This window comes from Nocardiopsis sinuspersici (assembly GCF_001998325.1).
GTDB classification, from domain to species: domain Bacteria; phylum Actinomycetota; class Actinomycetes; order Streptosporangiales; family Streptosporangiaceae; genus Nocardiopsis; species Nocardiopsis sinuspersici.
The window spans coordinates 401,342-459,012 of record NZ_MCOK01000001.1 but is presented as its reverse complement, the minus strand read 5'-3'; the positions used below and the strand labels follow the sequence as shown (position 1 = coordinate 459,012).

General features: G+C 70.2%; 49 protein-coding genes, 3 rRNA genes and 1 pseudogene (2 of these 53 running past the window's edge). 16 read left to right on the top strand and 37 right to left on the bottom strand.

Annotated features, from left to right (window positions below):
• The 6 genes from NOSIN_RS02030 to NOSIN_RS02005 form a co-directional block, all read right to left on the bottom strand.
• Positions 1-591, bottom strand: partial view of an ABC transporter substrate-binding protein gene (locus NOSIN_RS02030; RefSeq protein ID WP_077689105.1) — the 5' portion only. The gene continues 315 nt to the left of window position 1, outside the view; the window shows 591 of its 906 coding nt (coding positions 1-591); the start codon lies at positions 589-591; its stop codon lies beyond the left edge, outside the window.
• Between the two features lie 51 nt (positions 592-642).
• Positions 643-1,323, bottom strand: a complete 681-nt coding sequence (locus NOSIN_RS02025; RefSeq protein WP_077689104.1) for an ABC transporter permease — start codon at positions 1,321-1,323, stop codon at positions 643-645.
• Entirely contained in the window at positions 1,311-2,180 is an 870-nt protein-coding gene (locus NOSIN_RS02020; protein WP_077693347.1) for an ABC transporter permease, read from the bottom strand. Before NOSIN_RS02020 ends, NOSIN_RS02025 begins: the two co-directional genes overlap by 13 nt.
• Positions 2,162-3,271 carry an ABC transporter ATP-binding protein gene (locus NOSIN_RS02015; RefSeq protein WP_077689103.1) on the bottom strand — a complete coding sequence of 370 codons (1,110 nt, stop codon included), beginning with the start codon at positions 3,269-3,271 and terminating at the stop codon, positions 2,162-2,164. The genes NOSIN_RS02020 and NOSIN_RS02015 overlap by 19 nt, the downstream gene beginning before the upstream one ends.
• 127 nt (positions 3,272-3,398) lie before the next feature.
• Positions 3,399-4,070, bottom strand: a complete 672-nt coding sequence (locus NOSIN_RS02010) for an HAD family hydrolase (protein ID WP_236743278.1) — start codon at positions 4,068-4,070, stop codon at positions 3,399-3,401.
• Positions 4,071-4,143: 73 nt separating this feature from the next.
• A complete protein-coding gene (locus tag NOSIN_RS02005) occupies positions 4,144-4,899 on the bottom strand; it encodes an NUDIX hydrolase (RefSeq protein WP_227014634.1) in 756 nt (251 codons plus the stop codon).
• Between the two features lie 112 nt (positions 4,900-5,011).
• On the opposite strand from NOSIN_RS02005, the gene nadA reads away from it, so the two are divergent.
• Entirely contained in the window at positions 5,012-6,010 is a 999-nt protein-coding gene (gene nadA, locus NOSIN_RS02000; RefSeq protein WP_077689101.1) for a quinolinate synthase NadA, read from the top strand.
• A 137-nt stretch (positions 6,011-6,147) separates the two neighbouring features.
• A complete protein-coding gene (locus NOSIN_RS01995; protein ID WP_077689100.1) occupies positions 6,148-7,599 on the top strand; it encodes a sigma-70 family RNA polymerase sigma factor in 1,452 nt (483 codons plus the stop codon).
• Between the two features lie 17 nt (positions 7,600-7,616).
• Here NOSIN_RS01995 and NOSIN_RS01990 read toward each other — a convergent pair whose 3' ends face one another.
• Positions 7,617-8,228 carry a TetR family transcriptional regulator gene (locus NOSIN_RS01990; protein WP_077689099.1) on the bottom strand — a complete coding sequence of 204 codons (612 nt, stop codon included), beginning with the start codon at positions 8,226-8,228 and terminating at the stop codon, positions 7,617-7,619.
• Between the two features lie 357 nt (positions 8,229-8,585).
• Here NOSIN_RS01990 and NOSIN_RS01985 point away from each other — a divergent pair, with 357 nt between their 5' ends.
• The 4 genes from NOSIN_RS01985 (at position 8,586) to NOSIN_RS01970 (ending at position 12,963) form a co-directional block, all read left to right on the top strand.
• Positions 8,586-9,614, top strand: a complete 1,029-nt coding sequence (locus NOSIN_RS01985) for an MBL fold metallo-hydrolase (protein ID WP_077689098.1) — start codon at positions 8,586-8,588, stop codon at positions 9,612-9,614.
• Between the two features lie 134 nt (positions 9,615-9,748).
• On the top strand, positions 9,749-11,095 hold the full coding sequence (locus NOSIN_RS01980; protein ID WP_077689097.1) for a glycosyltransferase family 4 protein: 1,347 nt from the start codon (positions 9,749-9,751) through the stop codon (positions 11,093-11,095).
• Between the two features lie 60 nt (positions 11,096-11,155).
• The gene (locus tag NOSIN_RS01975; RefSeq protein WP_077689096.1) at positions 11,156-11,875 is read left to right on the top strand and encodes a class I SAM-dependent methyltransferase; all 720 of its coding nucleotides are present in this window, start codon (positions 11,156-11,158) and stop codon (positions 11,873-11,875) included.
• Positions 11,875-12,963 (top strand): prenyltransferase, encoded by a 1,089-nt coding sequence (locus NOSIN_RS01970; protein WP_077689095.1) that lies wholly within the window; start codon positions 11,875-11,877, stop codon positions 12,961-12,963. Before NOSIN_RS01975 ends, NOSIN_RS01970 begins: the two co-directional genes overlap by 1 nt.
• 226 nt (positions 12,964-13,189) lie before the next feature.
• Here NOSIN_RS01970 and NOSIN_RS01965 read toward each other — a convergent pair whose 3' ends face one another.
• From NOSIN_RS01965 to NOSIN_RS01915, 11 genes are all read right to left on the bottom strand, one after another.
• On the bottom strand, positions 13,190-16,528 hold the full coding sequence (locus NOSIN_RS01965) for a transglycosylase domain-containing protein (RefSeq protein WP_077693345.1): 3,339 nt from the start codon (positions 16,526-16,528) through the stop codon (positions 13,190-13,192).
• Between the two features lie 243 nt (positions 16,529-16,771).
• The gene (locus tag NOSIN_RS01960) at positions 16,772-17,404 is read right to left on the bottom strand and encodes a class I SAM-dependent methyltransferase (RefSeq protein WP_077689094.1); all 633 of its coding nucleotides are present in this window, start codon (positions 17,402-17,404) and stop codon (positions 16,772-16,774) included.
• 192 nt (positions 17,405-17,596) lie between these two features.
• Positions 17,597-17,712, bottom strand: a 5S ribosomal RNA gene (gene rrf / locus NOSIN_RS01955).
• 93 nt (positions 17,713-17,805) lie between these two features.
• Positions 17,806-20,899, bottom strand: a 23S ribosomal RNA gene (locus NOSIN_RS01950).
• 344 nt (positions 20,900-21,243) lie between these two features.
• Positions 21,244-22,775: ribosomal RNA gene (locus tag NOSIN_RS01945) — 16S ribosomal RNA — on the bottom strand.
• Together the 16S, 23S and 5S rRNA genes form the textbook arrangement of a ribosomal RNA operon.
• Positions 22,776-23,421: 646 nt before the next feature.
• Positions 23,422-24,027, bottom strand: a complete 606-nt coding sequence (gene rdgB, locus NOSIN_RS01940) for an RdgB/HAM1 family non-canonical purine NTP pyrophosphatase (protein WP_077693344.1) — start codon at positions 24,025-24,027, stop codon at positions 23,422-23,424.
• A 56-nt stretch (positions 24,028-24,083) separates the two neighbouring features.
• The gene (gene rph / locus NOSIN_RS01935) at positions 24,084-24,803 is read right to left on the bottom strand and encodes a ribonuclease PH (protein WP_077689093.1); all 720 of its coding nucleotides are present in this window, start codon (positions 24,801-24,803) and stop codon (positions 24,084-24,086) included.
• Between the two features lie 142 nt (positions 24,804-24,945).
• Positions 24,946-25,698, bottom strand: a complete 753-nt coding sequence (locus NOSIN_RS01930; protein ID WP_077689092.1) for an MBL fold metallo-hydrolase — start codon at positions 25,696-25,698, stop codon at positions 24,946-24,948.
• A 333-nt stretch (positions 25,699-26,031) separates the two neighbouring features.
• Positions 26,032-26,979 carry a PLP-dependent cysteine synthase family protein gene (locus tag NOSIN_RS01925; protein ID WP_077689091.1) on the bottom strand — a complete coding sequence of 316 codons (948 nt, stop codon included), beginning with the start codon at positions 26,977-26,979 and terminating at the stop codon, positions 26,032-26,034.
• A 7-nt stretch (positions 26,980-26,986) separates the two neighbouring features.
• Positions 26,987-27,265 (bottom strand): MoaD family protein, encoded by a 279-nt coding sequence (locus tag NOSIN_RS01920; RefSeq protein ID WP_077689090.1) that lies wholly within the window; start codon positions 27,263-27,265, stop codon positions 26,987-26,989.
• 96 nt (positions 27,266-27,361) lie between these two features.
• Complete coding sequence (locus NOSIN_RS01915; RefSeq protein WP_077689089.1) at positions 27,362-27,784, bottom strand: Mov34/MPN/PAD-1 family protein; 423 nt, start codon at positions 27,782-27,784, stop codon at positions 27,362-27,364.
• A 131-nt stretch (positions 27,785-27,915) separates the two neighbouring features.
• On the opposite strand from NOSIN_RS01915, the gene NOSIN_RS01910 reads away from it, so the two are divergent.
• Positions 27,916-29,217, top strand: a complete 1,302-nt coding sequence (locus tag NOSIN_RS01910) for a nicotinate phosphoribosyltransferase (protein WP_077689088.1) — start codon at positions 27,916-27,918, stop codon at positions 29,215-29,217.
• A gap of 43 nt (positions 29,218-29,260) precedes the next feature.
• Positions 29,261-29,830: a nicotinamidase gene (locus tag NOSIN_RS01905; RefSeq protein ID WP_301549283.1), complete on the top strand. Its 570-nt coding sequence runs from the start codon at positions 29,261-29,263 to the stop codon at positions 29,828-29,830.
• 64 nt (positions 29,831-29,894) lie between these two features.
• On the opposite strand, the gene NOSIN_RS01900 is transcribed toward NOSIN_RS01905, so the two are convergent.
• A complete protein-coding gene (locus tag NOSIN_RS01900) occupies positions 29,895-30,902 on the bottom strand; it encodes a tryptophan--tRNA ligase (protein WP_077689086.1) in 1,008 nt (335 codons plus the stop codon).
• Positions 30,903-31,137: 235 nt separating this feature from the next.
• Here NOSIN_RS01900 and NOSIN_RS01895 point away from each other — a divergent pair, with 235 nt between their 5' ends.
• Both NOSIN_RS01895 and NOSIN_RS01890 read left to right on the top strand, forming a co-directional pair.
• Complete coding sequence (locus tag NOSIN_RS01895) at positions 31,138-31,404, top strand: hypothetical protein (protein ID WP_077689085.1); 267 nt, start codon at positions 31,138-31,140, stop codon at positions 31,402-31,404.
• Positions 31,401-31,733, top strand: coding sequence for a type II toxin-antitoxin system PemK/MazF family toxin (locus NOSIN_RS01890; RefSeq protein WP_077689084.1), 333 nt, complete (start codon positions 31,401-31,403; stop codon positions 31,731-31,733). The genes NOSIN_RS01895 and NOSIN_RS01890 overlap by 4 nt, the downstream gene beginning before the upstream one ends.
• A gap of 12 nt (positions 31,734-31,745) precedes the next feature.
• On the opposite strand, the gene NOSIN_RS01885 is transcribed toward NOSIN_RS01890, so the two are convergent.
• The 11 genes and pseudogenes from NOSIN_RS01885 to NOSIN_RS01835 all read right to left on the bottom strand — a co-directional run bounded on the left by NOSIN_RS01885 (position 31,746) and on the right by NOSIN_RS01835 (position 42,832).
• Positions 31,746-33,686: a glycoside hydrolase family 127 protein gene (locus NOSIN_RS01885; RefSeq protein WP_236743277.1), complete on the bottom strand. Its 1,941-nt coding sequence runs from the start codon at positions 33,684-33,686 to the stop codon at positions 31,746-31,748.
• 157 nt (positions 33,687-33,843) lie between these two features.
• The gene (locus NOSIN_RS01880; protein WP_077689082.1) at positions 33,844-34,845 is read right to left on the bottom strand and encodes a zinc metalloprotease; all 1,002 of its coding nucleotides are present in this window, start codon (positions 34,843-34,845) and stop codon (positions 33,844-33,846) included.
• A gap of 169 nt (positions 34,846-35,014) precedes the next feature.
• Positions 35,015-36,742 (bottom strand): DEAD/DEAH box helicase, encoded by a 1,728-nt coding sequence (locus NOSIN_RS01875; RefSeq protein ID WP_077689081.1) that lies wholly within the window; start codon positions 36,740-36,742, stop codon positions 35,015-35,017.
• A gap of 116 nt (positions 36,743-36,858) precedes the next feature.
• Complete coding sequence (locus NOSIN_RS01870; RefSeq protein ID WP_077689080.1) at positions 36,859-37,089, bottom strand: hypothetical protein; 231 nt, start codon at positions 37,087-37,089, stop codon at positions 36,859-36,861.
• A 9-nt stretch (positions 37,090-37,098) separates the two neighbouring features.
• A complete protein-coding gene (locus NOSIN_RS01865; protein ID WP_077689079.1) occupies positions 37,099-37,911 on the bottom strand; it encodes a class E sortase in 813 nt (270 codons plus the stop codon).
• A gap of 6 nt (positions 37,912-37,917) precedes the next feature.
• Positions 37,918-38,166 (bottom strand): annotated as a pseudogene (locus NOSIN_RS27565) (hemin ABC transporter ATP-binding protein); the annotation flags it as partial.
• 123 nt (positions 38,167-38,289) lie between these two features.
• The gene (locus NOSIN_RS01855) at positions 38,290-38,535 is read right to left on the bottom strand and encodes a DUF3039 domain-containing protein (protein ID WP_077689078.1); all 246 of its coding nucleotides are present in this window, start codon (positions 38,533-38,535) and stop codon (positions 38,290-38,292) included.
• 65 nt (positions 38,536-38,600) lie between these two features.
• Positions 38,601-39,182 (bottom strand): YqgE/AlgH family protein, encoded by a 582-nt coding sequence (locus NOSIN_RS01850; RefSeq protein WP_077689077.1) that lies wholly within the window; start codon positions 39,180-39,182, stop codon positions 38,601-38,603.
• Positions 39,183-39,255: 73 nt separating this feature from the next.
• The gene (locus NOSIN_RS01845) at positions 39,256-40,656 is read right to left on the bottom strand and encodes an NAD-dependent malic enzyme (protein ID WP_077689076.1); all 1,401 of its coding nucleotides are present in this window, start codon (positions 40,654-40,656) and stop codon (positions 39,256-39,258) included.
• A gap of 272 nt (positions 40,657-40,928) precedes the next feature.
• Complete coding sequence (locus NOSIN_RS01840) at positions 40,929-41,693, bottom strand: cytidylate kinase-like family protein (RefSeq protein ID WP_077689075.1); 765 nt, start codon at positions 41,691-41,693, stop codon at positions 40,929-40,931.
• Positions 41,694-41,878: 185 nt separating this feature from the next.
• Entirely contained in the window at positions 41,879-42,832 is a 954-nt protein-coding gene (locus NOSIN_RS01835) for a tetratricopeptide repeat protein (RefSeq protein ID WP_077689074.1), read from the bottom strand.
• A 538-nt stretch (positions 42,833-43,370) separates the two neighbouring features.
• On the opposite strand from NOSIN_RS01835, the gene NOSIN_RS01830 reads away from it, so the two are divergent.
• Positions 43,371-44,147 (top strand): helix-turn-helix domain-containing protein, encoded by a 777-nt coding sequence (locus NOSIN_RS01830; RefSeq protein WP_077689073.1) that lies wholly within the window; start codon positions 43,371-43,373, stop codon positions 44,145-44,147.
• Positions 44,144-44,317 (top strand): DUF397 domain-containing protein, encoded by a 174-nt coding sequence (locus NOSIN_RS01825; protein WP_077689072.1) that lies wholly within the window; start codon positions 44,144-44,146, stop codon positions 44,315-44,317. The genes NOSIN_RS01830 and NOSIN_RS01825 overlap by 4 nt, the downstream gene beginning before the upstream one ends.
• 82 nt (positions 44,318-44,399) lie before the next feature.
• Here the strand turns inward: NOSIN_RS01825 and NOSIN_RS01820 are convergent, their stop codons facing one another.
• A complete protein-coding gene (locus NOSIN_RS01820) occupies positions 44,400-46,130 on the bottom strand; it encodes an acyl-CoA mutase large subunit family protein (RefSeq protein WP_077689071.1) in 1,731 nt (576 codons plus the stop codon).
• Positions 46,131-46,204: 74 nt separating this feature from the next.
• Positions 46,205-46,726: a MarR family transcriptional regulator gene (locus NOSIN_RS01815; RefSeq protein WP_077689070.1), complete on the bottom strand. Its 522-nt coding sequence runs from the start codon at positions 46,724-46,726 to the stop codon at positions 46,205-46,207.
• A 466-nt stretch (positions 46,727-47,192) separates the two neighbouring features.
• On the opposite strand from NOSIN_RS01815, the gene NOSIN_RS01810 reads away from it, so the two are divergent.
• The gene (locus NOSIN_RS01810) at positions 47,193-48,872 is read left to right on the top strand and encodes a glycosyl hydrolase family 18 protein (RefSeq protein WP_077689069.1); all 1,680 of its coding nucleotides are present in this window, start codon (positions 47,193-47,195) and stop codon (positions 48,870-48,872) included.
• 312 nt (positions 48,873-49,184) lie between these two features.
• Positions 49,185-51,146 (top strand): glycoside hydrolase family 18 chitinase, encoded by a 1,962-nt coding sequence (locus tag NOSIN_RS01805; protein WP_077689068.1) that lies wholly within the window; start codon positions 49,185-49,187, stop codon positions 51,144-51,146.
• Between the two features lie 249 nt (positions 51,147-51,395).
• On the opposite strand, the gene meaB is transcribed toward NOSIN_RS01805, so the two are convergent.
• Both meaB and NOSIN_RS01795 read right to left on the bottom strand, forming a co-directional pair.
• Positions 51,396-52,352: a methylmalonyl Co-A mutase-associated GTPase MeaB gene (gene meaB, locus NOSIN_RS01800; protein ID WP_077689067.1), complete on the bottom strand. Its 957-nt coding sequence runs from the start codon at positions 52,350-52,352 to the stop codon at positions 51,396-51,398.
• Positions 52,353-52,591: 239 nt separating this feature from the next.
• A complete protein-coding gene (locus tag NOSIN_RS01795; RefSeq protein WP_077689066.1) occupies positions 52,592-53,779 on the bottom strand; it encodes an acetyl-CoA C-acetyltransferase in 1,188 nt (395 codons plus the stop codon).
• Positions 53,780-53,865: 86 nt separating this feature from the next.
• On the opposite strand from NOSIN_RS01795, the gene mce reads away from it, so the two are divergent.
• Together mce and NOSIN_RS01785 are read left to right on the top strand one after the other, a co-directional pair.
• Positions 53,866-54,366: a methylmalonyl-CoA epimerase gene (gene mce, locus NOSIN_RS01790; RefSeq protein ID WP_077693343.1), complete on the top strand. Its 501-nt coding sequence runs from the start codon at positions 53,866-53,868 to the stop codon at positions 54,364-54,366.
• A gap of 442 nt (positions 54,367-54,808) precedes the next feature.
• A complete protein-coding gene (locus tag NOSIN_RS01785) occupies positions 54,809-56,092 on the top strand; it encodes a DivIVA domain-containing protein (protein WP_077689065.1) in 1,284 nt (427 codons plus the stop codon).
• Between the two features lie 169 nt (positions 56,093-56,261).
• Here the strand turns inward: NOSIN_RS01785 and NOSIN_RS01780 are convergent, their stop codons facing one another.
• The 3 genes from NOSIN_RS01780 to NOSIN_RS01770 all read right to left on the bottom strand — a co-directional run.
• Positions 56,262-57,002 (bottom strand): alpha/beta hydrolase, encoded by a 741-nt coding sequence (locus tag NOSIN_RS01780; RefSeq protein ID WP_077689064.1) that lies wholly within the window; start codon positions 57,000-57,002, stop codon positions 56,262-56,264.
• Positions 57,003-57,049: 47 nt separating this feature from the next.
• Positions 57,050-57,382, bottom strand: coding sequence for an ATP/GTP-binding protein (locus tag NOSIN_RS01775; protein WP_179810594.1), 333 nt, complete (start codon positions 57,380-57,382; stop codon positions 57,050-57,052).
• A 101-nt stretch (positions 57,383-57,483) separates the two neighbouring features.
• Positions 57,484-57,671, bottom strand: partial view of a 3-hydroxyacyl-CoA dehydrogenase gene (locus NOSIN_RS01770; RefSeq protein WP_077689062.1) — the 3' end only. Its footprint extends 1,027 nt past the window's final position; 188 of the gene's 1,215 nt are visible here — the last part of the coding sequence; the start codon falls outside the window, past its right edge; the stop codon is at positions 57,484-57,486.

The following is a 57,671-nucleotide window of genomic DNA, read 5'->3' as shown; positions in this document are numbered from 1 at the left end:
GGAGCGGAACTCGCCGAACTCGACGCCGTAGACCTCCGACAGGCCCACCACGCCCTGCTGGCGGGTCTCGAACTCCGGCGGGCCGCCCAGGGTCATCCCGTCCGCGACCCCGGCCAGGTCGTCGATGCTGTCGAGGCCGTGCTCCTCGGCGGTCTCACTGGTGACGGTGACCGAGTCCTTGTTCTCCGCGCTGGAGGAGTCCAGGATCTCCAGGCCCCCGGGCAGCGCCTCCGCCACCCGCCGGTTGGTCTCCTCACCGCTGCCGGTGGGCGCGTCCTCGTCGAGGTGGGCCAGGATCGCGCCGTTGTACTCGGGGAAGACCGACAGGTTCCCGGACTCGATCTGGGAGTAGTAGACCTCGCGGCTGCCGATGTTGAGCTGGTAGGCGACGTCCACCCCCTCGGCCTCCATCGCCCGGCCGTAGATCTCGGCGAGCAGGGTGCTCTCGGGGAAGTCCGCGGAGCCGATGACGACCTCGCCGGAGCCCGAGGCGTCACCGCCCCCCTCCTCCTCGTAGGGGTCGCTGCCGCCGCACGCGGTCAGGAGCACGGCCGTCAGGGGAAGCCCGATGAGGGCGAGCCTCTTGTGCATGTTCGCCAACCTTCTCTGTGAGTACTTCGTGGATGGGTGAGGGGACACCCGCTAACGCCCCGCCACGGCGCCGGTGCGCAGTCCGGGTGCGACGAGGAGGCGCCGCAGTCCGGCGAAGAGGAGCGTGGTGAGGACCGCGAGCAGCACCACCAGCACCGATCCGCCCAGCATCATCGTCAGGTCCTGGCGGGCCTGGCCGTCGACGATGTAGCGCCCGAGGCCGCCCACGCCCACGTAGGCGGCGATGGTCGCGGTGGCGACCACCTGGACGGCGGCGGTGCGCATGCCGATGAGGATGAGCGGTACCGCCACGGGGAGTTCGAGCCGCAGCAGCACCTGGTGGCCGCGCATGCCCATGCCGAACGCGGCGTCCCGGAGCCGGGGCTCGACCCCGCGCACGCCCTCGTGGGTGTTGACGAGGATCGGCGGGACGGCCAGCGCCACCAGCGCGCACAGGACCGGGACGAGCCCGATCCCGGCCGCCAGCACGATGAGGAACAGGACTCCGATCGTGGGCAGGGCGCGCGCGAAGTTGGCGAGGCTGGTGGTGAGGAAGCCGCCCCGCCCCGTGTGTCCGGTGAACAGTCCCAGGGGGACGGCGACGACGGCGGACAGCAGCAGTCCGAGCAGGGAGTAGTAGACGTGCTCGCCCATGCGCGCGGGGACGCCCCCGCCGCCGGTCCACCGGGCCGGATCGGCGAACCAGGCGAACAGCTCGATCAGGATGTCCATGACCGTCCCTCCTCCGCCGTGTGCCCGGTACCCGGCCCGGTCCGTACGGGGCGCCGCACCGCGGCCTCCGCGGTCTCCGCGGCCCGGGGGGCCGTCGGGGCCGCCGCGGTGTCGGCCCCGGCGGGCCCGGCGGCACGGCGCCGCCGGCGGCGGCCGCCGTCCTCGCGCGCCCAGGGGGTGAGCAGGCGCTGGGCGAGCACCAGCACGGCGTCGGTGACGAACGCCAACAGGACGGTGAGCACGATGCCGACGACGATGGGCGCGTCGAACTGGCGGCGGAACCCGTCACTGAGGATGAGCTGGCCCAGCCCGCCCAGTCCCACCAGGGAGGCGACGCTGACCATGCTGATGGTGGCCACCGAGGCCACGCGCAGCCCGGCGATGATCACCGGCACGGCCACCGGCGTCTCCACGTACACCAGGCGGCGCAGCGGACCGAAGCCCATCGCCACGGCGGCCTGGCGGACGTGGTCGGGGACCTGGCGCAGGCCGTCCACCACGTTGGGCAGCAGGACCACCAGGGTGTACAGGGCCAGCGGCACGACGGCCGTCCAGTCGCTGAACCCGGTGTAGGGAAGCATGAGGAAGAACAGCGCGATCGAGGGCACCGCGTAGAGCACGTTCACGCCCGTCAGCACCGGCGGGTACAGCGGCTTCCAGCGCACGCACGCCAGTCCCAGGGGCAGGGCCAGCACCAGCCCGATGAGGATGGACAGGTAGGACAGCCGCATGTGCTCGGTCAGGCGGGGCAGGACGCCGCGGTCGGGCTCGCCGGGACGGCTCCAGTTCGCCACGCCCCACTCGACGACGCGCGCGGCCCAGTCCCAGGCCTCGGCGATCACTCGGTCACCGACCACAGGGCCGTGCCCAGGTCCTCCTGGGAGACCACGCCGACCACGCGTCCGGCGGCGTCGACCCCGACCGCGCGTCCGGCGGGCGAGAGCACCGCCGCGTCCAGGGCCGCGCGCAGGGAGTCGGTGTCGACGGCGAAGGTGTGGCCGTAGGGGGCGAGGTCGAGCGAGCCCAGGGCGGTGTCCGCGGGCACGCGGGCGAGCTGCCCGGCGCCGGCCCAGCCCAGGGGCACGTGGTCGCCGGTGACCACCAGCGCCCACGGTTCACCGCGCATGGAGGCGGCCGCGGCGCCCGCGGCGGTGTCGTCGCCGAAGACGACGTCCTCGCGCAGCGACAGCTCCCGGGCCGGGAAGAACGACAGGCGCCGCACGCCCCGGTCGTAGCCGACGAAGGACTCCACGAAGGCGTCGCGGGGCGCGGCCAGGAGGCGTTCGGGGCTGTCGTACTGGGCGAGCCGCCCTCCGGGCCGGAAGACGGCGATGCGGTCGCCGAGGCGGACGGCCTCGTCGATGTCGTGGGTGACGAAGACGACGGTCTTGTGCAGCTCCTCCTGCAGGCGCAGGAGCTCGTCCTGGAGGCTGGCGCGCACGACGGGGTCCACGGCGCTGAAGGGCTCGTCCATGAGCAGGATGGGCGGGTCGGCGGCCAGGGCCCGGGCGACTCCGACCCGCTGCTGCTGGCCTCCGGAGAGCTGGTGGGGGTAGCGCCGTGCCTGGGAGGGTTCGAGGCCGACCAGCTCCATGAGCTCGGCGGCGCGCGCCCTGGCCCTGGCCCGCCCCCAGCCGAGCAGCAGGGGCACGGTGGCGATGTTGTCGCGCACGGTGCGGTGCGGGAAGAGCCCGGCCTGCTGGATGACGTAGCCGATGGAGCGGCGCAGCGCGGCCGGGTCGCGCAGGCGTACGTCCTGTCCGTCGATGAGGACGGCGCCGCCGGTGGGCTCGACCATGCGGTTGATCATCCGCAGCGACGTGGTCTTGCCGCTGCCGGAGGGACCCACGAAGACCGTGGTCTGACCGGTCTCGACGGTGAGGTCCAGGGCGTCGACGGCCACCGTGCCGTCGGGGTAGAGCTTGGCTGCGCCCTCGAATGTGATCATCGGCCGGGTGTCTTCCGTTCTGGGACCGGGAGAAGGTGGGGTGTGGCGGGGCGGGCCGCTCGCGCGCCCGCCGGCCACCATCGTGTGGCGCCGGCCGTGACCGTGTCGGACCCGGGAGGGCGTCCGTTCAGTCCTGGCGGGCGATCCAGTCGGCGAGCTGGTGCAGGTCGTCCAGGACCGCGTCGGCCCGCGCCGCGTCCTCGGTGGCGGCGTGCCGGTAGCCGTAGATGCCCCGGCGCAGCAGGACGGCGCGCATCCCGGCGCGGAGGGCGGGCAGGACGTCGTTGTCGACGCGGTCGCCGACGTAGAGGACCTCCTCCGGCGCGATGCCGGGGCGGGTGGCCCGCGCCAGGGACAGGACGCGGTCGAAGAACTCGGGTTCGGGTTTCTTGACGCCCCAGTCGTCGGAGATGCCGATGGCGTCGACGCCCAGTGACATGGCGGTCAGGGCGGGCCCGGCCTCGGGCGGCTGGTTGCCCGCGATGACCAGGGACAGTCCGGCCTCGCGCATGGCCCCGAAGGCGGGACGCACGTCGGGGTAGAGGTCGTCCTCGCCGAAGTGCTCGCGCTCGCCGTCGGGGTCCTCGGCACGCCAGAGGGCGCTCTCGGCCGCGAGGTCGAATCCGGGTACGAGCAGCCGGAAGCCGTCGGTGAGGGTCCCGCCGGAGCCGAGCACGGCGCCGATGGTGCCGAAGAACGCCATGTGCGGGATGCCGAAGCGGTCGGCCCAGCGCGCGAAGATCCGGGTCTCGTCGACGAGGGTCTCGCCCACGTCGAACACCACAGTACGAATTGCCACGGTCAGGGAGTTTACAAGCCGTTCGTAACGGTTTCCGTGCAGGTTGCGGATGGGCGGGTCCGGCTGAGCCGGATCAGGTGGGCGGACGCAGCACGGCGAAGGCGTCGGTGATCTCCAGACTGCGGTCGCGGAAGCGGAAGAGGGCGGCGGGCCGCCCCCCGGAGCGGCCGGAGGGCACCGAGCGGCCGGTCTCCTGGATCTGTCCCCGGCGCAGCAGGACGCGGCGCAGGTTGGTGGCGGCCACGTCGTGGCCCAGGGCCGCCCGGTAGTAGCCCGACAGCTCCGACATCGTGAACTCCGGCGGCGCGAGGGCGTACCCCACGTTGGTGTAGCTGAGCTTGGCGCGCAGGCGCCGGCGTCCGGAGCGGACGATGGAGGCGTGGTCGAAGGCCATGGACGGCAGTTGCGCGGCCGGGTGCCAGCCGGTGTCCTCGGGCACGACCGGGTCGACGTCCGCCGGGACCAGGCCCAGGTAGGCGGTGGCCAGGGCGCGGCGCCCGGGAACGCGGCCGGGGTCGCTGCGGGTCTCCAGTTGCTCCAGGTGTGACAGATCCCTCACGTCCACCTTCTGGGCGAGCTGGCGCCGGATGGAGGCGCCCAGGTTCTCGCCGCGGCCGAGCCTGCCGCCGGGCAGCGCCCACGCCCCTTCGCAGGGCGGAAGGGCTCTGCGCCACAGCAGTACGCACAGTTCTCCGTCGCGGATCTGGAGCACGACCGCGAGCGCCTCGTGCGCCGAGAGCTCCGCGTGCTCCGACGCGGTGCAGGCGGGCGACGCAGCCTGCCCGTTTTCCTGAGGGGTGTCCAACTCGTCCCTTCCGTTCCCCGTCATGTTAAGCTGTAAGAGGTTTGTGCCTGACAGACAAAAACTTGTCCACCCGCACCGACCCTCCCCGGCACGGCGCCCGTACGACGTGCCCACAGCCTCAAGGAAGTAGTTGGACATGGCACCGGTCACCGCGACGGCGGACACCATGACCAGGCAGGAATGGGCCGACGAGGTCCGCCGCCTGGCGAAGGAGCGCGACGCTGTCATCCTCGCGCACAACTACCAGCGCCCCGAAATCCAGGACGTCGCCCACCACACCGGCGACTCCCTGGCGCTGTCCCGTCTGGCCGCCAGCGTCGACGCGAGCACCATCGTCTTCTGCGGCGTGCACTTCATGGCCGAGACCGCCAAGATCCTCGCCCCGGAGAAGACCGTCCTGCTGCCCGACCCCAACGCCGGGTGCTCGCTGGCCGACACCATCACGGCCGAGGACGTGCGCGCCTGGAAGGCCGAGCACCCCGGAGCGGCCGTGGTCGCCTACGTCAACACCACGGCCGCGGTCAAGGCCGAGACCGACATCTGCTGCACCTCCTCCAACGCCGCGGACGTCATCCGCTCCATCCCCGAGGACCAGGAGATCCTCTTCCTCCCCGACCAGTTCCTCGGCGCCCACGTCAAGCGGGTCACCGGGCGAGAGAACATCCACGTGTGGATGGGCGAGTGCCACGTGCACGCCGGGATCGACGGCCACACCCTGCGCGAGCGCGTGGCCTCCGAGCCCGACGCCGAGGTCTACGTCCACCCCGAGTGCGGCTGCGCCACCTCCGCCCTCTACCTCGTGGGCAGCGGCGCCGTCCCCGAGGACCGCGTGAAGGTCCTCTCCACCGGCGGCATGCTCACCGCCGCGGAGAACACCACCGCCGACAAGGTGCTCATCGCGACCGAGACCGGCATGCTGCACCAGCTTCGCAACGCCAACTCCACCACGGCCTTCGAGGCGGTCAACCCGCGCGCCGAGTGCCACTACATGAAGATGATCGACGCCGACAAACTGCTGGACTCGCTGCGGTTCGGCACGACCGAGATCACGGTCGGCGCCGACACCGCCGAGCGCGCCCGCCGCTCCGTGGAGCGCATGGTCGCCATCGGCTCGCCCTCGCGAGGCGGAGAGTAACCATACCCTTACGGTGGGAGTTCGCACCCCGCCGAACTAAGGGTTACAGAAGTCTTACCTTCAGGACACAGGTCTCCGTTTCACCCACGCGACGGGGCTCCCCTCGCTACCGTCGCGGAAGAGGCGGGGGGAGAACCGTGACCATCAGGACCGAAGGAGACGAAGCGGCGGCGATCGAGGCGCTCTACGACGCGTTCGCGCCGCCCTTGTACCGCTATGCCTGGTCGCTGCTGGGCGACGAGGACCAACAGGTGGCCGAGGCCGTACACGACGGCCTGGTCGCCGGGGTGGTCCTCGACGCCCGGCGCGCCGACCCGGCCGACCGCGGCCCCTGGCTGTACGCCCTGGTCCGCTCGGCCTGCCAGCGGCGCGGCCTGGCACACGTGAGCCCCTACACCAGGCTGGCCACGGTGCCCGCCGAGGAACCGGTGGCCCACATGTTCTCCCGGCTTCCCGCCAGCCACCGCGAGCTGGTCGAGCTGAACCTGCGGCACGCGCTGTCCCCGTCGGCCGCCGCGCGCGTGCTGGGCCTGGACCCCAAGATCTGTGTCGAGCTCTCGCGCTCGGCGATCCAGCGTGCCGCGGAGAGCCTGGAGGAGGCCTCCGGCGAGGCCGGGGGCCTCTTAGAGGCGCCGGAGGGCACCGACGGCCCGGACGGTCCGGACGCCGAGGCCCCGGAGGACGCCGGGCTCCTCGGCCCGACGCGCCGCAGGGCCCGCGAAATCGACCGCGTCGCGCACGCCCTGTCCCTGCTGCGCCCGCCCGGACCGCCGCCGGGCCTGCGCGAGAGGGTCGTGCGGACCTGCCTGGACCCCGACTCGGCCTCGGTCCGCGAACGCGTCGCCGCGCAGATGCATCCGCTCACCGGCGAGGGGTACCCGCTGCACCGTGCCCGTGTCGCCGGGGAGCCCGAGGAGGTGGCCGAGGCCGCCGGTCCCGTTCCCGAGCCGCCGCCCCGCGCCCTGCCCGTCGACCGGCTGACCACCCGCGACCACCCCGTACACGAGGAGGCGGTCGCCAGGCTGGCCGGACCGGACACCGGTCCGGAGGACGGCGACCGGACCTCCCGGCGCCGCTGGCCGCTGCCCGCCGTCTCCGGTTTCGCCACGGTCGTCGTGGCGGTCGGACTGTGGTCGTGGGCGAGTGCGGTGGGCGGCCCCTCCACCGCCATCGGCCCCGGGGAGGCGGACGACCGCAGCCCGATGGTCGCGGAGAGGGAGGCGGCCGCGACCTCCTCCGACGCCAAGCCGGAGGCCGGGCCGACCGACGCGCCCGTCGTCGTGCCGACGGAGCAGCCGGGCCAGGGGGTCCCTGCCGAACCGGAGGCGGAGGAGTCCGCGGGACAGCAGGCCCCGGTCCCAGGCGGGACCGAACCCGTGCCACCCGCCGGGGAGCAGCAGGGGCCGTCCTCCGGCGCCGACGGATCCGGTGACGGCTCCGAGGCTCCCGGTGACGGGAGTTCCGAAGGCGGGGGCTCCGGAGACGAGGACGCCCCGGGCGCACCGCCCGAGGAGGGCGGGTCCGACGACGGGGACGGGGACGAGGACCTGTTCGAGGGGCTGCTGGGGCTGCTCTTCGGCGGTGGCTGAGGCCCGGGGAGCACCGTTCAGAAGGAGGCGAGCAGCCGTTCGGCGGCGGTGTGCAGCCGGTGCTCCACCTCGTCCACGTCGCGGCGGCCCTTGAGGATCTCCACCAGCTCGAAGATCCACACGCTGGTGAGCGAGCCCACCAGGACGTAGTCGGTGCTGTCGCGGTCCACGGCGGTGCCGTCCTCTCCCGCCGCGCCCTCCAGGTTGCCGGTGGCCACCCGCCACACCAGGTCGGAGATACGCACGTCGAGCTCGATCTTGACCTCGGCCATGATCAGCGAGCGCACCAGCGCGTCGGCCAGCTCGGGCTCGCGCATGAGGCCGCGCGTGGCGCGCAGCAGGACGTCGACGGCGCGTCCGGCGGCGGTGTCGGCCGTGGGCGGACGCCGGACGATACCGCCCTCCAGCAGGTCCATCTCCTCGGTGACCACGGCCACGACCAGGTCCATCTTCGAGGGGAAGTACCGGTAGAGCGTGCCGAGGGCCACCCCGGCGCGCTCGGCGACCGAGCGCATCTGCATGGCCTCGACGCCACCGCGCACGGCCAGCGCTGCCGCCGTCTGCACGATGCGCTTGCGGCGCTGGGTCTGACTTCGCGACATCGTTCCGCTCGACGCCTGCACCGCCACAGGATCTTCCCTTCGTCGTCAGCCCGCACGCCGTACACCCGTCGTGGCGCCCGGAGCCCGTTGTGGTGGTCGACACCCACCCGGGCAACGACCGTTATGAGAACACGTTATCCAAGGTTTTCCCCTCAACGCAGTTCCCCTCACATATCTCCGTCGCCTCATCGCCCGACGTGGCAGGAGCAATACGAAAAGATGACCCTGGTTTTCGGATAACCTGAACAGCTTTGTAGAATATGTTCTATTCGCGCAATCGGAGTGGCTCGTCCGCTTCGACCGCCTCCCCCGGCCGCCGCCCTGGAACCGGCCACCTCCTAGAATCGAACCGGATTCGGTTTCTAGTGAGAGGTCGCCCCCCGCATGCCCGACGCACCCCCCGTCGAGGACCTCGGCGACGGAGTCTGGAGTCTGCCGGTGCCCATCCCCGGCAACCCCCTCGGCTTCACCTACGTCTACGTCCTCTCCAGCTCCGAGGGCCCCGTCCTCGTCGACACCGGCTGGGACCACGACGAGTCCTGGGAGGCGCTCACCAGCGGCCTCAAGCAGACCGGGCACACCGTCGAGGATGTCCGCGGCGCCGTCCTCACCCACTTCCACCCCGACCACTCGGGCCTGGCCGGACGCCTGCGCGCGGCCTCCGACGCATGGATAGCCATGCACCCGGCCGACATCGCGATCACCGAGCGCCTGAACGCCACACCCCCGCGGGACCGCCTCGACGGGATCGCCGACCAACTGCGCCGCTCGGGCTTCCCCGAGGAGGACGTCCGGGCCCTGCTGGAGGCCCCGAACCTGATCGGCGCGCCCGCGGTCCCCGACCTGTCCCTGTCCGACGGCGAGGCCGTCGACCTGCCCGGACGCGACCTGCGCGCCGTGTGGACACCCGGCCACACCCCCGGCCACATGTGCCTGCACCTGGCCGACGGCGGGAGGGTCTTCACCGGCGACCACGTCCTGCCCCGCATCACCCCGCACGTGGGCCAGTTCCCGCTGCTGTCCACCGACGGCGACCCCCTGGGCGCCTTCCTCGCCTCCCAGGCCGGTATCGGCCGCCTGCCCGACGCCGACCGGCTGGTATGCCTTCCCTCACACGAGGCACGCTTCACCGGGCTCGCCGCCCGCGCGCGGGAGATCACGGCCCACCACGAGGAGCGGCTCGTCGAGATGACCGCCCTGATCGCCGAGGGACACACCACTCTGTGGGAGGTCACCTCCGGCCTGGGCTGGAAGCGCCCCTGGGCGCACATGCGCGTCCACGCCCGCCACATGGCGGCCTCCGAGACCGCCGCCCACCTGCGGCTCCTGGAGGAGCGGGGCCTCGTCCGCCGCACGGCGCGCGGTGACATACCCCGTTGGGCCCTCGTCGGCCGAGCACACCGCCCGACGTAGGATCCCTTACCAACCAGCCTGACGCCGACCCGAACCCAACTGCCGAGTAACATATGGACGCGCACGCCTGTCACCGGCGAACACCCTCGTCCACACCGGCGACCGGGCCCGCGATCCAACGAAGAGGTGGACTCTTGACCCAGTCGGGCACCACACCGAGCCCCCGGCCCCCCGCCGAGCGCCCCCTGCGCGTCGCCCTGCTGTCCTACCGCAGCAAGCAGCACGTCGGCGGACAGGGCGTCTACGTCCGCCACCTGTCGCGGGAGCTGGCGGCCCTGGGGCACGAGGTCACGGTCCTGTCCGGTCAGCCCTACCCCGTCCTGGACGAGGGCGTGACCCTGGAGAAGCTGCCCTCCCTGGACCTCTACAACGACGCCGACCCCTTCGTCGCCCCGCCCCTGCGCGAGTGGCGCGACTGGATCGACGTCCTGGAGGTCGCCACCATGTGGACCGCGGGATTCCCCGAACCCCTCACCTTCTCCCTGCGCGCCAACCGCGAACTACGCAAGCGCCTGGCCGACTTCGACGTCGTCCACGACAACCAGACCCTGGGCTGGGGCCTGCTCGGCATCCGCGCCGCGGGACTGCCGCTGGTGACCACCATCCACCACCCCATCAGCGTGGACCGCAGGATCGAGCTGGCCGAGGCGCGCGGCCTGCAAAGGCTCACCAAGCGCCGCTGGTACGGGTTCGTGGGCATGCAGGCCAGGGTCGCGCGCAGACTCGACCCGATCCTGGTCCCCTCCCGCTCCTCCGCCGACGACATCGCCCGCGAGTTCGGCGTCGACCCCGCCGCCATGGAGGTCACCCCGCTGGGCGTGGACACCCGCTACTTCCACCCGCGCCCCGAGCTGGAGCGCGTCCCCGGACGCATCGTGTGCACCGCCAGCGCCGACAGCCCCCTCAAGGGCGTGGCCGTCCTGCTGCGCGCCGCCGCCAAGCTCGCCACCGAGCGCGACATCACCCTGACCATCGTCAGCCGCCCCAAGCCCGGCGGCCCCACCGACCAACTGGTGGACGAGCTGAGCCTGCGCGACCGCGTGGAGTTCGTCAGCGGCATCGACGACACCGCCCTGGCCGAGCTCGTCGCCAGCGCCCAGGTCGCGGTCGTCCCGTCCTTCTACGAGGGGTTCTCCCTGCCCGCCGTGGAGGCCATGGCCTGCGGAACCCCCCTGGTGGCCAGCCGCGCCGGAGCGCTGCCCGAGGTCGTGGGCACCGACGGCGACGCCGGGCTCCTGGTCCCCCCGGGCGACTCCGAGGTCCTGGCCGGCGCGCTCACCGCCCTGCTCGACGACGACGCCGAGCGCGAGCGCATGGGCGCCGCCGCCTGGCGCAGGGTCCAGGAGCGCTTCACCTGGAGGGCCGTCGCCGACCTGACCGCGCAGCGCTACGCCACCACCATCGACGCCGTCAGGGGGACACGCCCCGCCGACGGCGACACGCGTCCCGCGCCCGTGCGGGCCCGCGCGAACGGCGCCTGACCCGGCGGTCCGAGCGCCGACCGACCACCCCGCGTCCCGCAGATCCCTAGGGAGCCTCCACTGATCACCGTCGACTTCAACCTGTTCCCCGTCGGCCCCGGCGACCGCGTCCTCGACCTGGGCTGCGGCGGTGGCCGCCACGCCTTCGAGGTCTACCGCCGCGGCGCCGACATCACCGCCTTCGACCAGAACGTCGCCGACCTCGCCGAGGTCGAGACCATGTTCGCCGCGATGCGCCAGGAGGGCGAGGCCCCCGAGGAGGCCCGGGCCGAGACCGTCAAGGGCGACGCCCTGGACATGCCCTTCGACGACGGCAGCTTCGACCGGGTGGTCGCGGCCGAGATCTTCGAGCACGTCCCGCACGACACCGCCGCGATGGCGGAGCTGTTCCGGGTGCTGCGGCCGGGCGGCATCGCCGCGGTCACCGTGCCGAGCTTCCTGCCCGAACGCCTGTGCTGGGCCCTGTCCGAGGAGTACCACACCAACGAGGGCGGGCACATCCGCATCTACACGCGCGCCGAACTGGAGGCCAAGCTCAAGGCCACCGGCTTCGAGGTCGGCCCGCACCACCACGCGCACGCCCTGCACGCGCCGTACTGGTGGATCAAGTGCGCGGTGGGCACCGGCAACGACGACCACCCGCTCGCCAGGGCCTACCACGAGATGCTCGTGTGGGACATGCTCAAGGCCCCGAAGGCGACCCGGGTCGCCGAGCGCCTGCTCAACCCGGTCATCGGCAAGAGCGTGGTCGTGTACGTGCGCAAACCGCACGCCGCCTGATGGCTGTCGCTCCCGCCCCCACACCGGTCCCGCACGACACCAAGGCACTGCACCTGCCCGGGGTGCTCAGCACCGAACAACTGCACCGCTCCGCCTCCTACCTGGTGCGCACCCAGGAGGCCGACGGGGCCATCCCGTGGTTTCCCGGCGGGCACACCGACGTGTGGGACCACGTCGAGTGCGCCATGGCCCTGACCGTGACCGGGCGCGACGTGCCCGAGCACGCCGAGGCGGCCAGGCGCGCCTACCTGTGGCTGGCCGGGAGCCGCGCGTCCGGCGGCGGATGGCCCGCCAAGTTCCGCCAGGGCGTCCCCGCCACGCGGCTGCGCGAGGCCAACCACGCCGCCTACCCGGCGGTGGGACTGTTCCACCACCTGCTCGTCACGGGCGACGCGTCCTTCGCCGAGCACATGTGGCCGGTGGTCGAGGAGGGCCTGGAGTTCGTCCTGGCCCTGCGCGGTGAGCACGGCGAGATCCTGTGGGCGCGCTCGGAGGACGGCTCCCCGGGCGACCACGCGCTGCTGACGGTGTGCGCGAGCGTGCACCACGCGCTGCGCTGCGGCGCGGCCCTGGCCGCCCGCCTGGGCCGTGAGCGCCCGGAGTGGACGGCCGCCGCCGACCGGCTCGCGTTGCTCATCAACGAGCACGAGGACCTGTTCTCCGACCGCGGCCGCTTCTCGATGGACTGGTTCTACCCCGTCCTGGGCGGTGCCGTGAACGGCGCCGCCGCCAAGGAGCGGATCGCGCGGCGCTGGGACCGGTTCGTGGTCCGGGGGCTGGGTGTGCGCTGTGTGAGCGACCAGCCGTGGGTGACCGCCGCGGAGTCCGCGGAGCTGGTGATGACCCTGGCCGCCATGGGCGACGTCGAGACGGGGGTGCGCATCCTGCGGGACGTGCAGCACCTGCGCGACGCCGACGACGGCGTGTACTGGACGGGCTACCAGTTCGCCGAACAGGTGCGCTGGCCGGTGGAGCGCAGCACGTGGACCTCGGCCGCCGTGGTCCTGGCGGTGGACGCGCTCACCGGGACCACCCCGGGATCGCGGGTGTTCCTGCACACCTGGGACGAGTTCCCCGTCGACCGGTGAGCCGCCCGGACGTGTCGCCGGTGCGGCCCCGCGAGGCCGGCCGTCGAACGGGACCGTGCACACCCGCCCGGCCTCCGGGGGCGTCCATGCGCCGGCGGGGTCCCGGAGGGGCACGGGAGCGGCCCCGGCGGGCCGGTCCGCCAGGCCGCGACCCGCCACAGGGGAGGGCCCCGGCGGACGTGCGTCCGCCGGGGCCCTCCCCGTTCACCCGCCACCGGACCGGTGGTCACCAGATGTCCTCGCTTCGTGCCGGTGGCGGCGAACTGAACCCTCCGCCGCCGTCGTCACCGCTGCCGTCTCCGCTACCGTCACCGGTGCCGTCGCCCTCCCCGTCATCAGGCTCCGTCCCGGGGAAGCCGGGGAGCTCGGGCGTCTCCGGCTCCACCGGGGTCTCCGGCTCCACCGGGGTCTCCGGCTCGACCGGGGTCTCCGGTTCCACGGGCTCCTCGGGCTGGTCGCCCTGCGACGGTTCCTCGGGCTCCTGGGTGGAGGGGTCCGGCGCCCAGTACTCGGTGGAGCCGACGTTGGCGCGGGGCGGGAACTCCTTGCGCTCGTACCCCTCCATCGCCTGGGTCATGTACCTGTTCCAGATCGTGGAGGGCAGTCCGGTACTCGACAGCTCGCCGTAGCCGGGGATCGTGAAGGGCTCGTTGTTGCCGCTGTAGACGCCCACGGACGTGGACAACTGCGGGGTGTAGCCGACGAACCAGGCCGCCACACTGTCGTTGGCGGTACCGGTCTTGCCCGCCACCGGGTGCGTCCAGATGTTGGCGTTGCGTCCCGTCCCGGAGTTGGCCACCTGTTGCAGGGCGTAGGTGACGTCGGCGGCGACGCCCTCGCTGACCGCCCTGCTGCTCTTCACCTCCGGGCGCTCGTTCTCGCCCTCGGTGTTGACGATCTCCTTGACCACGTGCGTCTCGACGTGCACGCCGCCGTTGGCGAAGCTGGCGTAGCCGCTGGCCTGGTCCACCGGGCTGACGCTCGTCGCGCCCAGCGGCATGACCGGAACCAACTGGTTGTCGGGGATGCTGCCCTCGGGCAGGCCCAGGTCGTAGGCGGTCTGGCGGATGTTCTCGTGCCCGACCTCCATGCCCAGCCGGATGAAACCGAGGTTGTTGGAGACCCGGGTGGCCTCGACGAGGTTCATGACCCCGCCGGGCGAGTTGCCCGCGTTCTGGATCCGCGTCCCCGCGATCATCTGCGGCCCGCGTCCGTCCACCACGCTGTTCAGGCTGTACCCCTGCTTCAGGGCGGTGGCCAGCACGTAGGGCTTGAACGCCGAACCGGCCTGCCCGCCTCCCAGGAAGGAGGTGTCGAACTGGTTCTCCTGGTAGTCGTGGCCGCCGTAGAAGGCCACGACCTCACCGGTGGCCGGATCGACGGTGCTCGCCCCGATGCTGACCTCCGGGGGCACCACCTCGGGGTCGATCGTCCCCTCGACCGCCTCGTACATCTTGTCCATCAGGTCCTTCTTGAACGTGGTGACGATCTTGAAGCCCTGACGGTTGATCTGGTCCTCGGCGTAGCCGAGGTCGGCCAGCTCCCGCATCGCCGCCTCGTACATGTAGCCCTCGTAGCCGCTGAGGCCGCTGCTGGCGGGCCGCTCCGGCTCGGGCGTGGGGAACTCCATCGCGTCGGCCTCGGCCTGGGTGATGGCACCGGTGGTGACCATGCCCTTGACGACGTACTCCCAGCGGTTCTCCATCTCCGGCGTGGTCTCCGCGTCCGCGAAGCCGAACTTGGTCGGCTGCTGGATGGCGGCGGCCAGGAAGGCGGCCTCCTCGGGAGTGAGCTCGGTGACGTCCTTGTGGTAGTACGCCTCCGAGGCGGCCTGGACTCCGTAGGCGTTACGGCCGAAGTAGATGGTGTTGAGGTACTGCTCCATCACCCATTCTTTGCTCTCGGTCTGGTCGACCTTGATGGCGATGATGATCTCCCGGGCCTTGCGGGTGATCGTCACGTCGTTGGAGACGCCCTTGTAGTAGTTGCGGACCATCTGCTGCGTGACGGTGGAACCGCCCTGGACCTGCTGTCCGGTGACGGTGGACCAGACCGCGCGGGCGGTACCGCTCACGGACACGCCGGGCTCGCTCCAGAAACCGCGGTCCTCCGCCGAGACGACCGCCTCGACGATGTGGTCGCCGCCCTCGGTCATCTGCTCGTAGGAGATGACCTCGCGGTCGGTGCCCCGGTAGGCGAACTCGGTCTCACCGTCGGCGTAGTAGAAGGTCGAGCCCTGTTCGAGCGCGTCGGCCTGGGCCGCGTCCGGGACCTCGACGGTGTTGTAGAGGAAGGCGAACGTGCCGCATCCGATGATGACGAACACGCCGGCGATGATCAGGAAGACTCGGAGCATCCTCCACCACAGGGGTTTCCTCCCCTTCTTTCCCTTCTCCCCGCCGGGGCCGCCAGGGCCCTTGGGCCCGCCAGGACCGGTACCCGCGGGTCCGGCCGGCCCCGTGGGCCCGCCAGGGCCACTGGGACCGCCGGAACCGCCGGAGCCCATGGATCCGTACTGGGAGGCGCCCGGGGACCCGGGAGCCTCTCCCGGCGCACCAGGACCGCTGGAGGCGGGCCCGGTCTCCCCCGGGCCGCCCGGGGCGGAGTACGCGGCTGTGGCTCCCCCGGCGGCGGCACCAGCGGCACCGACAGCACCAGCGGTGCCGACGGCACCGAGGCCGTCGGAACGGGTGTCCCCGGATCTGTCGTCCGCCGTGGTCGGCGCGTCGGCCGCGGACCGCTCGGACGCGTAGTCCGAGGCACGGCGCGGCGCGGGCCACAGGGAGGCGGTCTCGTCCTCGGCGGGCTCAGCCGTGACGGACCCAGCCGTGGCGGACTCGTGCTCGTCGGGCGTCTCGGCACCGGCCCTGTCCGAAGCAGCGGATTCCGGGGCCGGAGAGGGGTCGGACGCGGTGTCGGCGTCCTCATCCGCACCGGCGGTGTCCCCGTCGGTACCGGGTCCGTGGTCGGCCACCGTCGCGTCGGAACCGGATTCGGTGTCGGCGGACCCGGCCGCGTAGGCCTCGGCCCGGACCGAATCGAGCGAGATGGGCTCGGTCGGCGCGGGCACGGGAGATGGGGGCTCACCGGTGCCGTCCGTACCGTCGTCGTGAGGTCCGGCCGCCTCGGCCACCGGTGTCTCCCCGGTGCCGTCGGCGTGCCCGTCCTCACGGGCGCCCTCCGGGCGCGCCTCGCCCTCCTCCTCCGCCACGGCCGGGGAGGAGTCGTCGTCACCCGTCCCGGCGGGGTCGAACCCCTGTTCCGCGAGCGTCTGGGCCACCCTGTCGCGGAAGAAGGTTCCGCTGGTCTTGAAGCTGACCGGACCGATGAACTCCGGCTCCGGCTGCTCTCCTACTTCCTGTTCTCCTCCAGGAGTGTCATGAGTGGAGTGGTCTCCGTCGGTGGTGGGTACACCACTCTCGGGAGTAGTCGTATCGGACAGCTCTTCGGCAGAGGTGTGCCTCGTCTCCGGCTCGTCAGCCGCGGGACGCTGTCCGTCCGTCCCGCCCTCGCCGTGTGTGCTCTCGCTCAGCTCCCCGCCCCCATGGCAAATCACGTCCGGCACCGTGCCGTCCTGGTGTTTGACGCGCGAGTGCCCCTGATCGTTCATCTCGAGTCAGGACCGAAGCGGTATCTCGGGGAATAACGCCACCATCGCTCCGCCCTCCACGCCACAATACCCGTACGTAACCAGGCCAAGGGCAGACCGATAACCGCGCTGTCAATTCTTACCCAGGACTTACCCGTGTGGGGCGTGTCCAGGGGCTCCTGTTAGACCAGCCACTTTCCCCGAGCGGGGCCCTGGTGGTCAGGAGACGCGTTCGAGGACACGCAGCGAGCCGACGACGCGCACCTCCTCGAACCGGCCGGAGTCCAGGGCCCGGCGGTAGATGTTGTAGGGCGGACGGCCGCCGTCCGCGGGGTCGGGGAACACGTCGTGGATCACGAGCGCACCGCCGGGGGCCACGTGGGGGCTCCAGCCCGCGTAGTCGTTCTGTGCGGCCTCCTCGCTGTGGCCGCCGTCGATGAAGACCATGCCGAGCGGCGTTCCCCAGACGCCGGCGACATCGGCGGAGCCGCCGACGATCGCGATGACCTCTCCGTCCAGGCCCGCCTCGGTGATCGTGCGGCGAAAGTGCGGGAGGGTGTCGAACCTGCCGGTGGCCTCGTCGACGAGGGTCCTGTCGTGGTACTCCCAGCCCTCCTGGTGTTCCTCGGAGCCGCGGTGGTGGTCCACGGTGAGGACCTTGGCGCCGGTCACGCGGGCGGCCGCGCCGAGGAAGATGGTGGACTTGCCGCAGTAGGTACCGATCTCCATGACCGGTCCGAGGTGCGTATGGGTGACCGCGGCCTCGAAAAGGGCGGTGCCCTCGTCCGTGGGCATGAAACCCTTGGCTGTTTCGGCCGCGGCCAGGAGTTCGGCGGGGATCGTCTTCGTCATACAGGAATTGTCCCACCAGCCGGAATGCGGATGTTCGGCACCCCGCCCGACTCCACAAAGACACAAATCAGGGCGCAAAAAGGGCCGGCCCCACCAGGCCGGCCCACACATCCCATCTCGCGTTCACACACGCACAAGCCCACACACAAAAAAAAGGGGGCCGCCCACAGGCGACCCCCTCCCCAAGAAAAACCGTGGCAGCAACCTACTCTCCCACCCCACCACAGGGCAGTACCATCAGCGCAAAGAGACTTAACGACCGGGTTCGGAAAGAGACCGGGTGTGACCCTCCAGCAATAACCACCACGGAAACCAACACCCACAACCACTCAACCCACTAAAAGGGGAGCAGCCACGAGCAAGCTTCGTGAACAAGTGTGCGCGAACATCCAATTATCTGCAGCGGACAAGCCCTCGGCCTATTAGTACCGGTCAGCTCCACCCCTCACAGGGCTTCCACACCCGGCCTATCAACCCCGTCGTCTACAGGGAGCCTTACCCTCTCAAAGGAGGCAGGAGACCTCATCTCGAAGCAGACTTCCCGCTTAGATGCTTTCAGCGGTTATCCCTCCCGAACGTAGCCAACCAGCCATGCCCTTGGCAGGACAACTGGCACACCAGAGGTTCGTCCGTCCCGGTCCTCTCGTACTAGGGACAGCCCTTCTCAAGTCTCCAACGCGCACAGCGGATAGGGACCGAACTGTCTCACGACGTTCTAAACCCAGCTCGCGTGCCGCTTTAATGGGCGAACAGCCCAACCCTTGGGACCAACTCCAGCCCCAGGATGCGACGAGCCGACATCGAGGTGCCAAACCATCCCGTCGATATGGACTCTTGGGGAAGATCAGCCTGTTATCCCCGGGGTACCTTTTAGCCGTTGAGCGACACCGCTTCCACACGCCGGTGCCGGATCACTAGTCCCAGCTTTCGCTCCTGCTCGACACGTCCGTCTCACAGTCAAGCTCCCTTGTGCACTTACACTCAACACCTGATTACCAACCAGGCTGAGGGAACCTTTGGGCGCCTCCGTTACTCTTTGGGAGGCAACCGCCCCAGTTAAACTACCCACCAGACACTGTCCCCGAACCGGATCACGGTCCAAAGTTAGATGCCCGAAACAGTCAGAGTGGTATTTCACCAACGCCTCCACCGCCACTAGCGTGACAGCTTCACCGGCTCCCACCTATCCTACACAAACCATCCCAAACACCAATGTCAAGCTATAGTGAAGGTCCCGGGGTCTTTCCGTCCTGCTGCGCGAAACGAGCATCTTTACTCGTAGTGCAATTTCACCGGGCCCATGGTTGAGACAGTGGGGAAGTCGTTACGCCATTCGTGCAGGTCGGAACTTACCCGACAAGGAATTTCGCTACCTTAGGATGGTTATAGTTACCACCGCCGTTTACTGGCGCTTAGATTCCCAGCTTCGCGGGGCGAACCCCACTAACCAGTCCTCTTAACGTTCCAGCACCGGGCAGGCGTCAGTCCGTATACAGCGTCTTACGACTTCGCACGGACCTGTGTTTTTAATAAACAGTCGCTTCCCCCCGCTATCTGCGACCCCACCCAGCTCCGACCGCGAAGGTCTTCACCAGACAGGGCTCCCCTTCTCCCAAAGTTACGGGGACAATTTGCCGAGTTCCTTAACCATGGTTCACCCGAACGCCTCGGTATTCTCTACCTGACCACCTGCGTCGGTTTAGGGTACTGGCCACACACGAACTCGCTAGAGGCTTTTCTCGACAGCATGGGATCACTCACTTCGCCTAAAACGGCTCGGCATCACGTCTCAGCCACACGAGAGGCGGATTTGCCAACCCCTCGGCCTACACGCTTACCCCCGGACAACCACCGCCGGGTAGAGCTACCCTCCTGCGTCACCCCATCACTTGCCTACTACGGGATCGGATCCCAGACCAGTCCAGAGGCAGTTCCCGAAGGAACCACCAAGAACCAGCGTGGTTAGCATCACCCGATTCAGCATGGACGCTCGTGCACGGGTACGGGAATATCAACCCGTTATCCATCGACTACGCCTGTCGGCCTCGCCTTAGGTCCAGACTCACCCTGGGCGGATTAACCTGCCCCAGGAACCCTTAGTCAATCGGCGGCAACGTTTCTCACGTTGCTTTCGCTACTCATGCCTGCATTCTCACTCGCACACCCTCCACCACACGATCACTCGGCAGCTTCTCCGGATGCACGACGCTCCCCTACCAACCCACGCTCAAAGAACGTAAGCTTCACAGCTTCGGCGGTGTGCTTAAGCCCCGCTACATTATCGGCGCAGAACCACTTGACCAGTGAGCTATTACGCACTCTTTAAAGGATGGCTGCTTCTAAGCCAACCTCCTGGTTGTCTCAGCAACTCCACAACCTTTCCCACTTAGCACACGCTTAGGGGCCTTAGCTGATGATCTGGGCTGTTTCCCTCTCGACTACGAAGCTTATCCCCCGCAGTCTCACTGCCGCGCTTCACTTCACCGGCATTCGGAGTTTGTCTGACGTCAGTAACCTGGTAGGGCCCATCAGCCAAACAGTCGCTCTACCTCCGGCAAGAAACACACGACGCTGCACCTAAATGCATTTCGGGGAGAACCAGCTATCACGGAGTTTGATTGGCCTTTCACCCCTACCCACACCTCATCCCCCAGGTTTTCAACCCTGGTGGGTTCGGGCCTCCACGAGGTCTTACCCCCGCTTCACCCTGGACATGGGTAGATCACTCCGCTTCGGGTCCACAGCATGCGACTCAACCGCCCTATTCAGACTCGGTTTCCCTACGGCTACCCCACCCGGGTTAACCTCGCCACACACCATGACTCGCAGGCTCATTCTTCAAAAGGCACGCCATCACCAAAGACAAGCTCCAGCTCTGACGGCTTGACAGCACACGGTTTCAGGTACTATTTCACGACCCCTCACCGGGGCACTTTTCACCTTTCCCTCACGGTACTAGTGCACTATCGGTCACCAGGACGTATTTTGGCTTAGCAGGTGGTCCTGCCAGATTCACACGGACTTTCACGGGCTCCGCGCTACTCGGGGACACACCAACACCTAGGCTCTTCCTTCACCTACAGGACTCTCACCCGCTCCGGTTCCGCTTCCCAACGGATTCAGCTAGAAGAACCACTCAGTGCTCCAGGCCGACAGACCTGGACAGGTGCACCCCACAACCCCGCACACGCAACGACTGCCGTCTATCACACGCATGCGGTTTAGCCTCATCCCCGTTCGCTCACCACTACTAGGGGAATCACTGTTGTTTACTCTTCCTACGGGTACTGAGATGTTTCACTTCCCCGCGTCACCACCAACTGCCCTATACATTCAGGCAGCGGCAACCCGACACAACTCGGGCTAGGTTTCCCCATTCGGACACCCACGGATCACAGCTCGGTTGACAGCTCCCCGTGGCCTATCGCGGCCTCCCACGTCCTTCATCGGCGCCTGGTGCCAAGGCATCCACCGTGTGCCACTATCACTTGGCCACTACAGATAATAAGATGCTCGCGCACACTATTCACAAATCAAAACACCAACCGCATACTCCGACACCACTCACACCCACACTCCCCGAAAGAGAGCAAAGACCTGAGAGTTCTCCGAGGCGGTCCGCGGGAACCAACACCGGCCACCCACCCCCCACCATGGGAGAGCAAGCGGCCAGAGGTTGCTTCCTCAGACACCCAACAGCGCGCCCCCGGACGCTTCTAGTCGCCCGAGGTGAAGTTCGATTTCGTCTTTAGCCACTCCCGATCACCGACGACCGTGACGGGTCCACTTTTGAGTCCGGCCGACCATAGGAAACAGTCGGCCTGCAAAAGACTCCTTAGAAAGGAGGTGATCCAGCCGCACCTTCCGGTACGGCTACCTTGTTACGACTTCGTCCCAATCGCCAGCCCCACCTTCACTCACTCCCTCCCCGAAGGGTTAGGCCGCAAGTTTCGGGTGTTGCCGACTTTCATGACGTGACGGGCGGTGTGTACAAGGCCCGGGAACGTATTCACCGCGGCGTTGCTGATCCGCGATTACTAGCGACTCCACCTTCATGGGGTCGAGTTGCAGACCCCAATCCGAACTGAGACCGGCTTTTAGGGATTCGCTCCACCTTGCGGCATCGCACGCCCATTGTACCGGCCATTGTAGCATGTTTGCAGCCCAAGACATAAGGGGCATGATGACTTGACGTCATCCCCACCTTCCTCCGAGTTGACCCCGGCAGTCTCCCATGAGTCCCCACCATTACGTGCTGGCAACATGGAATAAGGGTTGCGCTCGTTGCGGGACTTAACCCAACATCTCACGACACGAGCTGACGACAGCCATGCACCACCTGTCACCCGCCAACTAAATGACCCCACATCTCTGCAGGTCCACGGGTGATGTCAAACCTTGGTAAGGTTCTTCGCGTTGCGTCGAATTAAGCAACATGCTCCGCCGCTTGTGCGGGCCCCCGTCAATTCCTTTGAGTTTTAGCCTTGCGGCCGTACTCCCCAGGCGGGGCGCTTAATGCGTTAGCTACGGCGCGGAAACCGTGGAAAGTCCCCACACCTAGCGCCCAACGTTTACGGCATGGACTACCAGGGTATCTAATCCTGTTCGCTCCCCATGCTTTCGCTCCTCAGCGTCAGGTAAGGCCCAGAGACCCGCCTTCGCCACCGGTGTTCCTCCTGATATCTGCGCATTTCACCGCTACACCAGGAATTCCAGTCTCCCCTACCTACCTCTAGCATGCCCGTATCCACTGCAGAACCGGGGTTAAGCCCCGGTCTTTCACAGCAGACGCGACACGCCGCCTACGAGCTCTTTACGCCCAATAATTCCGGACAACGCTCGGACCCTACGTATTACCGCGGCTGCTGGCACGTAGTTAGCCGGTCCTTATTCCCCACCTACCGTCAACCCCCAGAGAACCGGGAGCCTGCGTTGGTGGTAAAAGAGGTTTACAACCCGAAGGCCGTCATCCCCCACGCGGCGTCGCTGCGTCAGGCTTTCGCCCATTGCGCAATATTCCCCACTGCTGCCTCCCGTAGGAGTCTGGGCCGTGTCTCAGTCCCAGTGTGGCCGGTCGCCCTCTCAGGCCGGCTACCCGTAATCGCCTTGGTAGGCTGTTACCCCACCAACAAGCTGATAGGCCGCGAGCCCATCCCCGACCGAAAAACTTTCCACCCACGGTCAGGAGACCATGGGTCGTATCCGGTATTAGACGGCGTTTCCACCGCTTATCCCGGAGTCAGGGGCAGGTTGCTCACGTGTTACTCACCCGTTCGCCGCTCGTGTACCCCGAAGGGCCTTACCGCTCGACTTGCATGTGTTAAGCACGCCGCCAGCGTTCGTCCTGAGCCAGGATCAAACTCTCCATAAAGGTCACTCAACCCTGCCCGGCGCGAGGCCTGGGCGGGTAAACCTAGAAGTAATCCTGACCAACCGGGTTGCCCCGGTTCATCAAAGGAACCCTCCACACCAAAGTGTGGTGGGGCCAAAACAAACATGGCTTAAAGAAAATCAAACACGCGCTGTTGAGTTCTCAAGAAACAACCGCTCATCCCGTACAAGTCCGGTTCCTCAGGGAACCTGTCGCTTTTCCGTGGAAGGCGCTGTTGTGCGTTTCCGCTTTGTTGTGTCTTCACTTTATCAGGTGTTCCGCATTCCGCCAAACCGGCGGTTTGTGTGTTCCTGATCGGGGTAAAGCCCGTTTCGCTTCCGCGTTTCCGTGGAGGCGCCCTCCGAGCTTACCGGCCCGAAAGCAGTGCTCGAACCGGTTCGGTGTGGAGGGAGAGTCTGTGATCGCGGTCCGGTTCCGAGCGACCCCGAGGGATCCTCGCCGTCCCGCAGCGACCCGATCCACTCTAGACAGCCGATCCGGTCGCGTCAAATCCGTCGGCTGTCCCGGGTGAGACGCCTGACGGCATCCCTCCCGGCTCCGGATGCAACAGGGGCGGCGCCCGGTGTATTCCCGCCCCGGATGCCGCCCCGTCCGTTCCACCGCCGCTCCGGTCACGGAGCACGGCTCAGAGGATGTCCGCCAGCTCCTGGGCCAGCCGGCGGAAGGCGATCCCCCGGTGGCTGATGGCGTTCTTCTCCTCGGGGGACAGCTCCGCGGTGGTGCGGCTCTCCCCCTCGGGGACGAAGACCGGGTCGTAGCCGAACCCGTTCTCCCCCCGGCGCTCCCGCAGCAGCCGGCCGCGCAGCACGCCCTCGGCGACGGCCTCGGTCCCGTCCGGCATCACCAGCACCGCCGCGCACACGAACTCGGCTCCCCTGCGCTCGGCGGGGGTGTCGGCCAACTGGTCCAGGACCAGGTCCAGGTTGGCCCGGTCCTGGTCGCCCGCGCCGAAGCGGCCGGCCCAGCGCGCGGACAGCACACCGGGCATCCCCCGGAGCTCGTCCACACTCAGGCCGGAGTCGTCGGCGACGGAGGGCAGCCCCGTGTGCTCGGCGATGGCGCGCGCCTTGAGCAGGGCGTTCCCCAGGAAGGAGGGCTCGGTCTCGGGCACCTCGGGCGCGTCGGGAAACGCGTCGAGCGAGAGCACCTCCGCTTCCACCCCGGCGTCGGCCAGGATGGCCCGCATCTCGGGCACCTTCTTCTTGTTGCGTGTGGCCAGGACGACCCTCACGGTTTCCCCCTCCACCCGGGCGCCGCCGATCCGGGTGAGCCCTCGTTTCGCGACGGTCACTCCGAGAGCGCCTTCTTCTGGATCGCGGTCAGCTCCTCGCAGCCCGTCGAGGCGAGGTCGAGCAGCTGGTCGAGCAGGTCCCGGTCGAACGGGGCGCCCTCCGCGGTGCCCTGCACCTCGACGAACCTGCCGTCACCGGTGAGCACGACGTTCATGTCGGTCTGGGCGACCGAGTCCTCCAGGTAGTTCAGGTCCAGCCGGGGCTGTCCCTGCACCACGCCCACGCTGACCGCGGCCAGGGAGCCGGTCAGCGGGTTGTTCTTGAGCTTGCGGCGCTTGCGCAGCCACTTCATCGCGTCGGCCATCGCCACGTACGCGCCCGTGATCGCCGCGGTGCGGGTGCCGCCGTCGGCCTGGAGCACGTCGCAGTCCAGGGTGATGGTGTGCTCGCCCATCGCCTTGAAGTCCACGACGGCGCGCAGTGAGCGGCCGACGAGGCGGGAGATCTCGTGGGTGCGTCCGCCGATCTTGCCGCGCACCGACTCGCGCGCACCGCGGGTGTCGGTGGAGCGGGGCAGCATCGCGTACTCGGCGGTGACCCACCCCTCGCCGGTGCCCCGGCGCCAGCGCGGGACGCCGTCCTCGACGCTGGCCGCGCACAGCACGCGGGTGTCTCCGAACTCGACGAGCACGGAGCCTTCCGCGTGGCGGAGCCAGTTGCGGGTGATGGTCACGGGGCGGAGTTGGGTCGGAACACGTCCGTCAGGTCGGGCCATGTCAAGAGCGTATATCCGTGAGGGGCCCTCCGTGACTGGAGAAGGAGAACACCCGCTCCAGGAGGGCTCCCACCACGCGTTCCCCCCGTCCGCCCCGCCCAGCCGGTCCGCGGGCCCCGGCGGCCCGTCACGGGTTCCCGGGTCAGCGGCCGACCGTGTGCACCTGTCCGCTGCGGGCCAGGTCGATGGGCCCGCCGTAGGTGGAGCGCGCCTCGGTGAGCGTGACGTCGTCGTCGTTCCACGGAACGAGGTGGGTCAGCAACAGGCTGCGCGCACGGGCGCGGCTGGCGTGCTCGCCCGCCTCGCTCCCCGTCAGGTGCATGTCCTTGGGGTGTTCGCGGTGGTTCTGGAAGGCCGCCTCGCACAGGAACAGGTCGGTGTCGGCGGCCAGGTCGACCAGGGAGTCGCACACCCCGGTGTCACCCGAGTAGGCCAGGGACGCGCCGTCGTGCTCCAGTCGGATGCCGAAGGCCTCCACGGGGTGGTTGACGTAGTCGACGCGGGCGGAGAACGGACCGATCCGGAATCCGCCGGGGGCGAGTTCGTGGAAGTCGAACACCTCGGTCATGCCCGGGTCGGGGTCCAGCCCGTAGGCCTCGGAGACCCGCTGGGCCACGCCCCTGGGTCCGTAGACCGGGATGCGGGACTTGGCTCCGCCCGGGTGGAACTTCCTGGCCACCCAGTACGAGCACAGGTCGAAGCAGTGGTCGGCGTGCAGGTGGCTCAGGTAGACGGCGTCGACCGAGTAGATGTCGACGTGCCTCTGGAGCGCGCCGAGCGCGCCGTTGCCCATGTCGAGCAGCAGGCGGTACCCGTCCGCTTCGAGCATGTAACAGGATGCCGGACTGTCTGGCCCGGGGAAGCTCCCCGAGGACCCGATAATCGTGAGTCGCACGTCGTCGTCGCCTTCTCGATGGGCCGCGCGGCGTCCGTGGCACCCCGTCGAGAGTGTGTGAGGAGTGCGGATGGCGGCTGGTTCTGCGGATGTCCCGTTGTTACGGGTGTACCCCAATGGCCGCCCGGGTGGTACAAAATGTGGCCCGCGTCTCACGCGACCTCGGTCACGTGTGAATTTTTCACATGTATTGACGCGGTCTGTCATGTTTGCTCAGGACATGCCCCAGAGATGCTGGTACACAGCACGGAGGCCGGCGCCAGAGCGCCGGCCTCCGCGGGGTCTTCCGTGCGCCGCCGTGCTCCCGAGGGGCTCGGCGGGCGCCGTAAGGCCTCAGGCCCAGAGCTGGCCGTCGAGCCGTTCCTCGGCCTCCTCGAGGGTGCCCTCGTAGGCGCCGGTGGACAGGTACTTCCATCCGGCGTCGGCGATGACGAACGCAATGTCGGCGCGCTCACCCGCCTTCTCGGCCTTGCGTGCCATGCCCATCGCGGCGTGCAGGGCGCCGCCGGTGGAGACGCCCGCGAAGATGCCCTCCTTGTCCAGGAGCTCCCGGGTCCGCTTGAGGGCGGCGTCGGAGGGCACGGAGAAGCGGGTGGTGAGCACCGACTCGTCGTACAGCTCGGGCACGAACCCCTCGTCGAGGTTGCGCAGCCCGTACACCAGCTCGCCGTACCGGGGCTCGGCCGCCACGATCCGCACGTCCGGGCGGTGTTCGCGCAGGTAGCGGCCGACGCCCATGAGAGTGCCCGTGGTGCCGAGTCCGGCCACGAAGTGGGTGATCTCCGGCAGGTCGGCGAGGATCTCCGGACCGGTGGTCTCGTAGTGGGCCCTGGCGTTGGCCGGGTTTCCGTACTGGTAGAGCATCACCCACTCGGGGTGGGCCGCGGCCATCTCCTTGGCGACGCGGACGGCCTCGTTGGACCCGCCCGCCGCGTCGGAGAAGTGGACCTCGGCGCCCCACATGTCCAGCAGTTGCCTGCGCTCGGCGGAGGTGTTCTCCGGCATGACGCAGACCATGCGGTAGCCGCGCAGCTTGGCGACCATGGCCAGCGAGATGCCGGTGTTTCCCGACGTCGGCTCCAGGATGGTGCAGCCCGGGGAGAGCAGCCCGTCCTTCTCGGCCTGTTCGATCATGAAGAACGCGGCGCGGTCCTTGATCGAGCCGGTGGGGTTGCGGTCCTCCAGCTTCGCCCACAGCCGGACCTGCGGCGAGGGTGAGAGCCGGGGCAGGCCGACGAGCGGCGTGCCGCCGAGGGAGTCGAGCAGGGAGTCGTAGCGCATGTCCGGCCTAAAGGCTTCCGCCGGCGACGGCCGGCAGGACGGTCACGTTGTCGCCGTCGGAGAGCTTGGCCTCCAAGCCGCCGACGAAGCGGACGTCCTCGTCGTTGAGGTAGACGTTGACGAAGCGGCGCAGCTTGCCATCGTTCACCAGGCGCTCGCCGATACCCGGGTAGCGGCTGTCCAGGTCGGCGATCAGCTCGTCGAGGGTGGTGCCCGAACCCTCGACGACCTTGGCGTCGCCGGTCAGGTTGCGCAGGATGGTGGGGATGCGGACCTCGATGGCCATGAAGGTGTCTCCGTTAGCGGTCGTTGGTGTGCGTTCATTGCCAACAGGGGGTGTCCCGCGCCCATTCCTGGACGCCGCCCCCGCGTGGTTGGGAACCTACTGGGCCCCGTCGGCCCCGGTGACCTCCACCGGCTCCTCGGTGACCCGGCCGTCGACGATCCGGTAGGAGCGGAACTCGACGGTGTCGGGCTCGCGTGTGGACACGAGCACGTAGTGGGCGTTCGGCTCGGACGCGTAGGAGATGTCGGTGCGCGAGGGGTAGGCCTCGGTGGCGGTGTGGGAGTGGTAGATCACGACGGGTTCCTCGTCGCGGTCGTCCATCTCACGCCAGACCCTGAGCTGTTCGAGGGAGTCGAACCGGTAGAAGGTCGGCGACCGCTCGGCGTTGACCATCTCGACGAACCGCTCGGGGCGGTCCGAACCCTCGGGCCCGGCCACGACGCCGCACGCCTCGTCGGGGTGGTCGCGGCGGGCATGGGCGACGATCTTGTCGTAGATCGAGCGATCAATCCTCAGCATGCCACCAGGGTACCCATATCCGATTCCCTACCAACCAGATGGGTATACTTGTTGTGCGAGGCGGGTCACCGTGGTTCGCCGCCGCCGGGGCGTCCGCCGCGGCCCCCGCGCCACGGATTAGGCTCGTGCCCATGAGCGAGGACAGCAGCAGCGCGCTGCTCACCGACCACTACGAACTGACGATGCTCCAGGCGGCGCTGCACAGCGGCGCCGCCTCCCGCCGCTCGGTGTTCGAGATGTTCGCCCGGCGGCTGCCGGAGGGACGCCGATACGGCGTCGTGGCCGGGACGGGGCGCTTCCTGGACCTGCTGGAGCGGTTCCGGTTCGGCAAGGAGGAACTCGACTTCCTGTCCGACAACGGGGTCGTGGACGAGCGCACCCTGGATTGGATGGCCGACTACCGGTTCTCGGGCAACGTGTGGGGCTACGGAGAGGGCGAGGCGTACTTCCCGGGGTCGCCGATCCTGGTGGTGGAGGCCTCCTTCGCCGAGGCCGTGGTCCTGGAGACTCTGGCGCTGTCGGTGTACAACCACGACAGCGCGATCGCCTCGGCCGCGACGCGGATGGCGGTGGCGGCGGGAGACCGGCCGCTGATCGAGATGGGGTCGCGCCGCACCCACGAGCGGTCGGCGGTGGCGGCGGCGCGCGCCGCCTACGTGGCGGGGTTCGCGACCTCCTCCAACCTGGAGGCGGGACGCCTCCACGGGGTGCCGACCGGCGGCACGGCGGCACACTCGTTCACCCTGCTGCACGACAGCGAGCGGCACGCGTTCAAGGCACAGTTGGAGTCCCTGGGCACCGGGACGACGCTGCTGGTGGACACCTTCGACGTGGAGCGGGCGGTGCGCACCGCGGTGGAGCTGGCCGGGACCGGCCTGGGCGCGGTACGGATCGACTCCGGCGACCTGGCCGCCGAGGCCTCGCGCGTGCGCTCGCAACTGGACTCCCTGGGCGCGACCGGCACCCGGATCGTGGTGACCGGCGACCTGGACGAACACTCCATCCAAGCCCTGGCCGTGGCGCCGGTGGACGGCTACGGGGTGGGTACCTCCCTGGTCACCGGATCCGGCGCGCCGACGGTGTCGCTGGTGTACAAGCTGGTGGCCCGGGCACGGGGACTGGAGAGGGACGCGCCGCTGGAGCCGGTGGCCAAGCGCTCGGTGGGCAAGCCCAGCCGTGGCGGCCGCAAGTGGGCGGTCCGGCGCCTGGACGACCACGGCACGGCGGTGGCGGAGGAGGTCTACCTCCACCCGCCGGCTCCGCGGACGGGAACGCGCCCGCTGCTGCGCCCCCTGGTCGCCGACGGCGAGGTGGTGGGGCACGAGACGGTGCACGATGCACGGGAGCGGCACCGGGCGACGGTCGCGGAACTGCCCGAGGAGGCTCTGCGGATGTCGCGCGGCGAGGCCGCGCTGCCGACGGTGTTCTACTAGGCGGCGGTGCGTGGCACGGGCCAGGACCAGGAGAAGGGGTGACGTGATGAGGGCGCTCATCGTGGTGGACGTTCAGAAGGACTTCTGCGAGGGCGGGCACCTGGGGGTGCGGGGCGGCGCGAGCACGGCCGCGGCCGTCACCGAGCACGCACGCGCGGGCGGCTACGACCACGTGGTGGCCACACGTGACTACCACATCGATCCCGGGGAGCACTTCTCCGAGGACCCGGACTTCGTGGACAGCTGGCCCCGCCACTGCGAGGCGGGGACGCCGGGTGTGGAGTTCCACCCCGGCTTCGACGCCTCGCTGGCCGAGGAGGTCTTCGACAAGGGGCAGTACACGTCCGGCTACAGCGGCTTCGAGGGTAAGTCCCGGGACGGGGCGCCGCTGGCCGAGTGGCTGAAGGAGCGCGGCGTGGACGAGGTGGACGTGGTGGGGATCGCCACGGACCACTGTGTGAGGGCCACGGCGCTGGACGCGGCGCGGGAGGGCCTGCGCACGCGGGTGCTGCTCGGCCTGACCGCCGGGGTGTCGCGCCCGACGGTGGACGCGGCCCTGGAGCGGCTGCGCGAGGCGGGTGTGGAGCTGGAGGGCGAGCCGCGGGTCGGCTGAGGACTCCTCGTACGGGGCGGGGGCGGCGGTGTCGGCACCGCCGCCCCCGCTCCGTCCCGGGGCGTCAGGCGACGCCGATGGCGGCGCGCACCCGGTCGATGGTGGCGCGGGCGCGCCGGCGGGCGCGCTCGGAACCGGCCGCCAGGACCGCGTCGATCTCCGACGGGTCGGCCATGAGCTCCTCGTAGCGCTCGCGCTTGGGGCCGAGCTCGGCGTTGACCGCCTCGAACAGCTCGTTCTTGAGGTCGCCCCAGCCCATGCCGCCCGCCTCCAGGCGCTTGCGCACCTCGGACACCTTCTCGGCGTCGGCGAAGTGGGTGAGCAGCTGGAAGGGCACCGAGGTGTCGGGGTCCTTGGGCGCCTCGACCGGCGTGGAGTCGGTCGGGATGCGGCGCACGGCCTTCTTGAGCTTGTTCTCCGGCAGGAAGAGCGGGATGTGGTTGTCGTAGGACTTGCTCATCTTGCGGCCGTCGACGCCGGGCAGGATGCTCGCCTCGCCGTCGTCGATGAGGCCCTTGGGGACGGGGAAGCTGTAGGCGTCGCCGTAGCGGTGGTTGAAGTACCCGGCGATGTCGGCGGTGTACTCGATGTGCTGGGTCTGGTCGCGGCCCACGGGGACGTGGGTGCCCTCCATGACGAGGATGTCGGCGGCCATGAGGATGGGGTAGTTGTACAGCCCCATGTTGACCCCGGCGTCCAGGTCGGTGACCCCGGCCGCGTCGTTGCGGTCGCGGGCGGCCTTGTAGGCGTGCGCGCGGTTCATGAGGCCCTTGGGGGTCAGGGCGCTCAGGATCGTGGTGAGCTCGAAGGTCTCGGGCACCTTCGACTGCTGGTAGACGATCGTGCGCTCGGGGTCGAGCCCGCACGCGAGCCAGGTGGCAGCGCCTGACCGGATGCTGTGGCGGAGCTCGTCCGCGTCCCTGATGCTGTTGAGCGCGTGGTAGTCGGCGATGAAGTAGTAGGTGTCGTACGCCGTGGACGCCTCCAGGGCGGGTTTGATCGCGCCGATGTAGTTGCCCAGGTGGAAGTCACCGGTGGGCTTGATACCGGTCAGGTAGGTGTTCGCTGCCATGCCCTCCAGGGTAGCGGTGGCCGGAGCCACGCGGGATAGAGGACAGCGACGCACCACACGACCACCACCAAGCCGGAGGGCGGGGACAGGGCAGCGGTGGCCGGAGCCACGCGGGATGGACGACAACAACCAGCCACACGACCACCACCGAGCCGGAGGGCGGCACCGGATGGGCGTCACCTTGGTAGGCCAAGAGGAACTACCCATGGTGGTACGCCTTGTGCATACTTGGAGTATGAGTACAGCGGATACCAGCATCAAGGTCCCCCGCAAGCTGCGGGACCGCATCAGCGCACGGGCCAGGCGTGAGCACGTCACCCTGGCCACCGCGATCGAACGGGCACTGGACACCTCGGAGGAACTGGAGTTCTGGGAGGACGTCCACCGTCACCACGAAGGCCTCTCCGAGGAGGAACGGCGCTCCCACCTGTCCGACCGGACGCTGGGAGACGACCTCGCCGACGCCAACGACGACGCGCTGACCGACGAGGACGCCTGGTGAGGCGCGGAGAGATCTACATGGCCGACCTGGGCGATCCGATCGGTCATGAGCAGGCCCTGCGGCGGCCGGTCCTCGTCGTCAGCGCGCAGCCCTGGCTCGACTCGCGTCCCCCCGTGGTGACGGCCCTACCGCTGACACGCACCCACAGGCGCAGCCCGACGCATGTGGAGGTCGAGCCGGGGGCCTCCGGGCTGAAGGAGACGAGCTACGTCAAGTGCGAGGACCTGCGCGCCGTCTCCCCGCTCCGTCTGGAACGCCGCTTCGGCGCCGTGGACGAACTCGTCCTGCTGCGGACCGACACGATCCTGCGCCGGCTCCTGGCACTGTGAACCGGCGCGGACTCAGCCGCGGTCCGCGGGCAGCCAGACGCGCATGGTGGTCGGTCCGCGCTCGGCCCACTGGTGGTACGGGGAGAGCGTGAGGTCGAACGGGTCGCCGCCGCCTCCCCGTCCGGTCGCCTCACCGTAGGGCCAGTCGCGGCCGACGGTTCGGGACGGTCCGGCCGTCGCGCGGACCAGCACACGTCCGCCCCGGTCGACGGGGGCGGCGGAGGGGTCGACCAGGACGTCGTCCAGGTCCACACCCGCCGGCAGGTCGATCGACTCCGCGCAGTACACCAGAGGTCCCCGTTCCACGGCCGCACAGCCGCGGACGGCGTCGACGCGGTGGTCCGGCCAGGTGAACCGGGGTTGCACCGGAAGGCGGAGGCGGACCTCCTCACCGCCGGAGAACTCCCGTTCCACGACCGCCACGCCGGGTGGGACGGGCCGGCGCCTCCCGCCCTCCTCCAGCACCGCGCCCCGTGCCCACGACGGCACCCGCAGCCGCAGGGCCGCCGCCCCCGGCGGCGGGTCCGTGACGCGGACGGTGACGAGTCCGTCGCCGGGGTAGTCGGTCTCGACCTCCACTCCGAGGACCCGGCCCCCGCCCAGGTCAGCGGTGATCCGCGCGGTGGCGTACTGCAGGAGGGTCAGTCCGCCGTCCCCGACACTGGCGGCGTAGGCGTGCCAGGTGGCGAACGTACGTGCGAGGTTCGTGGGGCAGCACGACACGTCGAACCACGGCGCCCGGACGCCGCCCTCCGCCCGCGGGCTGACGGTGCCGGGGTCCGGTGCGCCCGCGGTGACACGCTGGTGCAGTGGGTTGGCGTAGAAGAACGCCCGGCCGTCGGCGCTCGGCGCGGTCGCCACCACGTTGAAGAACGTCCGCTCCATCAGGTCGGCGTAGCGCACGTCGCCGGTGGACAGGTACAGCCGCCACGACACCATGACGGAGGCGACGCCCGCGCAGCTCTCGCAGTAGGCGCGGTCCGCCGGGAGCTCCCAGTCCTCGCCGAAGCCCTCGTCCTGGTGGCGGGAGCCCATACCGCCGGTGAGATAGGTGCGCCGGGCCACCGAGTGCTCCCACTGGCGCTCGACGGCCGTGAGCAGTTCCCGGTCCTCGCGCTCGGCCGCCAGGTCCACGGCGGCCGCCGAGAGGTAGAGGGCGCGGACGGCGTGGCCGCGCCAGGCGTGTGCGGCGCGGACCGGCACGTCGTCCTGGAAGTAGGCGCCGCCCAGCGGTACCCGGTCCTCGCGCAGGGTGCCGTGTCCACGCCGGTCGAGGAAGAGCCGGGCCTGTTCGACGTAGCGCTCCTCCCCGAGCGCGCGGCCCAGTTCCACCAGGCCGACCTCGATCTCCGGGTGTCCGCAGAGGGCCTCCGTGCCACCCGCGCCGAACGTGTCGCAGACGTGGTCGGCGGCCCGGCGGGCGATCTCCACCAGCGCGTCCGGTCCCGTGGTGCGCACCCTGGCCACCGCCGCCTGCAACAGGTGCCCGGTGCAGTACAGCTCGTGCCCGGTCTCGAAGTCGCCGTACCGGGGCGGCCGGCCCGCGTGCCCGTAGCAGGTGTTGAGGTAGCCGTCGCCGTCCTGGGCGCGGCCGACGCGTTCGGTGATGCGGCGTACGGCCTCGTCCGCCTCGGGGCGGCCGCTCCTTCCGTACTCCCAGGACAGGGCTTCGAGGAGTTTGTAGACCTCGGAGTCGGAGAAGCACCAGCCGGGCCGGTCCGGGCCCGTCGTGCCCTCGGCGACACGGTCGAAGTTGGCCAGCCAGCCCAGCCGCTCCATCCAGTCCTCGCAGTGCTGGAGCGTCGCGGAGGCGTTGGCCTCCTGCCTCTCCCGCCAGAACCCGGGCCCCAGGCTGATCTCGCCGAGGCCGAGCGGGCGGTGGCGGCTCCGGGACGGGACGACCGGGCGCCCGCCCGTGGGGTCGGTCGGGACGGCGGTCTCGTGGACGGTCACACGTGCTCCCTCGGGTCCGGGGTCGGCGGCCCTCATTGTTAGCGCTCACACAGAACCCGTCAACCCCCGCACGGGACATCGGCCACACCCGGGTGCGGGCACGGCGGCCGGCCCGCTTCCGTCCCCGGTGGGGCGGCGCCCCACCGGGGACGGCGGGTCAGCCCGAGCGGGCCTGGGACGACCCGGCGCGGAAGGCCGCCCAGTGCTCGACCATGCGCTTGCCCTGGCCCGCGGTGAAGTGGGTCATGCAGGCGTCATCGCTGTAGTTCATGAAGTTGGTGACGGGGTCCTCGCCCGCCTGCTCGGGGCAGGTGTCGCGGCCCTCGGGGCAGCCGGAGGCGGCCTCGCGCTCGTACGGCGTGTCGTCCACGTAGTCACCGGGGTCGGTGCAGCCGTTCTGGAAGGTGTGGAAGAGCCCGAGCCAGTGGCCGACCTCGTGTGTGGTGGTGTGGCCGAGGTTGAACTTCTCGCGGTCGCCCCCGGGCAGGGTGTCGTGGGCGACCACCACGCCGTCCTGGTCGGGGTTCTCCTCGTAGTCCTGGGGAAAGGTGGAGTAGCCGAGCAGGCCGGGCCCCAGGTCCGCGGTGTAGATGTTGAGGGTTCCGGCATCGCCCTGGCGCAGCTTCGCGCGGATGGTGTCGCGGTGCTCCTCGAAGTTGGTGAACCACTCGTCGTCGGCCGTGCGGGTGACGTCGGTCAGCTCGAACCGGAAGCCGGTGTCGGCCGCCTCCTCCGCGGCCGCCTCCTCCGCGGCCGTGCCCGTGCCTCCGGCGGACCTGGCCGCCGCGGCGGCCTCGCCACCGCTGTAGGCGGTGTTGAGGACGTCGACCTGCTTCTGGAGGCGTTCGTCGCTGACGTCGCCGCGCCCGTCCTCGGCGGAGACGACGTGCACCACCACCGGGACGGTCTGCGGCGGCTGGAGGTCCTGGCCGCGCAGGGACACGAGTTCCTCACGCAGTTGCCGGTGGTAGCGGGCGGCCTCACTCGGAGTCAGCTCACCGCCCTCGGGGGGCCGTGTCCCCCCGCCGGGGTCGGCCACCCGTGCCTCCGTGCCGGGGAGGCACTCCTCGAAGGGGACGGTGCTCCCCACCCGTTGGGCGTGCTCGGAGGATTCGGGTGCGGTGGCCGCGACCACGCCCGTCAGGGCGAACCCGCACATCAGCAGTCCGGTCCAGAGCGCGGCTGACCCGCCGCGAGGGCTTTGTCCACTCATACAACGCAACGTAATTGAGTGAATACGTTGCGCTTATGACCGTGGCGCGAACTTACGAAGTGTTTGCCCGATTTGGCGGAAGAAGTCCCAGGGGCGTGTACCCGCCGGACACGCCCTAACGTCCGCCGACGGCCCAGGTGCGGATCTTGGCGATCCGCTCGCGGATCTGGTCCGGAGAGGCCTGCGCGACCGGAGGACCGCCGCAGGCACGGCGCAGCTCGTTGTGGATCACCCCGTGCGGTTTGCCGGTGCGGTGGTGCCACGCGCCCACCAGCCCGCTCAGCTCACGGCGCAGATCGGCCAGGACCTGGTGGGTGGGGCCCTCCTCCTCGGCGGGCTCCTCCTTCTTCCTCCTGGACCTGATCTCACTGGCCTTGAGGTCGTCCTTGCGCTTGCGCAGGAGCTGGGAGACCTGCTGCGGGTCGAGCAGGCCGGGCAGCCCCAGGAAGTCCTCCTCCTCGGTGGACCCCGGCGAGCCGCCGTACTCGGCGCCGTCGTAGAGGGCGCGGTCGAACTCCGCCGCCGACTCCATGGTCTCGAAGGGCAGCTCCTCCCCCGCGTCGGGGGTGTCCCGCTTCTTGTTGGCCTCCTTGAGGAGGTCGTCCTCCGGGTACTCGTCGCCCTCGGCCGGCGTCCGGTCGAGCACGTGGTCGCGCTCGCGCTCCATCTCGCCCGCGTACTCCAGCAGGGTCGGCACCGAGGGCAGGAACACCGAGGCGACCTCGCCGCGCTGGCGCACACGCACGAAACGGCCGATGGCCTGGGCGAAGAACAGGGCGGTACTGGTGGAGGTGGCGTACACCCCGACCATCAGCCGGGGCACGTCCACGCCCTCGGAGACCATGCGCACGGCGACCATCCAGCGGTCGTCGCCCGCGGCGAACCGGGAGATCTTCCTGGACGCGGTGGGGTCGTCGGAGAGGACGACGGTGGCGCCCTTGCCGGTGATCTGCCGCAGGATGCGCGAGTAGGCGCGGGCGTTCTCGTGGTCGCTGGCGATGACCAGCCCGCCCGCGTCCGGGTGGGTCTTGCGCACCTCGGTCAGGCGGCGGTCGGCGGCGTGGAGCACCCGCTTGATCCAGTCGCCCTTGGGGTCCAGGGCCGCGCGCCAGGCCTGGGACAGGGCGTCCTGGGTGAGGGGCTCGCCGAGCCGGGCGGCCAGCTCGTCGCCCGCGCGGGTGCGCCAGCGCATCTCCCCGGAGTAGGCCATGAAGATGACCGGGCGCACGACGCCGTCCTCCAGGGCGGGACCGTAGCCGTAGCTGTAGTCCCAGGAGCAGCGGCGCACGCCGGCGCCGTCCTGGACGTAGTCCACGAACGGGATCGGGTTGATGTCGGAGCGGAAGGGGGTGCCCGTGAGGGAGAGCCGCCTGCTCGCCGGCTCGAAGGCCTCGCGGGCCGCGTCGCCCCAGGACAGGGCGTCACCGGCGTGGTGCACCTCGTCGAAGATGACGAGGGTCTTGCGCGCCTCGGTGCGGTTGCGGTGCAGCATCGGGTGGGCGGCCACCTGGGCGTAGGTGACCGCCACACCGACGTACTGGCGCCCCAGGGCGCCCTGCCCGTTGCGAAAGTCCGGGTCGATGGCGATGCCGAACCGGGCGGCGGCCTCGGCCCACTGCTTCTTCAGGTGCTCGGTGGGGCACACGATGGTGATGGCCCGCACCGCGTACCGCTGGAGGAGTTCACCGGCCAGTGTGAGGGCGAAGGTGGTCTTGCCCGCGCCGGGAGTCGCCACCGCGAGGAAGTCGCGTGGCTCCCGGCGGAAGTACTCCTCGTACGCCTCCCGCTGCCATGCGCGAAGGCCCCGAAGCCGATCCTCCGTCGTGGTCTGCGTCACCGTCATACTTCGAACCGTCCCCCATTGCTCACCTGCATGAGGTTAGCGGGCACAGCGGACCGGTCCGGGAGACCGGCCAGTGGCGCCGCACACACGGCGTGTCCCCCGTCGGCGTGGAACCGTCAGCTCCCGTCCTCGGGAGCCTCCTCCCCACCGCTCCCGCCCGAGCCCCCGCCACCGGCGGCTCCGGCGCCCTCGATGTCGACGGCACCGTCGTTGAAGGGCATGTGCGGGGAGATCGCCGGGAAGGCGAAGAACCACAGCAGCGCGGCCGTACCCGCCAGCAGGCCGACCGCCATGATGAGCTTGGAGACCCACGGGCCGGGCAGGATCCGCCAGATCAGACCATACATTCGTGTTCCTCACTCGTCCTCGTCGGCCTGGGGTGCCATGTGCGCGATCGAGTCGGGCATCCCCTCGGACTTGGGTGTGGTCTCCACCAGCTCCGCCCAGACGATGAGGCGGTGCGTGTTGTTCAGCTTGGGCGCGCACGTGGTGAGGGTGATCAGGGACCGCTCGGGCTCCTCGTCGGTGGCCTCGTCGAACGGGTCCGGCTCGACCACCCACACGTCGGTGGGCAGCACCGTCTCCTCGCGGAAGACCTCGTAGGTGTAGAAGTTCTCCGCGTCCTCCAGGACCATGGTGTCGCCGTTCGACAGCAGGTCCAGGTCCCAGAACAGGCCGGGGGTGCGGTGGGCGGCCACCGCGTAGTTGCCCGCCTCGCCGGGATCGCTGGGGAACTCGGTGTAGTGGCCCGGGCTGTAGCGGATGTCGTCGGGCGTGGTGCCGTTGACCACCACCCAGTCCAGGTCCAGGGAGGGCAGGTACAGGCGGCTGTCCGCGCTGCCCGGCAGCGGCGCGGAGTCCGGGCCCGCCTCCTCCGCGGCGGCGTCGGCGGACCATGCCTCCTCCAGGCCCTGGGCCAGGTCCTGCTGCTCCCGGTCGGTCTCCCACTGGGAGCCGTAGACCTCGTAGGAGGCGTAGAAGAGCATGAGCAGGCCGGCGGTCAGCATGACCTCGCCGAAGAACCGGACGATGCCGCGTACGACGTCACCGGATGTGGCCCCGGTCCTTCGGGCACGACGGCGCCGACCGCCCGAAGCCCGCCGTCCGCGCCCCCTCCCGCCCTCGGAGCGGGAACCCTCGTGGAACTGCCGTTCAGTTGTGGACACCAATACGACCTACTTCTGTGGAAGCTTCCGCGCGCACCGGACGCCCGTCGAAAGGGGTACGACCAGCGGGACCCCGGTACGCGGGTGCGGTAGGACCTCGACCTCGTGCTGGTAGACGGAGCTGGGCAGCGACGCTGTGAACACGCCGGCGGGGGTGCCCTGTGCGGCGCGACCCGCCCCTTGGGAGAGTATCGCCACACGACGGGCGTAGGCTGCCGCAAGCCCCAAATCGTGCTGGACCACGATAACCGCACCGCCGTGCCCCGTGGGCGGTTCTTCACCCGGGCAGCACGAAGGCCCTGGCACACAGCGTGTGTCAAGGCCTCTTCGTGTACCGCCGCCGGGCGGCGGACCCGTGGAACGGGCCGCGGGGGAGGAACCCTACTTCTTCGTCATCTCCTCGTACGTCCTCTTGCAGTCGGGGCACACGGGGAACTTCTTCGGGTCCCGGTTGGGCACCCACACCTTGCCGCACAGGGCGATCACGGGGTCGCCGGTCACGGCGCTCTGGGTGATCTTCTCCTTCTGCACGTAGTGGGCGAACCGCTCACGGTCCCCGTCGTCGTGGGAGATGTCCGGTTTGGTCTCGCTGTCCGGAAGGACCTTGTTGAGGATGTCCATCGCCATAGTGCCTCACACCTTTCGACGTCTGTGCTCCACGGTATAGGGTGTCGCAGCCCACTCCGGCGGGCTCAGTTCATGGTGGGATCGTCAGGATAGGTGGACAGCAGCGCCATGTCTCCGCCCTGGCGGCGCAGCACCCGCGGCCACAGGCCCTCGGGGGCGGTGGTGAAGACGTCGTCGGCGACCGCGTCGACCACGTACCAGGCTCCCTCGGCGATCTCCCCGGCGAGCTGGCCCTCGGTCCATCCCGCGTAGCCGGCGAAGACGCGGAACGCGCCGAGTGCTCCGCCCAGTACCTGGGGCGGGCCGTCGAGGTCGACCACGCCGATCCCGTCCAGGCCCAGGTGCGGGTCCAGGCCCTCCAGGGGCGACCAGCCGGGCGGCGGCTCGCCCGGTCCCACCACCCCCAGGGCGATGCCGGAGCCGACACCGACCGGCCCTCCGGAGAACATCACCGCCGGCTCACTCGCGTAGGCGCCCCAGTCGGTGACGACCTCGTCCACGGGCATGCCCAGGGGACGGTTGAGGATCACCCCGAGGGTGCCGTCGGGGGTGTCGTCCACGACGAACACCACCGAACGGCGGAAGGACTCCTCCTGGAGGAGTGGGGCGGCCACGAGGAGGCGCCCGATCATCGTCGGCTGGTCCATGCTCCACACTTACCCGCAACCGCCCTCGATCCGACGGTGTTCCCCGGGCCGTTGCGCAGACGAGTCCCGGGCGTCACTCGCCCTTGGCGGCCCGTCCGGCGACCTCGCGCACCGAGGTGGCCACGTGGTTGGACAGGTCGGAGTGGAACACGCTGGGGATGATGTAGTTCGGGCCCAGCTCGTCCTCGGTGACGACGTCGGCCAGGGCCTCGGCCGCGGCGACCATCATGTCCGAGGTGACGTCGCGGCTCTGGGCGTCCAGCAGGCCGCGGAAGACGCCGGGGAAGACCAGCACGTTGTTGATCTGGTTGGGGTAGTCGCTGCGGCCGGTGGCGACGACGGAGGCGTGCAGGTGCGCGACGTCCGGGTCGACCTCGGGGTCGGGGTTGGCGAGCGCGAAGATGATGGAGTCCTCGTTCATCTCGGCGATGTCCTCGCCGCTGAGCACGTTGGGGGCCGAGACGCCGATGAACACGTCCGCTCCGGCCACGGCGCCGCGCAGGTCGCCGTCGTAGCCGGCCGGGTTGGTGTTCTCCGCGATCCACCGCAGGGTGGGGTCCAGGTCCTCACGGCCGGTGTGCACGGCGCCGTGGACGTCGCTGACGATGACGTCGCGGGCCCCGGCGTGCATGAGCAGCTTGAGGATCGCGGTGCCGGCCGCTCCCGCGCCGGACATCGCGATGCGGACCTCGCCGAGCTTCTTGCCCACCACGCGCAGCGCGTTGCGCAGGGCGGCGAGCACGACGATGGCGGTGCCGTGCTGGTCGTCGTGGAAGACCGGGATGTCGAGCAGCTCGCGCAGGCGGGCCTCGACCTCGAAGCAGCGGGGCGCGGAGATGTCCTCCAGGTTGATGCCGCCGAAGCCGGGGGCGATCAACTGGACGGTGCGCACGATCTCGTCCACGTCCTGGGTGTCCAGGGCGATGGGCCAGGCGTCGATGTCGGCGAAGCGTTTGAACAGGGCCGCCTTGCCCTCCATGACGGGCATGGCGGCCTCGGGGCCGATGTTGCCCAGGCCCAGGACCGCGGAGCCGTCGGTGACCACGGCGACGCTGTTGCGCTTGATGGTCAGGCGGCGGGCGTCGTCCTTGTTGGCGGCGATGGCCTGGGACACGCGGGCCACACCCGGGGTGTAGGCCATGGAGAGCTCGTCGCGGTTGCGCAGCGGCACCTTGGACTTCATCTCGATCTTGCCGCCCAGGTGCATGAGGAAGGTGCGGTCGCTGACCTTGTGCACGACCACGCCCTCGACGGCGCCCAGGGCGTCGACGATGGCCTGCGCGTGCTCGGTGTCGCGGGCGGCGCAGGTGACGTCGATGCGGATGCGCTCGTGGCCGGCGGCGGCCACGTCCAGAGCGGTGACCATGCCGCCCACCTGCTCCACCGCGTTGGTGAGGCTGCCGACCGCACTGCCCCCAGCGTCCAGTTCGAGGCGGACGGTGATGGAGTAGGAAACGCTGGGAAGGGTGGCCACGTGTTGCTCCTTGGCTCTGGCTGGGTGTTGTGCGTCCGTGGGCGCGTGCGGTTCCACCGGTGGGGCGGTCGCCGGGCACGGCTTCGTCGGGCGCGCGAGCGTCGGGGTTTCGCGTGTCCGGTGCGCGAGGTACTCCGGCCACCGGCACGCGGGACCCGGTTCCGGGTGGGGGCCGACCCGGACCCGTCGTCGAGTCGCCTCACCTTACCCGAGTCAAGCGCCCACCGTCAGCACAAGGTGACAATTGCCGCTTCGGTAAAAAATCGCACAATTTATGTCGTACCCGGGGTGTCGCGGCGGGGGTCGCCCGGGTCGGCGGCCCGAGGGGCGCAGCGGTCGTGCGCGGCCCGCACGACGAGGTCCACACAGGCCTCCAACGACAGCGACAACGCGTCCAGGACCAGGTGGTAGTGACTCGGGTCGGCGGGATCGGTCCGGTAGAAGCGCCGTACGTAGGCGGCCCGGGCCCGGTCGTTGTCGTCGAGCAGGCGCAGGGTGGGCGCCTCCTCCCCTCCGTCGCGGCCGCCGCCCTCGGCCGGGTCGCCGGACTCCCACAGCGCCCGCGCCCGGCGCAGGCGCGCGTGGCGGTCGCCGTCCATGCGCACGTGCAGGGCGGTGGGGTGGTCCGCCAGGACGACGGCCCCGGCGCGGCCGAGGACGACACCGCCGCTGTGGGCGACCTCGCCGACGACCCTCTCGGTCTGCTCCACGAACTCGCCGTCGTGGAGGAGGCGGCCCTCGTCGTCGGTCGCACCGATGAAGGCGGTGTCCACACTGCCGAGGGTGACGGTGGGCAGTCGGGCCGCGCTGGCGAGCAGGCGTTCGAAGCCGCCGGACGCGCGGTCGTCGCGCTGGAGGACCTCGTCCAGGGAGCAGCCGACCCGGGCGGCCACCGCGCTGGGGATCGCGCGGTCTAGGAAGGCGACGCCGAGCCGCGCGGCGACGGCCGGCCCCACGACACCGCCTCCCGCGCCGTAGGTGGCCGAGACCGTGACCACTGGCGCTCCGTGCCTGCCGGGGACGTCGTCGGTCGCCATGGGACACCTGCCGGATCGCCGTGCGGGCCGTCGGCCCGTCTCCTGGCGGGATCGTACCCGCCTGGACCGCGGCTATCCCGCGGGCGGACGGGTGTCCGGGGGCCCTGGCCCGGAAGGGCCGCGGGGCGGCCCACCGGTTTCCCCGTGGGACGCCCCGTTCCCCTCCCGCCCCTCTCGTCCTCGGCTCAGAACAGCGCGGAGGTGAGCTTGCGGCGGGCGGCGCCGATCCTCGGGTCGCCCGGAGGCAGCAGCTCGAACAGCTCCAGCAGGTGGGCGCGCGCCCGGTTCCGGTCCTCGTCGCGGGTGTTCCTGACCGTGTCGATGAGGCGGTCGAAGGCGTCCTCGAACCTGCCCCCGTACATGTCGACGTCGGCGGCGGTGATCTGGGCGCCGACGTCCTCGGGCCTTTCGGCGGCGGCCTGTCGGACGGCGTCCGGGTCCACGTTCTGGAGGCGGCCGAACAGGCGGACCTGGGCGAGCTTGTTCTTGGACTCGGCGTCGCCGGGGTCGGCCTCCACGGCCTTGGCGTAGGCCGCCTCGGCCGCCGCGAAGTCGCCCTTGTTCAGGGCCTCCTCGGCCTCGACGTCCACGGGACGGGCCTGGGGCTCCTCAGGCTGGCCGGGCGCGACGTCCTCCGCGCCGGGCTCACCGGTGATGGTGCCGGGGTGGCCCTGGGGCAGCGCTCCCTGCTCCTTGAGCGCGGCGAAGGCCTCGACGAGCCAGCCGGTGAGCTGCTCCTCCGTGGCCGGGCCCGCCGGGCCGGGCAGGAGCTGGCCCTGGACGACCACGACGATCATCGGGGTCGTGGGCACCCGCAGGGCCTGGACCAGCTGTGGACTGGCCTCGCTGTCGACCTTGGCCAGGGTCCAGTTGCCGCCGGATCCCGCCGAGAGTTTGTCCAGGGTGCTCTCGATCTGCTTGGACTGCTCCGACCAGCCGGCGAGGACGGCCAGCACGACCGGGGAGGCCATGGACCGTTCCAGGACCTCGGCCTGGAAGTTGGACTCGTCGACGTTGACGGCGTAGGGATTGGATCGACCCGTCGACTCCGCCGCACGCTGTTTGGCCTCGCGTTCCATGGCCGCCTTGCGCGCGCCGAGGTCAACGGCACTGTTCGGTGAAAAGTCCGAAGGCTGCATGCCTCCATCCTGCCGTATACGCGGGCGGGAGCGAACCGTGTTCCACAGCCGTCCGCAGGGCAGGGGCCCGACCCCCGTTCGCGGGCCCCTGCCCTTCTCCCTCCCCGCCCCAGCCCCTCCTGGGGCCCCTCCCCGGGAAGGAGGATCCCACTCCGGCACACCCGGAGTCGTCCGTGTCCCACTCGGTGTGGCGGCCACCGGGCGCACGGGCACAGACGGGTGTGCTCCGTGATCGCCCGCGGCGTCCGGGCCCGTGTCCGGCCCCTGCCGACCGGACCCGCTCCACGGCCGCCCGCGCGCTCGGGGCGGCCACCGGCGGGTGTGAAGGGCCCGTGGAGGAAGCGGCGCGCTCCACCGGCGGATACCGTCCGGTGCCCCCGCGAGAGGTGCGCTCGGAGCACCACGAAGTATTGCGGAGCACCACAGCCCCACCCTTCACAACCACAGTCTGCAAGCCCCGCTTCGTGTCCCGCCAGCATCTGCGACGTATTCTCAAAGCCGTGGTACCGAACGCAATTCAGTCGCTAATCTCTGGGACATGGTGCAACCCCCGTTCCCCGCTCAGATCACGAAGTGGCGCGAGCTCCGAGGCCTCACACAGAGGCAGTTGGCGACCCGGCTCGGCACGTCCTCCTCGTCCCTTTGCAGGTGGGAGTCCGGCGAGAACACCCCGAAGCGGGACCATGTCGAGAAGCTGGACGAGCTTCTCCAGGCGTCCGGCCGACTGTTGAAGGTCTGGGAGACGCAGACCGTCGGCTCCTCGCTCCCGCCGTGGATGCGGGACCTCTGGCAGTTGAAGGAGGAGGCGGTCTACATCGAGTTCCTGTCCCCCGTCCTGGTTCCCGGGTTCCTCCAGTCCCCCGGTTACGCGCGGATCGTCTTCGAGCACGGACAGCCGCTCGCCCCTCCCGCCGAGATCGACCACCTCGTCTCCATGCGCTGTGCCCGCTACGAGCGCCTGCGCGAGCGCAACGACCCCGAGGTGGTCGCGGTGTTCCCCCACAGCGCGCTCACCTGCGTCTCCGACGACGTGCGGCGCGAACAGGCCGCGCACCTGGTCTCGCTGGCCGGGAGCGGGAGGATCCGCATCCACCTCGTGCCGGAGGGCGCGGCCCTGATCGGGATCACCTCGCCGCTGCTGCTGTGCCGACTCGTGGACGGGTCGAGGTTCGCGTCCAGCGACCATGTTTCCGGTAACGTCCTCTATGACGAAGGAACCGGATTCGACCGCCTGTCTGAGCTGGTGAAACGTGCTCTCGGCAGTGCGCTTCCCCCAGAGCAGTCAGTGCAGGTCCTCAAGGGGTTGAGTACGTGACCAGTGAGTGGCACAAGTCCAGCTACAGCAGCACGGGTGGACAGTGCGTCGAGGTACGCGAACACGAGGCCGGGACGGACGTCCGCGACTCCGTCCATCCCGATGCGGGATGCCTGTCCTTCCCCCCGGCCCAGTGGGTGTCCCTGACCACGCACGCGGACACCGTCTGAGCTGACAGGACGAGAGGGCCCCGCCGGCAGGCTTCCGGCGGGGCCCCTGGCGTGTCCGGCGGACACGTGTCTCACACCCGGGTCAGAACCTCGGCTCCTCGGTGTAGGTCCCGAACTCCTCCCCCATGGCCCCGCAGATCTCGCCGAGCGTGGCCTCGGCGCGGGCCGCGTCCATGATCAGCGGGATCAGGTTGCGGTCGCCCGAGCGCACCCCCTCCAGCAGGGCGGCCAGGGCGCGGTCCACGACGGCACCGTCGCGCCGGGCGCGGCGCTCGCCGAGCACCCGCTTCTGCTCGTGCTCGATCTCGTGGCTGATCTTGAGGACGTCCAGCTCGCCGGAGACGGTGTTGGTGTGGCAGTTGACGCCCACGATCTTCTTCTCGCCCTTCTCCAGCGCCTGCTGGTACTGGAAGGCGGACTCGGCGATCTCGGAGCTGAAGTAGCCGTTCTCGATCCCGGCGAGGATGCCGGAGGTCATGGGGCCGATCCCGTGCTCGGCCTCCTCTCCCCCGCCCATGCGCATGATCTGGGCGAAGATCCGCTCCGCGTCGGCCTCCAGCTCGTCGGTGAGCGACTCCAGGTACCAGGAGCCGCCGAGCGGGTCGGCGACGTTGACCACCCCGGTCTCCTCCATGAGGACCTGCTGGGTGCGCAGGGCGATCTCGGCGGACTGCTCGGTGGGCAGCGCCAGGGTCTCGTCCAGGGCGTTGGTGTGCAGCGAGTTCGTGCCGCCGAGGACGGCCGCGAGGGCCTCCACGGCGGTGCGCACCACGTTGTTGTAGGGCTGCTGGGCGGTCAGGGAGACCCCGGCCGTCTGGGTGTGGAACCGCAGCCACTGGGCCTTCTCGGTCTTGGCGCCGTAGACGTCCCTCAGCCAGCGCGCCCAGATGCGCCGCGCCGCGCGGAACTTGGCGATCTCCTCGAAGAAGTCGATGTGCGCGTCGAAGAAGAAGGACAGGCCCGGCGCGAACCTGTCGACGTCCAGTCCCCGGGACAGGCCCAGCTCGACGTAGCCGAAGCCGTCGGCGAGGGTGTAGGCGAGCTCCTGGGCGGCCGTGGCGCCGGCCTCGCGGATGTGGTAGCCGGACACCGACAGCGGCTTGTACGCGGGAATGTTCTCCGCGCAGTACTCCATCAGGTCGCCGATCAGCCGCAGCTGCGGCTCGGGCGGGTACAGCCACTCCTTCTGGGCGATGTACTCCTTGAAGATGTCGGTCTGGAGCGTGCCGTTGAGGGTGCGGATGTCCACCCCCTGGCGCTCGGCCGCCACCAGGTACATGCAGAAGGCCGGGACGGCCGGACCGCTGATGGTCATGGAGGTGGTGGTCTCGCCGAGCGGGATCCCGTCGAAGAGCAGGTCCATGTCGGCCACGGAGTCGATCGCCACGCCGCAGTGGCCCACCTCGCCCAGCGCGTGGGGCGAGTCGGAGTCGTGGCCCATGAGGGTGGGCATGTCGAAGGCGACCGAGAGCCCGCCCCCGCCCGAGGCCAGGATCATCTTGTAGCGCTCGTTGGTCTGCCTCGCGTTGCCGAACCCGGCGAACTGGCGGATGGTCCACGCACGCCCCCGGTAGCCGGTGGCGTACAGGCCGCGCGTGTAGGGGTACTCCCCCGGCCAGCCGATGCGCTCGAAACCGGGGACCTCGGCTCCGGGCCGGGGCCCGTAGACGGGTTCGAGGGTGCGTCCGGACAGGGTCGTGAAGTCGGCGTCGCGTGTGCGCGCGGAGTCGTAGCGGCGCTGCCAGCGCTCTCGCCCGGCCTCGATCTCCCCGGCCCCGCCGCCGTTGGTGGGGTCGTTCGTGGTGTTCGCCATACCAAGATAGTAGGACGTCCAAGTAATGATGTACAGCGAGGGCGCCCGTGGCGGCCCGGGGCGCGACGGGCGGGTCAGCGGCCCTCGGCGGCCCCCGAGACGGGTGCGGGGAAGTCCCCGAAGTCCACCCTGAGCCTGGTGAACATCTCGTGCATGCGCCACAGCTCCTCGTCGGAGTAGCAGGCCAGGCCGAAGTCCATGGACAGCAGCGCCTGGGTCGCCTCCTCGGTGACCCGGCGTCCGGAGTCGGTGATCTCGGCCAGCACGCCGCGACCGTCGCTGGGGTTGGGGAGGCGGCACACGAAGCCCTGCCCCTCCAACCGGTCGATGGTGTTGGTGACGCTGGTCGGGTGCACCATGAGGCGCTCACCGATCTTGCCCAGGGGGAGGGAGCCGGAGCCGCTGAAGGTGAGCAGCACGAGCGCCTCGTAACGGGCGAAGGTCAGGCCGAACGGCTTGAGGGCTCCGTCCAGCTCCCCTATCAGGATCTGCTGCGCGCGCATGACCGAGGTGACCGCGGCCATGGCGGGCGAGGCCCCCCACCTGCGCGTCCAGTTCTCGTGCGCGCGCTCGATCGGGTCGAACGGAAGATTCAACGGATTACCCACGCCGCCACTCTAGTCAGGGCACGGCACGGCATCCGCCGGAGCGCCGGGCGCATGAGCGCCACCCGGCATCGGGCGTGATAGCAGCCATCCGAGAAGAAGGCAAGACTTTTCCGTGGCCACAAAGGGACAGATGCCATTCCCGGAACCCGGTCCACCTCGCCAGCTCGAAAGATTCGGATCCGCCGCCGGGAAACCCCCGGAAAGTCACAGCACGGGCGTTGACGGCACCAGGAATTATTAGTTAAGTTTCCTAAAAATTTATCCCCCCACGTCAGAGGCACGGACACGACCATCCGCCCTCACTTGGCCCGTGGAACACCCTCACGGGAAGGCGTCGGCTCCGGCCACGGACCGCCGCCTTCCGCGGTCGCCCGACCACAGCCCGTCCCACCCGCTCACGACAGGGCGGCCGACACATCCCCCGCCCCGCTCACTCACCAGGAGATGCCCCGACGTGAGAGCACCGCGCTTCAGAACCCGCCTCGCGGCCGCAGCGGCCGCCGTGCTGCTCGCCCCACTGGCGCTGACCGCGACCCCGGCCGCAGCCGAGGAGACCGGAGCCCGTGAGGCCGCCGCCTCCGGCCTCACGGTCACCTACACGGAGTCGGCCCGGTGGAGCACCGGCTACACCGGTGAGATCACCGTCCACAACGTCTCGGACACCCCCGTCAGCGACTGGACCGTCGAGTTCGCGCTCCCCGACGGCAGCCGCGTCCACCACCTGTGGAACGCCACGCTCGCGGGCACCCCCGAGGGCTACACCGTCACCCCGCCGCACTGGGGGGCCGACGTCCCCGCCGGCGGCAGCTACTCCTTCGGCTTCAACGGCCTGCACTCCGGCGGCGCCACCGCACCGGTGGGCTGCCTGGTCAACGGCTCCTCCTGCGCCGGGGGCCCCTCCCACGACAGCCGCAGCGTCGCCTACTACACCCAGTGGAGCGCCAAGGAGCGCGACTACCACGTCCGGGACCTGGTGGACAGCGGCAGCGCCGGCAGGCTCACGCACATCCAGTACGCCTTCGGCAACGTCAGCGCCGACGGCGAATGCTTCATGAGCAACGAGCCCGGCCGGGGCGACGCCCTCGCCGACTACGGGCGCGTCGTGCCCGCCGAGGAGAGCGTGGACGGCGTCGCCGACGACCCCGACCAGGACCTGCGCGGCAACTTCAACCAGCTGCGCGAGCTCAAGGAGATGTATCCCGGCCTGAAGGTCAACATCTCCCTGGGCGGCTGGAACTGGTCCGAGCACTTCTCCGACGCGGCCCTGACCGAGGAGTCACGCGAGCGCATGGTCTCCTCCTGCATCGACCTGTACCTGCGCGGCGACCTGCCCGAGATCGACGGCGCGGGCGGCAAGGGCGCGGCCTACGGCGTCTTCGACGGCATCGACCTGGACTGGGAGTGGCCCGGATCCGGCGGCAACCCGCACAACACGGTCCGCCCCGAGGACAAGGAGAACTACACCGCCCTGGTGCAGGAGTTCCGCGACCAGCTGGACAAGCTCGGCAAGAAGACCGACCGCCACTACGAGCTGACCGCGTTCGTGCCCGCCGGCGGCTGGCGCCTGGACGCCGGGTACGAGCTGGACGAGCTCATGCCCGACTTCGACTTCGTCACGGTGCAGGGCTACGACTACCACGGCACGTGGGAGAGCACGACCAACCACCAGTCCAACCTGGTCGTCGACGCCCGCGACCCCCAGCCGGTGATCTCCGCCGAGCTCGTCGTCCAGGCCTACCTGGACCGGGGCGTGGACCCCGACAAGCTCGTCCTGGGCGTCCCCTTCTACGGACAGGGGTGGACGGGCGTGGAGCCCGGCCCCGACGGCGACGGCCTCTTCCAGACCGCGACGGGACCCGCACAGGGAACGTACGCGGCGGGCACCGAGGACTGGAAGGCCCTGGAGGAGAAGGTCGCCTCCGGCGAGTTCGAGCTCTTCCGCAACGACGAGGCCGGTACCGCCTGGATCTACGACGGCGAGACCCTCTGGAACTACGACGACCCGACCGCCATGACCCGGAAGACCGACTGGGCGCAGTCCCAGGGCCTCGGCGGCGTCATGGTCTGGTCCGTCGACGGCGACGACGCCGAGGGCAGCCTCATGGCGGCCATCGACGCGGCGCTGAGCGACTGAGTACCCCCGGTCCGGCGAACCCGGACCGGGCCCGAGCGGCGCCGGTGCTCTGATCCGGGGAGCACCGCCGCCGGGGTCGGCGCGGACCGATGTGCGACGGTCCGCGCCGACCACCCCGAATCCCCCGTCCCCCACCCCGGGAGCACGACCCATGCCCCTGCCACGCGTACGCCACCTCTCACGCGCGCCACCGGGAACCGGTACCGGTCAGCTCAGGACACCGGACTCCTCGGGCGCACACCCCGCAGCCGCTCCGCCGCCCCGCCGCGGCGGAGGGCGACCCCCACACCCGCTCACGCACCAGGAGCAAAAGTGAGAGCACGACTCAGAAACCGGATCGCGGCCCTGGCGGCCGCGGTCGTCGCCCTACCCATCGCCCTCTCCCCCGTCCCCGCCGCCGCCGACACCACCGGCGTCACCGTCACCTACGTGGAGACCAGCCGCTGGGAGACCGGCTACGGCGGACAGCTCACCATCGACAACGGCTCGGACGCACCGCTCTCGGACTGGACCATCGAGGTCCGGCTCCCCTCCGGCACGGCGATCACCAGCCTGTGGAACGCCACCCTCAGCCAGTCCGGCGGCACGTACACCATCGCCCCGCCCTCGTGGGGCGCCGACGTTCCCGCGGGCGGCAGCTACTCCGTCGGGTTCAACGGCACCTACGGCGACGGCGGCACCATCCCCGTGGACTGCGCGATCAACGGCAACCCCTGCTCCGGCTCCGATGAGCCGGGCGGGGAGGACACCGAGCCGCCCGCCGCGCCGAGCGGACTGACCGTCGCCGGCACCACCGCCACCACCGCCTCCCTGGAGTGGGCGGCCGCGAGCGACGACGTCGGGGTCGCGGGCTACGAGGTCCTCTCCGGCGGCGAGGTCGTCCGCGCCGTCAGCGGCACCACCGCCACGGTCACCGGCCTGACGCCGGAGACCGGGTACACGTTCACCGTGCGGGCCTACGACACCTCCAACAACCGCGGCCCGGAGAGCGCACCCGTCACCGCCACCACCGGCGCGGAGAACGGCGGCGAGGAGCCCACCGATCCGCCCGCGGAGCGCAGGGTCGCCTACTTCACCCAGTGGGGCATCTACGACCGCGGCTACCTCGTGAACGACCTGGTGACCTCCGGCACCGCCGAGAAGCTCACCCACATCAACTACGCCTTCGGCAACATCAACGCCAACGGCGAGTGCTTCATGGCCAACCAGCTCGGCCAGGGCGACGCCTGGGCCGACTACGGCCGCTCCTTCGGCGCCGCCGACAGCGTGGACGGGGTCGCCGACACCTGGAACCAGGACCTGCGCGGCAACTTCAACCAGCTGCGCGAGCTCAAGGAGATGTACCCCCACCTGAAGGTCAACATCTCCCTCGGCGGCTGGACCTGGTCCGAGCACTTCTCCGACGCGGCCCTGACCGCCGAGTCCCGCGAGCGCATGGTCTCCTCCTGCGTGGACCAGTTCCTGCGCGGCAACCTGCCCCTCTTCGACGGAGCCGGCGGCGCCGGGTCCGCCTACGGCGTCTTCGACGGCATCGACCTGGACTGGGAGTGGCCGGGATCGGCGGGCCACGAGCACAACACGGTCCGCCCCGAGGACAAGGAGAACTTCACCGCCCTCGTCTCGGAGTTCCGCGACCAGCTGGACGCCCTGGAGGGTGAGACCAGCCGCGAGTACGAGCTGACCGCCTTCCTGCCCGCCGACCCCGAGAAGATCGAGCTCGGCTTCGAGATGCCGTCGCTCATGAGCGACTTCGACTTCATCACCGTGCAGGGCTACGACTACCACGGCGGCTGGGAGAGCGTCGCCAACCACCAGTCCAACCTGGTCGAGCACCCCGCCGACCCCGGCCCCGACGTCTACTCCACCGAGACCACGGTCCAGGCCTACCTCGACCGCGGTGTCGACCCGGCCGACATGGTCCTGGGCGTGCCCTTCTACGGGCGCGGCTGGACCGGTGTGGAGCCCGGACCGAACGGTGACGGCCTCTTCCAGAGCGCCACCGGTCCCGCCCCCGGCAGCTACGAGGCCGGGATCGACGACTGGAAGGTCCTGAAGGAGCTGCAGGGCTACGAGCTCCACCGCGACGACGAGCTGGGCACCGCCTGGCTCTATGACGGCTCCACCTTCTGGACCTACGACGACGAGATCTCCATGGCCCAGAAGACCGACTGGGCGCAGTCCCAGAACCTGGGCGGCGTCATGATCTGGTCCGTCGACGGCGACGACGCCGACGGCAGCCTCATGACGGCCATCGACACGGCGCTGGACGACTGACGGTCCCCGGTCCGGCGAACCCGGACCGGGTACAAGCGGCGCCGGTGCCCCGATTCCTGGGGCACCGGCGCCGCCGCGTCCAGCGGGAGTCCGGGGGCCTCGCCCGATCCCGGGCTTCGCCGCCGCCTGCGCGTGGCCCAAGCCCGGACCTTCACCGGATGATCTTGCTCCTGGCGGCACTCCCGACCGCCGACGGTGCCACTGGGAGCAAGATCGGCGCCGTCGGGAGCCCGCATCACCGCACCGGGTCTAGTCCAGGTCGGCGCCCAGCTCCTTGACCAGCACGTCCGCGGCCGAGTAGGGGTCCCGCCGCCCTTGCGCGACCTCCCCGGCCAGCGTGTCCAGACCGGCGTCGTCGCCCACCTCGCCCATCCGCGCGCGCAACAGGTCCAGCACGATCGCCTGCACCTCGTGCCCGGCGCGGGCGCGGCGGCGCGCGGCCAGGTCGCCGCCGGCCTCCAGATGGGCGAAGTGCTCGTCCAACCGCTCCCACAGCTCGTCGACGCCCTCGTCCCTGGAGGCGACGGTCATGACGATCGGCGGCTTCCACTCCTCGTCGGTGCGGTCCTTCATGGCGATCATCTGGCGCAGCTCGCGCAGGGTGGACCTGGCTCCGTCCCGGTCGGCCTTGTTGACCGCGAAGACGTCGGCGACCTCCAGCACGCCCGCCTTGGCGGCCTGCACCGAGTCGCCCATGCCCGGGGCGCAGAGCACCACGGTCGTGTCGGCCTGCCCGGCGATCTCCACCTCGGCCTGGCCCACACCCACGGTCTCCACCAGGATCACGTCGAACCCGGCCGCGTCCAGCACCCGCAGCGCGTGCGGTGTGGCCCAGGACAGCCCGCCCAGGTGGCCCCGGTTGGCCATGGAGCGGATGAACACCCCCGGGTCGGTGGCGTGCTCCTGCATCCGCACGCGGTCGCCCAGCAGGGCGCCGCCGGTGAACGGAGACGAGGGGTCCACGGCCAGCACGGCCACGGTCAGCCCCTTCGCCCTGGCCGTGCGCACGACGGCGTTGGTGGTGGTGGACTTGCCCACCCCCGGGGACCCGGTGAAGCCCACCACCCGGGCACGGCCGGTGTACGGGGCCAGGCCCGCCATGATCTCGCGCAGTTGTTCGGACCCGTTCTCCACCAGGGTGATCGCGCGGGCCAGCGCCCGTCGGTCACCCTCGCGGACCCGTTCGACCAGTCGGGGGGCGTGCATGGGACTCCTCGGTGTCAGCGGAGCAGGACGGGGCGAGGGCTCGTGGCCCCCGCCCCGCGGCTGTCAGGTGCGTCGTGTGTCCCGGGGCTCTCCCGGGTACACGGTTTCTTCGGATCGGGCTTTCCCGCACGGACGCGCCACGCGGGCGGTCGGGGATCTCCCTGTGCCCGTGGCCCAGGCCGTGGGGAGGCGGCCGCCGTACGCCGGGAACCGGCTCCGGCGGCCACCGGGCGTGCGTGTTACTCGGCGGGCACGGTGAACAGCAGGGCGTCGCCCTGGCCGCCGCCACCGCACAGGGCCGCGGCACCGAGGCCGCCGCCGCGGCGGCGCAGCTCGTGGACCAGGTGCAGGGCGATCCGGGCACCGGAGGCGCCGATCGGGTGGCCGATCGCGATGGCGCCGCCGTCGACGTTGACGATGTCCTCCGAGACGCCCAGGTCCCTGGTCGACTGGATGCCCACCGACGCGAAGGCCTCGTTGATCTCGACCAGGTCCAGGTCCTCCACCGACCGCCCGGCCTTGGTCAGCGCGTGGTTGATGGCGTTGGAGGGCTGGGAGTGCAGCGAGTTGTCCGGACCCGCGACGTTGCCGTGCGCGCCGATCTCGGCGAGGACCGGGGCACCCAGCTCCTCGGCCTTGGCCCGGCTCATCACGACCACGGCGGCGGCGCCGTCGGAGATCTGGGAGGAGGAGCCGGCGGTGATCGTGCCCTCGCTGTCGAAGGCCGGGCGGAGCCTGGCCAGGCTCTCGACGGTGGTGTCGGGCCGGATGCCCTCGTCCGCGGCGAAGACGACCGGGTCGCCCTTGCGCTGCGGGATCTCCACGGGGACGATCTCGGCGTCGAAGCGCCCGGCGGAGGCGGCCGCGGCCGCGCGCTGGTGGGAGCGGGCCGCGAAGGCGTCCTGCTCCTCGCGCCCCAGGCCGAGCTTGCCGTTGTGGCGCTCGGTGGAGGCGCCCATGGAGTCGCCCTCGAAGGCGTCGGTCAGGCCGTCGTGCTCGGTCGCGTCCAGGACCTCGATCGACCCGTACTTGTAGCCCTTGCGGGACTTGGGCAGCAGGTGCGGCGCGTTGGTCATGGACTCCATGCCCCCGGCCACCACCACGTCGAACTCGCCCGCGCTGATGAGCTGGTCGGCCAGGGCGATGGCGTCCAGGCCCGACAGGCAGACCTTGTTGATCGTCACCGACGGCACGCTCATGGGGATACCCGCCTTGACGGCGGCCTGGCGGGACGGGATCTGCCCGGCACCGGCCTGGAGCACCTGTCCCATGACCACGTATCCGACCTGTTCGCCGCTGATACCGGCGCGCTCCAGCGCGGCCTTGATCGCGAAGCCGCCGAGATCGGCGGCGGAGAACCCGGCGAGGGAGCCGAGGAGTCTGCCGGTGGGGGTTCGAGCCCCACCGACGATGACGGAACCGGGCATCGTAACTGGCCTCCAAGTGATGGGTGACGCACCTGGTCTGCAACGATACCCACACCATCGGAAACGATCCCCGGGAGGTTCACCCCATGAGTGACACACCGCACTCGGCCAGTGAGTTCACCGCCCCATCCTCCCCGTCCGCCCCTCCCGTACCGTTCTCGGGGCTGACCCGGCTCGACCACGTGGGGATCGCCTGCCGCGATCTCGACGCCTCGATCGCGTTCTACCGTTCCACGTACGGGTTCGAGGTGACCCACGAGGAGGTGAACGAGGAGCAGGGCGTGCGCGAGGCCATGCTCCGGATCAACGGCACCGACGACGGCGGCGCCACGTATCTGCAACTACTGGAACCGGTCCGGGAGGACTCCCCGGTCGCGAAGTTCCTGGAGCGCAACGGCGAGGGCGTCCACCACATCGCCTTCGGGACCGCCGACGTGGCCGGCAGCGCGGCGGGTGTCGGAGAACACGGCGTGCGCGTCCTGAACGCCGAGCCCCGCGCCGGGACCGCCGGATCCAGGATCGTCTTCCTGCACCCCAAGGACTGCGGGGGCGTGCTCACCGAGCTGGTCCAGAGCGCTCACCAGTAGTGGGACCATCGCCGGGGCAGGTGGTGGCATCGCCATACGAAGACCACGAAAGCACGTCACGGGGGCGTTCCGGACACATCACAGGTTGAGTGTCATGTGCGCGGTCGGGCACAGAGGCCGCCGGAAGTTACCCGAAACCCTCTTCCCAGGGGTTCGGCGCTTGATAAAGTCGGCTAGCTGCCGGATTCACCGTTCCGGCTCTGGTCCATGTCTTGCAGTTCGGTAGTCGAGCCGGATCGGCCGTACCGCCGTGTCAGGTGACAGGGCGCACGCGGACGGCCTCGGAGGCGGTCAGGGGCGTACGAGGCCCGTCGCCCCGGCCCCGGATCCCCGGCTCGCCAGTTCCGAACCCACCTGTCCCCCGGGGGCAACGCAGCCGCCCTCCTCATCGCCCCCGGCCTTTTGCAAGTAGCCGTCTCGCACCCGTTCAGGATTCCGCCACATGCCGTCAAACAACATTGACACCCAGCTCAACAACATCTTCGACGAAGAGAACACACCGCACGAATTCGACGTGGTGCTGCGTGGCTATGACCGCACCCAGGTTGACGACTACGCGGCCAGCCTGCGCCAGGAGATGAAGAAGGCCACCAAGGAGGCCGAGAAGCTCAAGTCCGATCTGGCCGCCAAGACCCGCCAGCTCCAGGAGCGCGAGCGCCCCTCCTACTCCGGCCTGGGCTCGCGTATCGAGGAGCTGCTGCGCCTGGCCGAGGAGCAGGCCAACGAGCTGGTCCAGAGCGCGCAGATCGACGCCAACGACATCCGCTCCGCCGCCCAGATCGAGGCCGCGGAGATGCGCGCGGCCGCCGAGTCCGAGGCCACCGAGGTCCGCACCCTCGCCCAGCGCGAGGCCGACGAGGCCCGCCAGACCGCGGAGTCCGAGGCGGAGGAGATCACCACCACCGCCCGCCGCGAGGCCGACGAGCTGACCTCCACCACCGAGCGCGAGGTGCAGAAGAAGCGTTCGGCGGTCGACCACGAGATCGCCGAGAAGCGCGCCACCTTCGAGGGCGAGATCGCCAAGCTGCGCACCACCACCGAGCGTGAGTGCGCCCAGGCCCGCGCCGCCGCCAAGCGCGAGCGCGACGAGACCATCCAGGCCGCCAAGAGCCAGGCCGAGGAGCTGCGCAAGAACGCCGAGCGCGCCTTCGCCGAGTCCGAGGCCCGCCGCACCGAGGCCGAGGACCAGTTCGAGCTCCAGCTGGCCGACCGCCGCGCCGAGGCCGAGCGCCAGGACGCCGAGCGTCTCGCCGCCGCCCAGGCCGCCACGCAGAAGATGGTCAACGAGGCCGAGGAGCGTGCCTCCAGCGCCGAGCTGCGCGCCACCAAGGCGAGCCAGCAGGCCGAGCAGACCCGCCGCGACGCCGAGAACCACGCCAAGCAGCTTGTCGGCAACGCCAAGAAGAACGCCTCCCAGATCGAGGCCGAGGCCAAGTCCAAGTCCGAGCACCAGCTCAGCGACGCCAAGGCCGAGGCCAACCGGATCATGACGGCCGCCCGCAAGGAGGTCGACGAGCTCAACCGCCAGCGCGACAGCATCCAGTCGCACCTCCAGCAGCTGCGCCAGCTGCTCGGCGGTGGCGGCCCCGCTCCGGCGGCGCCCGCCGCCCCGGCGGCTCCGTCCCCGGCCGCGATCCAGCAGGAGCCCGCGCCGGCCGCCGAGGAGACCAAGCAGCCCGCGCACTCCGGCAAGGGCACCGACGACGAGGACTGGTGGCAGGAATAGCGTTTGGCCCCCTCGGGGGCTGACACGCACTCACACACGAGGGCCCGCCCTTCCCCTCACGGGGAGGGCGGGCCCTTCGCCGTACCGGTCCGGTGTTCGCCGCGGACCGGTGTGGCCCGGGTCGCCCCGAGCCACGGACCGTCGAGGCCCGGGGCGGTGCGGGCCCGGATCACCGGAGGGTCTGCGTGTCCCTCTCGTACGGGCCGTCCCACTCGATGGGCAGCGGGTAGGCCTCGGGGTTGACCCGCTTGACGATCTCGTCCAGCACCCGGCGCACGTAGGGCTCGCCCACCCACAGGTGCTTGGCGCCCTCCACCCCGATGACCTCGCACTGGGTGAGCGGGCGGAACCGCTCCCTGGCCTCGTCGGGGCGCAGGTAGTCGTCGTGCTCGGGCACCAGGGCGACCACGGGCTTACCCGTCTCGGCCCACGCCGCCATGTCGGACTCGTCGGCGCTGTGCAGCGGCGGCGACAGCAGCAGTGCGCCCCTAACCTGCGGATCGGCGCCCCACTTGAGGGCCAGCTCGGTACCGAAGGACCAGCCCACCAGCCAGGGTTCGGGCAGGCCCTCGAACTCGGTGAACTCGATGGCGGCGAGTACGTCGTGCTTCTCGGTCTCGCCCCCGCCGAACTCTCCCTGGCTGGTGCCGTGCCGCGAACTGGTGCCGCGGGTGTTGAAGCGCAGCACCGCGATGTCGGCCAGCGCGGGCAGGCGGAACGAGGCCTTGCGCAGGACGTGGCTGTCCATCATGCCCTCGGCGGTGGGCAGCGGGTGCAGGCACACCAGGGTGGCCTTGGGCTCGCGCCCCTCAGGCAGGGCCAGCTCGCCGACCAGCTCCAGGCCGTCGGCGGTGTGCAGGGTGATGGGTCGTCTCACGGCGGGCAGCACCGTGGTGGCTCGGATCTCCATGGCTCCTCGTGTCCGGGTTCGGTGGCCGTGGGCTCAGTGGCGAAGGCTCAGTAGCGGGGGGCTCGGGGAGCGCGGTGGGAGCGCCGGTCCCAGCAGGAGGAGTGCCAGTGGCGCCGGTCGCCGCCGTCGCCGTAGGGGCGCCAGGCCACGACGTGGGCCATCCCCAGGGGGATGTCCTGGGCGCAGCCGGGACAGCGGTAGACCTTGGTGGCCGAGGCACCCGGGATACGGCGCGTCACCCACTCCCCGTCAGGACCCGTCTCGCGGCGCTGTCCCCCCGTGATGCGCAGCACGAGGGAGTCCTCGTCGGCGGGGGCACGACCGGGGGCGTTACGGCCCCGGCCGGACTTGCGGCGGGGGGAGTTACGGCGCGGGCTCACCCGTACAGGGTAGAAGAAGCGGAGCAGTGGCCGCCGCCACACACACGTGGCGGCGGCCACTGACGGACACGGGGCCGGACGAGGGGGAGCGGAAGGCGCCGCTAGCCGTGGCAGGCGCAGCCGCCGCCGTGCCCCTCGCCCTCCTGGGTGTCGGGCAGCCGGTCCATCAGCAGCGGTGCGGGCACCGCGACGGTGGTCAGGCTGTACTCGCCCATCGCGACCAGGGTGGTGACCACGGACTCGGCGCCGCGCTCCTCCAGGAGTTCGGTCGGGCCCTTGGGGTAGCCGC

What these genes read in the sequence shown, in the direction of transcription:
- NOSIN_RS01920 (WP_077689090.1), bottom strand. Translation starts at nt 27,265, where the DNA reads ATGGCCATCGAGGTCCGCATCCCCACCATCCTGCGCAACCTGACCGGC.
- NOSIN_RS01895 (WP_077689085.1), top strand. Translation starts at nt 31,138, where the DNA reads ATGAGTACAGCGGATACCAGCATCAAGGTCCCCCGCAAGCTGCGGGAC.
- NOSIN_RS01855 (WP_077689078.1), bottom strand. Translation starts at nt 38,535, where the DNA reads ATGGCGATGGACATCCTCAACAAGGTCCTTCCGGACAGCGAGACCAAA.
- NOSIN_RS01900 (WP_077689086.1), bottom strand. Translation starts at nt 30,902, where the DNA reads ATGGCAGCGAACACCTACCTGACCGGTATCAAGCCCACCGGTGACTTC.
- NOSIN_RS01835 (WP_077689074.1), bottom strand. Translation starts at nt 42,832, where the DNA reads ATGCAGCCTTCGGACTTTTCACCGAACAGTGCCGTTGACCTCGGCGCG.
- NOSIN_RS01840 (WP_077689075.1), bottom strand. Translation starts at nt 41,693, where the DNA reads ATGGCGACCGACGACGTCCCCGGCAGGCACGGAGCGCCAGTGGTCACG.
- NOSIN_RS01925 (WP_077689091.1), bottom strand. Translation starts at nt 26,979, where the DNA reads ATGCGCTACGACTCCCTGCTCGACTCCCTCGGCGGCACGCCGCTCGTC.
- NOSIN_RS01870 (WP_077689080.1), bottom strand. Translation starts at nt 37,089, where the DNA reads ATGTATGGTCTGATCTGGCGGATCCTGCCCGGCCCGTGGGTCTCCAAG.
- NOSIN_RS01820 (WP_077689071.1), bottom strand. Translation starts at nt 46,130, where the DNA reads ATGGCGAACACCACGAACGACCCCACCAACGGCGGCGGGGCCGGGGAG.
- mce (WP_077693343.1), top strand. Translation starts at nt 53,866, where the DNA reads ATGAGTGACACACCGCACTCGGCCAGTGAGTTCACCGCCCCATCCTCC.
- NOSIN_RS01795 (WP_077689066.1), bottom strand. Translation starts at nt 53,779, where the DNA reads ATGCCCGGTTCCGTCATCGTCGGTGGGGCTCGAACCCCCACCGGCAGA.
- NOSIN_RS02015 (WP_077689103.1), bottom strand. Translation starts at nt 3,271, where the DNA reads ATGATCACATTCGAGGGCGCAGCCAAGCTCTACCCCGACGGCACGGTG.
- NOSIN_RS01785 (WP_077689065.1), top strand. Translation starts at nt 54,809, where the DNA reads ATGCCGTCAAACAACATTGACACCCAGCTCAACAACATCTTCGACGAA.
- NOSIN_RS01985 (WP_077689098.1), top strand. Translation starts at nt 8,586, where the DNA reads ATGCCCGACGCACCCCCCGTCGAGGACCTCGGCGACGGAGTCTGGAGT.
- meaB (WP_077689067.1), bottom strand. Translation starts at nt 52,352, where the DNA reads ATGCACGCCCCCCGACTGGTCGAACGGGTCCGCGAGGGTGACCGACGG.
- NOSIN_RS02005 (WP_227014634.1), bottom strand. Translation starts at nt 4,899, where the DNA reads ATGACGGGGAACGGAAGGGACGAGTTGGACACCCCTCAGGAAAACGGG.
- NOSIN_RS01970 (WP_077689095.1), top strand. Translation starts at nt 11,875, where the DNA reads ATGGCTGTCGCTCCCGCCCCCACACCGGTCCCGCACGACACCAAGGCA.
- NOSIN_RS01910 (WP_077689088.1), top strand. Translation starts at nt 27,916, where the DNA reads ATGAGCGAGGACAGCAGCAGCGCGCTGCTCACCGACCACTACGAACTG.
- NOSIN_RS01830 (WP_077689073.1), top strand. Translation starts at nt 43,371, where the DNA reads ATGGTGCAACCCCCGTTCCCCGCTCAGATCACGAAGTGGCGCGAGCTC.
- rph (WP_077689093.1), bottom strand. Translation starts at nt 24,803, where the DNA reads ATGGCCCGACCTGACGGACGTGTTCCGACCCAACTCCGCCCCGTGACC.
- NOSIN_RS01875 (WP_077689081.1), bottom strand. Translation starts at nt 36,742, where the DNA reads ATGACGGTGACGCAGACCACGACGGAGGATCGGCTTCGGGGCCTTCGC.
- NOSIN_RS01780 (WP_077689064.1), bottom strand. Translation starts at nt 57,002, where the DNA reads ATGGAGATCCGAGCCACCACGGTGCTGCCCGCCGTGAGACGACCCATC.
- nadA (WP_077689101.1), top strand. Translation starts at nt 5,012, where the DNA reads ATGGCACCGGTCACCGCGACGGCGGACACCATGACCAGGCAGGAATGG.
- NOSIN_RS01850 (WP_077689077.1), bottom strand. Translation starts at nt 39,182, where the DNA reads ATGGACCAGCCGACGATGATCGGGCGCCTCCTCGTGGCCGCCCCACTC.
- NOSIN_RS01880 (WP_077689082.1), bottom strand. Translation starts at nt 34,845, where the DNA reads ATGTGCGGGTTCGCCCTGACGGGCGTGGTCGCGGCCACCGCACCCGAA.
- NOSIN_RS01915 (WP_077689089.1), bottom strand. Translation starts at nt 27,784, where the DNA reads ATGCTGAGGATTGATCGCTCGATCTACGACAAGATCGTCGCCCATGCC.
- NOSIN_RS02025 (WP_077689104.1), bottom strand. Translation starts at nt 1,323, where the DNA reads ATGGACATCCTGATCGAGCTGTTCGCCTGGTTCGCCGATCCGGCCCGG.
- NOSIN_RS01960 (WP_077689094.1), bottom strand. Translation starts at nt 17,404, where the DNA reads ATGACGAAGACGATCCCCGCCGAACTCCTGGCCGCGGCCGAAACAGCC.